This window comes from Pseudofrankia sp. DC12 (assembly GCF_000966285.1).
Taxonomy (GTDB): Bacteria; Actinomycetota; Actinomycetes; order Frankiales; family Frankiaceae; genus Pseudofrankia.
The window spans coordinates 421,563-477,938 of the sequence record NZ_KQ031391.1 but is presented as its reverse complement, the minus strand read 5'-3'; the positions used below and the strand labels follow the sequence as shown (position 1 = coordinate 477,938).

Here is a 56,376-nt window from a genome sequence, read left to right as displayed (position 1 = left end):
CTCATCCGCCTCGGAGTCCTGCACCCGCGCCTCGGCGCGCAGCTCGGCCCGGCGCCGGCGCACGCGGTCGGTGGCCGGCGCGGGGGCGAACACCGACACCGCGGGCGCGGTGGCCCCGAAACCGGGCCAGCCCTTGGCCGAGCCACGGGTGCGTAGCTGGAAGGCGGCGGTGACGGTCAGCTCGTCGGCCGCCAGGCCGGCGTTGCCCGCGGCACCCATCGCGATCTCCGCGAGCGCGGTGACGGCGGCAGTGCCGAGGTCACCACCCGGTGCCGGGCCGGTCAGCCAGGACGGGATGGTCATCGTGGCGGTGGCGTGCCCCTCCGCGGTGGTCAGCAGGCGGGCGCCGGCGGCGTCGGCGAACGGGCTGCCCACCGGCGCCCCGGTCCGCATGGGGTGACCAGTCCCTGTGGGGGCATCGGTCGCCATGAGGTCCTCAGACGGCGCGGCGTCGCCGGGTGGTGGGGGCTCGGCGAGCGTGACGGTCCGGGTGGCCGCGCGGGACCCGTCGGCCCCGGGACTCTCGACCGGTGCGAGCGTGCCGGCCGGCTCGGCGGGGAGGGGCGGCGGGAGGCGCGGCCAGGCGGTCAGCCGGCGCAGCCCCGCCAGCCGGGCCGCGCCGCCGGCGAACTCCACCGGGTCGGGCGCGGCCGCGACGGAGCCGGTGCCGCGGTCCGGCGGTGCGCTGCCGGCCGGCACCTCGGTCGCGTCGCCGGCGGCCGGGATGTCCGCCTCGTCCCCGATCACGTGCTTGTGTCTAGCAGGCTTCAGCGGATTCCCACATGAATGGTCCCGGTCACGTGACGGGCATCACTGCGGAGTGGGTGAATGTCGTTCCGGAGATAGCGCGCCACCCTCACCGTTCGGCCATAAATGTCGCAATTGGCCGTTCCGCCCGTGGTGGGCGGCTGTTCGCGTGTCGACCTGGCGTCGTGCGTCAACCGCGCCGGGTAGACCCGGCGGCGCCGCCGTCCGCGGGTGACGGACACTGGATCCAAGAACGGGGCCGGTGCCGGGACACCGGCCCCGTTCTCCGTCACCCGGCCGTCTACCCGTGCCCAGCCGTCCGTCCTTTCGGCCGTGCGGCGGCGTGTTCGCCCACCCGGTGGGAATCCGGCGTTCAAGCCGGTTACCGCTCGCCCGCGTCGCGTGCCGGTTCCGACGACGCAGGGGTGACGGAGCACTGCCAGCGAGGGCCCAGAGTGACCGTCAGCACGGTGGGCTCGGCGTGGTCGACCTGCAGGGTGACGTGGTCGATGCGCCAGCGCTCGCGCACCAGCCGGCGGGCGGCGTCCGAGATCCGGTGGCAGTCCCCGGCCGGGTCGACCAGCAGATGCGCCGACAGCGCCGCCATCCCCGAGGTGACCTCCCAGACGTGCAGGTCGTGCACGTCGGCCACCTGGTCGAGACCGGCCAGCGCCTGGCCGATCTCCGCCGGGTCGACGCCGACCGGGGCCGCCTCCATGAAGACCCGGCTGGTGTCGCGGATCAGGCCCCACCCGGCGCGGACCATCATCGCGGCCACTACCAGCGCGGCGAGCGGGTCGGCCCGGGTGAAGCCGGTCAGGAGGATCACAAGGCCGGCCGCCGCTGTCGCGAGGAAGGCGAACAGGTCGGTGAGCACATGTTGGAAGGCGCCCTCGACGTTCAGGCTGCGCCGGTCGGCGCGGGCCAGCAGCGTCGTCGCCCCGACGTTCACCGCGACGCCGACGAGCGCCGTGACCAGCACCGGTGCGCCGGCGACCCCGGTCGGGTGCACCAGCCGCCCGGCCGCCGGCACGGCCAGCACCAGGGCGAGCGCGAGCAGCGCGAAGCCGTTCGCCTGCGCGGAGAGGATCTCGATGCGCCGCCAGCCGTAGGTCAGCGGGCCGCCCGCCGGGCGCGCGGCGAGCCGCATCGCGACCAGCGCCAGTGCCAGCGAGCCCGCGTCGGTGAGCATGTGCGCGGCGTCCGACAGCAGCGCGACCGAGCCGACGGCGAAGCCGACGATCACCTCGGCGACCAGGAAGCCACCGATCAGCGTGAGTGCGGCCGTCAGCAGCCGGGCATCGGCGGACGCCGACGGCCGGTGGCTGTGCCCGCCGGCGCCGTGGCGGTGGCCCCGGTGGCTGTCGCCGTGCTCATGGCGCCCGCCGTGCTCGTGGCGCCCGTCGTGCTCGTGGCCGGAACCCGCTTGGGCCGCACCCGCCTCGGCCGCGCTCTCGTGGGCGGCCTCGTGTTCGGCACTCTGCTGGCCGGTGCCGGCTGGTTGGTGGACGTGGGCCGGCCGGGTGGCCGCCGGCTCCCGATGGCTGGCCTCGGGCCGCTCGCTCTGCCCCGCGGCGGCCGGTGACGAGGCCGGCGGCGCGTCGTCCGGGCCGTGCCCGGCGTGCGGGCGCGGACTGAGCTGCACGTCGGCCGAGCGGTCCGCCGGACCGCTCACCGAGGCCCTCGGTGGCGCAATGGCCCGGGTTTCGGGCTGTCCAGCGCGTCCCGCGTTATTTCCGGTACACCCGACGGAATACGCGGGGGAATGGTTTCCGAAATCATTTCCGGTGCATTCGTTGGCGTTTTCGCGGGCATGCTCGCCACGGTACGCCGCGGCGGCCTTCCAGCCGGCCTGCTCGCGGTTGTTCGGCTCCCTCCGTTGTCGGCCCGGCGCGGTGTCCCGGGCGGCCTGGCCGCCGCCGGTGACCGGTCGGTGGCGCAGGTCACGGCGTCGCGCCGCGACCGGGAGCCGGGCGGCCGGCAGGCTCGTTCCGAGGGTCCTGCTGTGCTGGGCCGGGCACGTCCCGACAGCGGATGCCGTTGCGCCGGGTGACACATCGCCGGGTGACGCGACGACAGGTGACAGAAGGGTTTGGCGGGCACGAAGCGCCTGACAGGCGGGCGGTTCACACCCGCCACATGCCGCCGCAACGGAGGAGACGTAGCGTGGCGACCATGAGCGACACGCCGATTCCTGCCGTCGGCGTCGAGGAGGAGTTCCACATCCTCGATCTGGTCACCCGGGCGCTGGTACCCAGGGCCGGGGAGATTCTGGAGGTCCTGCCGACCGGTCGTTTCACCTCCGAGTTGCTCAAGTCCGTCGTCGAGACGAACAGCGCGCCGACCCGCGACCTGGCCGCGCTGCGCGCCGACCTCGTCGACCTGCGCCGCGAGCTGGCCGCCGCCGCGGAGCCGCTCGGGCTCGGCCCGGTCGCCGCCGGCACCGTCCCGATCGTCGACCCGGACCGGCTGGAGGTCAGCCGCGACCCGCGTTACCTGCAGATGACAGAGGAGTACCAGATCCTTGCCCGCGAGCAGGTGATCTGCGGGGCCCACGTGCACGTCGACGTCGGCGACCGGGACATTGCGATGGCCGTCATCGCGCGCGTAGGCCCCTGGCTGCCGCTGTTCCTGGCCCTCTCGGCGAGCTCGCCGTTCTGGCTGGGGGCCGACAGCGGCTACGCCAGCATGCGCACGATGGTCTGGCAGCGCTGGCCGACCGCCGGGGTGACCGGCCGGTTCGAGACCGCGGCCGAGTACGACCAGCTGGTCGCCGACCTGGTCAAGTCCGGGGTGATCAGCGACCTCGGGATGGTGTACTTCGACATCCGTCCGTCGGCCCACCTGCCGACCGTCGAGCTGCGTGTCTGTGACGCCTGCCCGGACGTCGACACGGTCGTGCTGATCGCCGGCCTGTTCCGGGGCCTGGTGAGCCACTCGGTCGCCGCGATCGAGGCGGGTGCGGCCACCGCGCTGCCGCGCGCCGAACTGCTGCGGGCCGCGACCTGGCGGGCCGCCCGCTCCGGGCTGGAGGGCGACCTCGTCGAGCCGTCCGGCGGCGGCGCGGGGCCAGTGCCGGCCGAGGACCTGCTGGGCCGGCTGCTCGCCGAGATCCGCCCCCAGCTGGAGGCCGCGGGAGACTGGGAGCTGCTCACCGAGCTGGCCGACCAGGCGGTCCAGCGCGGCAGCGCCGCGGCCGCGGCCCGCCGGGCTTTCCTGCGCCGCGGCCTGCTGACGGACGCCGCCGACCTGCTGCTCGCCCGCACCCGGGCGGCCGAGCCCGGCCCGCCCGCCTCGACGCCCGCGACAGGCCCGGCGACCAGTGACTCGACCGCGCTGGCCCGGGCCGAACGGGTGGCGCCGACGCTGCTGTCGGGCTACCAGGGCCGGCAGGACTTCCAGCCCGACGGCTACGACGAGTCCCTGGACGCCCGCGGCCTGGTCCGCCCGTCCTACCGAGGGGTGCTGCGCGCCCTGGAGCGGATCGGCCCGGCGGCGCTCGACGAGCGGGCCGCCACCCGCCGGGCCACCCAGACCGCCCAGGGCATGGTCTTCCGCGTCGCTGGCGAGCAGGAGAGCCGGCCGCTCCCGATCGACCTGGTGCCGCGGATCGTCGACGCCGCCGACTGGGCCATGATCGGCACCGGCCTGGTCCAGCGGGTCCGGGCGCTGGAGGCCTTCCTGCGGGACGTGTACGCCGACGGGCACGCCGTCGCCGACGGAATCGTGCCCGCCTGGGCGGTCCCGGCGTCGCCGGGGCTGCGCCACTGGGGGCATGCCGTCCCCGCGGGCGCCATCCGGGCCACGGTCAGCGGCATCGACCTGGTCCGCGGCGGCGACGGCCGGTGGCTCGTGCTCGAGGACAACCTGCGGATTCCCTCCGGCGCCGCCTACGCGGTCGCCGCCCGCTGGCTCACCCGTGCCGCGTTGCCCGAGCTGTCCGTCCGGCCGGGGATTCTCGGCCTCGACGCGGTGCCGGCGCTGCTGCACGCCGCGCTCGTGGCCGCGGCGCCCGCCCATGCCCGCGGCCGCGACAGCCACGGTGTGCCGGCGGTCGCCGTGCTGACCAGCGGGCCGGAGGACTCCGCCTACTTCGAGCACCAGTTCCTGGCCGAGCAGATGGTCGTGCCGCTGGTCGAGCCGCACGAGCTCGTCGTCGGTGACGGCGCCGTCCGCTACCTCGACCCGGCCGGCGGCGCGCCGCGTCCGGTCGACGTGCTCTACCGGCGGATCGACGACGACGACCTGTTCGCCGCCCTCGGCGCCGACGGCGGGCCGCTCGGCCCCCCGCTCGCCGCCGCGCTCGCCGCCGAGACCGTGAGCCTGGCCAACGCCCCGGGCAACGGCGTCGCCGACGACAAGGTGGTCTACGCCCATGTCAACCGGCTGATCCCGTACTACCTGGGCGAGCAGCCCGTGCTCGACGACGTCCCGACCTATGTCTGCGGCGACCCGGAGCAGCTCGACCACGTGCTGGCTCACCTCGACGAGCTGGTCGTCAAACCGGTCGACGGCTACGGTGGCGCTGGCGTGCTGATCGGCCCCCGCGCCGCGCCGCACGAGCTGACGGCGGCGCGCGAACAGCTTCTCGCCGAGCCGCGGCGCTGGATCGGGCAGGAGGTGGTCGCGCTGTCCACTCATCCGACCTGGGCCGCCGAGTCGGCCGAGTCGGCCGACCCCTCGGCGGCCGGCGCGGGCGCCAGCCGGCTGGAACCGCGCGCCGTCGACCTGCGCGCCTTCGTCTACCAGGGCGAGCAGATGCTGGTGGCGCCGGCCGCGTTCAGCCGCGTCGCACCGGCCGGCAGCCTCGTCGTGAACTCGTCCCGCGGCGGCGGGTGCAAGGACACCTGGCTGCTGCGGAGCTGACCTCGCCCGGAATGTCCGGCCCGATCCGGGGCACAACGGAGGAAAAGGCGTGTTCCCGATCCGACGCAAATCAGCTGACAGGAGCGGACATGTGTGGGCTGAGCGGGGAGCTGCGGCTGGACGGCCAGCCGGCTGACGTCGTGGCGGTCGCCAGGATGACGGCGGCGCTGGAGCGGCGCGGCCCGGACGGCGTCGGCCTCTTCTCGGCCGGCCCGGTGGCGCTCGGCCACCGTCGTCTGAAGATCATCGACCTGTCCGAGCGGGGCGCGCAGCCGATGACCGACCCCGAGCTCGGCCTCACGGTCGTGTTCAACGGCTGCGTCTACAACTACCAGGAGCTGCGCGACGAGCTGACCGCCGCCGGCTACCGGTTCTTCTCCGGCTCGGACACCGAGGTCGTGCTCAAGGCCTACCACCGGTGGGGGACCGGCTTCGTCGACCACTTCGCCGGGATGTTCGCGATCGCCGTGCACGAGCGCGACAGCGGCCGCCTCGTGCTCGCCCGGGACCGTCTCGGCATCAAGCCGCTCTACGTCAGCGCCGACGCCCACCGGATCCGGTTCGCCTCGACCCTGCCCGCGCTGCTCGCCGGCGGCGGGGTGGACACCGAGCTCGACCTGGTCGCGTTGCACCACTACCTGTCGTTCCACGCGATCGTCCCGCCGCCCCGCACGATCCTGCGCGGAGTGCGCAAGCTGCCCCAGGCGACGGTCCGCGTGATCGAGCCGGACGGGACCAGCACGGACAAGGTCTACTGGCGGCCCGACTTCACCCGCCGCCCCGAGCAGGCCGGCTGGACGGCGCTCGACTGGCGCGACGCCGTCGCGGAGAGGCTGCGCGTCGCGGTCCGCCGCCGGATGGTCGCCGACGTGCCGGTCGGCGTGCTGCTGTCCGGCGGGCTGGACTCCAGCATGATCGTCGCTCTGCTCGCGCGGGCCGGGCAGGCGGGCCTGGCCACGTTCAGCGTCGGCTTCGAGGCCGCCGGCGGCGAGACGGGCGACGAGTTCCACTACTCCGACCTGGTCGCCAAGCACTTCGGCACCGACCACCACCAGATCCTGGTCCCGACCGAGGCGTTGACGCCCGCGGTCGACGCGGCCATCGACGCGATGAGCGAGCCGATGGTCAGCCACGACTGCGTCGCGTTCTACCTGCTGTCCCAGGAGGTCGCCCGGGACGTGACCGTGGTGCAGTCCGGGCAGGGCGCCGACGAGGTGTTCGCCGGCTACTCCTGGTACAGCCCGCTCGACGCGGTGCCCCGCGACCAGGCCGTCGACGCCTATCTGCGGGTCTTCGCCGACCGGGCCCACGGCGACCTGGCCGCCATCATCGCGGCCGACCACCTGATCGAGGGCGACGCGAGCCGGCACTTCGTCGCCGAGCACTTCGACCACCCCGGCGCCGAGACCACCGTCGACGCGGCGCTGCGGATCGACTCGACGATCATGCTGGTCGACGACCCGGTGAAGCGGGTCGACAACATGACGATGGCCGCGGGGCTGGAAGCCCGCACGCCGTTCCTCGACCATGAGCTGGTCGAGCTCGCGGCCGCCTGCCCGCCGGAGTACAAGCTCGCCTCCGGCGGGAAGGGAGTGCTCAAGGACATCAGCCGCACCCTGCTGCCGGACGAGGTGATCGACCGTCCCAAGGGCTACTTCCCGGTGCCGGCCATCCGCCACCTGTCGGGCCCGATCCTTGAGCGGGTGGCGGCCGCGCTGCATGACCCGGCCGCGCGCGAGCGGGGCCTCTACCGGCCGGAGTGGGTGGCGGCGGCCCTCGACGCGCCGAACGACCTGCGCACCAACCTCGGTGCGAACTCGCTCTGGCAGGTCGGCCTGCTGGAGATGTGGCTGCAGGCCCACGGAATCTGACCGGCCGGCTGGCCCGGCAGGCCCGCGGGGGCGGACCGGGACCACAGGTCGGCGGCCGAGCGGACGGGTCGCGACAAGGCGGCCTTGCGTGGGCCAACCCTTCCATCACGCCTTGCAACTGGCAGAATACGAAACGTGAAGATCGAGGAGCTGGGAGCGGACGGGACCGAGAAGGCGTACGACGCGATGCGCCAACTGCGCCCGCACCTGACCTCGGCCGGGTTCGTCCGGCTCGTCAACGAGGTGCAGCGGCCCCAGGGCTACCGGCTGGTCGGGTCCTGGGACGCGGCCTCGGGCCGGGTCGTCGCCGCGGCCGGCTTCCGCCTGCAGCACATGCTGGCCCACGGCCGGGTGCTGGTCGTTGACGACCTCTCGACCGTGCCCGCCGCCCGGGGCCAGGGCCATGCCTCCCGCCTGCTGGCCTGGCTGGAGCGCGAGGCGCGGTTCCACCACTGCGTCCAGGTCCACCTCGACGCCGGCACCCACCGTTACGACGCTCACCGGCTGTACGTCCGCAACGGCTTCTCGATCAAGTCCTTCCGGCTGACCCGCCGCCTGTGAGTGCGGCGAGTGAAGCGACGGAGGACCGCGGTGCCTCGAGCGGGCGGCCCGGCTCGCGCCGGCCGGGGCTCGTCCACCCTACGATCGTAGAATGCGTTCTATTTCGAGCGCTCGTGTTCAGGTGCCCCGGGTCCGGGTGAGGGCCAGCTCGCCGGCACGGACCCGTTCGAGGCTGCTGGCGACCGCTTCGACGACCTGGGGCAATGACAGCGTCAGTTCGCCGGCGGACTCCTGGTAGCCGGCCAGGTCGTCGACCCCCGCCGCAGCGAGCAGCGCCATCGGGTCGGCCAGCCGGCCGCGCAGCCAGGCCAGCGGGTCGTCGGTCAGCGCGCGGTCGAAGACCCGGCTACCCGGCTCGTTGTCGGTCACCACCGGATGGTGATGCACCCGGTCGCGGCTGCCTGGGCCGCGCGCCACCGACTCCAGCAGGTCGACCCGCAGCAGCGACGTGTCGACGACGATCCGCTGCGAGGCGTAGATCGACCCGCGCCACGGCTGGGGCTCGACGAGCCGCAGCTCCACGCGCACCCCGCGCTCGGGCCCCTCCTGACCGGGAGCGGGGTCCGGATCGACGAAGTACAGGTCCCTGACGGTCACGGCCAGCCGGTCGAAACAGAAGACGCTCAGCATCCGGACTCCCCTTTCCCTCCAGGGCTAGCTACCCGTGAAGACGGGCTCGCGCTTCTCCAGGAAGGCGACCGGGCCCTCCATGGCGTCCTTCGAGCGCATGACCGCGCCGCCCTGGCGCTCCTCGATGCCGAAGGCCTCCGCCTCGGGCAGTGTCTCCGTCTCGCGCAGGGTCGCGAGGATGGCCCGGACCGCGAGCGGGCCGTTGCGCGCGATCCGGTCGGCGATCTCGCGGGCCTTGGCCAGCGCCTGCCCGTCGGGCACGACGTGGTTGATCAGGCCGAGCTCGTGGGCGCGCTGCGCGGTCAGGTCCGCGCCGGTCAACAGCATCTCCGCGGCGACGGCGTAGCCCATCTGGCGGCGCAGCCGAACGGCCGAGCCGGCCATCGGGAACAGGCCGCGCTGCACCTCCGTGACCCCGAACACGGCGTTCTCGCCGGCGACCCGGATGTCGGTGCCCTGCAGGATCTCGGTGCCGCCCGCCCGGGCGAAGCCCTCGGCGGCCAGGATCACCGGCTTCGCCGGCCGGTACCGCTTCAGGTAGGCCTTCAGCGAGATGCCCGGGTCGTCCTGCAGCCGGATGATCCACTCGTTGTCCCGGACCCCCTGGCGCAGCCGGATGATCTCGCCCAGGTCCATGCCGGCGCAGAACGTGCCGCCCCTCCCGGTGAGGATCGCGACCCGCAGCGAGTCGTCCTCGTCGAGCCGGCGCCAGGCGTCGTAGAGGCGGCAGAGCACCTCCGCGTTGGTGGCGTTCCGCTTCGCCGGCCGGTTCAACGTCACCGTAAGCACGGCCCCGTCGGCCTCGACGAGCACGGGCGGCTCTGTGTCTCCGGTGAGCACGGGCGGCTCTGGGTCTCCGGTGAGCGCGGGCGGCTCTGGGTCTCCGGTGAGCGCGGGCGGCTCTGGGTCTCCGGTGAGCGCGGGCGGCTCTGGGTCTCCGACGCGCACGGGCTGCTCCGCCATGGACTCGGACAAGGCGCCCTCCCGACGAACTAGAACACGTTTCACCAGCGAGGTCGGACGATAGGCGACCGCGCCCCTGCTCACAACCGGATCACCCATGCTCGGTGCGAAACCTCGGATGTGCTCGTTCGCGACAACATGGTCGCGCGTCGGACAGCGTCGGGCCACGTAGGTGTGTTGACTGTGTCCATGCGGTATGTGAACACGCTCGGAGACCTCGGGGACAAGACCCTGGGGAGCGCGGTCGTCGGCGACGCGGTCAAGGGCTCGAAGAAGATCTCGAAGATCGGGCTCGGCGCCTGGCAGTTCGGGTCGGGCAACTGGGGCTACGGCCCGGAGTACGCCCGCCGCGAGGCGCATCTGATCCTGCGCCGCGCGCTCGAGCTCGGGATCACCATGATCGACACCGCCGAGATCTACGGGATGGGCGCGAGCGAACGGATCGTCGGCGCCGCGCTGCGCGAGGCCGGTGAGGAGCTCGCCGAGACGGCCTTCATCGCGACGAAGATCCTCCCGGTGGTGCCCGTGGCCTCGGTCGTCGAGCAGCGCGGCCTCGCCAGCGCCCGGCGCCTCGGCGTCCGCAGGCTCGACCTCTACCAGATGCACCAGCCGAACCCGATCGTCAAGGACGGCCCGGCGATGCGCGGCATGCGCGGGCTGCGCGAGGTCGGGCTGATCGACCACGTCGGCGTCTCGAACTACTCGCTGACCCGCTGGCAGGCGGCCGAGACGGCGCTCGGCGGGCCGGTCCTGTCCAACCAGGTCGAGTACAGCCTCGTGCACCGGGCCCCGGACGAGATCCTGATCCCGTATGCGGAGCGGGCCGGCCGGTTGATCATCGCATGGAGCCCGCTGGCCCAGGGCCTGCTCGCCGGCCGGTACGACGTGACGAACCAGCCGGCGGGCAAGGTGAGGATCGGCAACCCGCTGTTCCTGACCGAGAACCTGGCCAGGGTGACCCCGCTGCTCGACGTGCTGCGGGAGGTGGCGGCGGCGCACGACGCGAGCTGCGCGCAGATCGCCCTCGCCTGGGTGATCCACAACCCGTGTGTGATCGCCATTCCCGGCGCGTCCAGCGTGGCGCAGCTGGAGTCCAACGCGGCGGCTGCCGAGATCAGGCTGAGCGACGACCAGTACGCCGCCCTGACCGACGCCGCCGCCCGGTTCACCCCGATCACCGGTCCCGCCGCCTGGGCGGCCATCGCGACCCAGCGGATCCGCCAGCTCTCTCGCTGACCCTGCGCGTGGCCTCAGTCGGCAGGCTGGTCCGGGTCCCAGACAAGGTGGAACGGCGCCCGGACATCGGTCGAGTGGTGCGCCGCGGCTGCCAGCGCCAGGCGGACCCGGTCCTCCGGCGGCTGGGCGGCCGAGGTGTGCAGCGAGCCGCAGGCGAAGTCCTCGCCGGCGCCGACCGCCTGGTAGTCGTCGACGCTGCGGCCGATCTGGAAGTCCGAGTCGATCCGGTAGAGCCGGCCCTGGATGCCGACGAGGAACTGGCCGCCGGTCTCGTTGCCCGAGTCGTTGCGGGCGTAGCCGCCGTCGCGCAGGCAGTCGCGCACGGCGGCGACGAACTCGGTCGCCATGAACCGGTCCAGGTCCCAGGTGTGCGGCATGGGCGGGACCAGGCTGTACCGCAGCAGCTGGCCCATCCGGAACGAGTCGGTGAAGCCCATGATGTAGGCGCCGTTGCGGAAGACCTTGGTGTCGCCCCGGACGGTCACCGACCACCCGGCGACGCCGGCACTGTCACCGCCGATCACGACCCGCCCGTTGTACTCCACCCCGACGATGCAGGTCACGAAGCCGGACTCTATCGGCTCACCTGGCCCGATGTGCGCCGTTTTCGCCTGAGTCGTCGCGCGCCGTGGCGGCGGCCGCCGCGGCCAGCTCGGCGGCCGCTCTGCGCGGCTCGGCCTGGCCGCTCCCCGTGACGACCCGTTCGGCCCCGGCGTAGACGTTCATCGAGTCGCCCCGCAGGAAGCCGACGAGCGTCATCCCGCTCTCGGCCGCCAGGTCCACCGCGAGCGACGACGGCGCCGACACCGCGGCGAGTACCGGGATCCCGGCCAGCAGCGCCTTCTGGGTCAGTTCGAACGATGCCCGCCCGCTGACCAGCAGCACCCGCCCGTGCAGCGGCAGGAGCCCGGCCCGGGCCGCCGCGCCGACGACCTTGTCGACGGCGTTGTGCCGCCCGACGTCCTCGCGGACCAGCTCGAGGCGCCCTCGTCCGTCGGCGAGCGCGGCGGCGTGCAGCCCGCCCGTGGCCGCGAACAGCCGCTGCGCCCGGCGCAGCGCCGCGGGCAGCCCGGCAAGTGCCGCCGCCTCGACCCGCAGCGGATCGTCGGCGACGCCGTACCGGGAGCGCAGCCGGATCGCGTCGATGCTCGCCTTCCCGCACAGCCCGCACGAGCTGGTCATGTAGAAGGAGCGGGCCGCGGCGGACAGGTCCGGCTCGGGCACCGCCGGGTCGAGCACCAGGTCGAGCACGTTGTACGTCTGCCCGCCGTCCTCGTCGGCGCCGGCGCAGTACCGCATCGACCGCACGTCGGCGCCCGAGCCGATCAGCCCCTCGCCGACGAGGAATCCGACCGCGAGGTCCAGGTCGTCCCCCGGGGTGCGCATCGTGACGGCGAGTGGCCTCCCGCGCAGCCGGAGCTCCAGCGGCTCCTCGCCGGCGACCGTGTCGACCCGAGGGCCCGGCGTGGCCCCTACGGTCACCCGCACGATTCGCCGCCGTGTGCTCGCCCGTCCCATGCCTCCACTGTGCGCGCCCGGCAAGGCTCGCGGCGGCTCCCGGGCCGGTGCTGTGGTCTGATCGTCCGGATCACGAAGGCTGGGGGATCGGCGCGCCCCCGCGTGCGACACTGCGCCCGTGGCGACGACCGACTCCCGGCTCGCGGCGGTCCCGGCGGGCCCGCCGCTGCTGGCCGGGGCCGGCGCCGCCCGGCTGTCCGGCCGGCTCGCCACGGGTGACCCGACCGCGCTCGCCGACGCCTACACCAGGTTCTCCGCGGCCCTGCTCGCGGCCGCCGCCGGCCACCCCGACGCGGACCGGGCCGCCGCCGTGCGGTCGGTGCTGGCCCGGCTGTGGGAGCACCCGTTGCGCTTCCCGGCCGAGGACGACGAACTCGCCGCCGCGTTGGCCGCTGCGACCCGCCAGTACGTCGCCGAGCAGCCCGCCCGCGGTGCCCGGCACGTCGAGACCCGTGGGCCCGGCCCGGCCCGCCGGCCGCGGCCCCGCCTCCGCGGCCTGCTCACCGGGCCGGCCGGACCGCTGGACGACGACGGCGCGGACCCGCGGGTCGAACTGCTCGCCACGGCGCTCGCCTACCGCCCGGCGGCCGCCGCCACCCCGCCCTACGCGGCGCCGTTCGCGGCCTGGACGGCGACGGTGGACCGGGTGCTCGCCGAGTTGAGCGTGCTCGACTGGGACCGGCCGACCGGTCACGACGGCCGCACCCCGCGCGAGGTGGTCGCCCGCCTGGCCGGTCTGGACGCCGCCCTGGCGGCGGCGATCGGCATCCCCGTCGCCGGCGCGCTGGCCCAGGCCGGCTCCGGTCCGGCCGCCGAGGGGATCGCCTCAGCCAGCCCCGCCGCCGCGCCCGGCCCGCGGGCCGGCGGCCCGACTGGCGGTGGTCGCCCTGAGGGGCCCGCGGTCGGCGCGCCCGCGGTCCGCCCGGCCGCCTACTGGCCGGCCGTGTTCTGGCCCCCCGTCTTCTGGCCGCCGGTGCTGCTGTGGCGCACCTGGCACGAGGGCGCGCGCGGGCTGTGCGCCTGGCTCGCCGGGCGTGAACCGGAGGCGGCCCGGACCCCGGTCGACGTTTTCGGCTGGACCGCGCCCGTCGAGGACCACCTGACCAGCCGGATGCTCGGCACCTGGCTCGACGGCGCGGCGATCGCCGCGGCGGCCGGGGTCCGGCTGCCGCCGCTGCGCGCCGCCGAGCTGCACGCGGCGACCCGGCTTGCGCTCGGCCGGGTGCGGTGGCTCGGCGGTCCGGACGGCGCGGGCGGCGACCTAGGTCCGCTCAGACTGACCCTGACCCGGGTCGGCCCGGCCGGCCGGGCCGCCGGCGGCCGGACGGGCGGCGCCGCGGTCGTCGGCCGGTGGCTCGTCGGCCCCGGCCGGGAACCGCTGGCCGTACCCGAGGCGGCCCTCGACGGGCCAGCCGGCGCACAGCTGCCCGGCGCCGAGGTCCGCCTCGACGTGGTCGACTTCTGCCTGCTGGCGACCGGCCGGCGCGGCGCGGCCGAGACCGCCGCGGACGCCGTCCTCGCCGCGAGCCCGGTGGCCGGTCGCGCCCTGCTCACCGGGGTGGCGGCCGTCCTGCCCGCCTGACCGCGCGCCCCGCCGCGGGCGGCCCGGCCTCGGACCGGCGGCCGTCAGGTGTCGTCGGCAACAGACCGCAGGGCGGCCGGGTCGAGCGCGCCGTCCAGGGAGACCCGGTCGAGCTCGGCCCGCGCGACCGGCATGGCGACCGCCTGGACGACCTGGTCGGGTGGCCGCTGCCGGCGGCCGCGCTGCGGCCGGTAGATCTCGGCCGGCACCATCGGCCGGGCCGAGGCCGCGTCGGCGAGCTCCCGCCGCCCCGGATCGGCGCCTGAGTAGGCGAGCTCCGCGAGCCGGCACACCGCGAGCACCTGGGTCAGGCACTCAACCTGGGCCACCGCGTCGTCGACGCCGTAGTGGGCCGCGTAGAGCGCGTCCCAGGCGCGTTCGGCGTGGTCGCCGCGCGCGCCGTCGTCGCACAGCCAGCCGAGCCCACGCCCCTCCAGGGCGGCCTGGACCTGCTGGCGGGCCTGCCGGCCGGCGCCGCCCGCCGGCGGCTCCCCGGCCAGCAGCACGGTCAGCTGGACGTGCGGCGCCGCGATCGCGGCCAGCGCCTCGAGGCCGAGCCGTCGGTACCAGCGCGCCGCGGCGTCCGGGTCGGCGAGCTCGGCCGCGATCTCGGCGAGGCGTGCCCGGCCGGGCCCGCTCTGGGAGCGCGGATCGGCGAGGAAGAACCGGCGGCCCATGGCCGACCGGTCGAGAGCACGGGCGGCCTCCCGTGGCGCCGCGCTGTTTCTTTGTTCCGGGTCTACTTCCGGGTCTACCTGGTGTTGCGAGCCGCGGTCGTCAGGCATCCGACCACCTATACGTTCCAGGGCCACCAGAGGCGGACGGACTTCCCGCGTCGTTTGGAGTGGCCAGCAGCGTCCCGTGCATGGGCACAATGCCGGCGGCCGGTTCCGGTGTCGCGCCCCCGACCCGGTGCCGGTATGGGGATCGTAGTGCGCAATGCGCGCCGGGCGGCGAACCTCTTCGGTGTCCTGTATCCGACAGCTCTGACCCTAAAACCTGATTCGCGCGTAAACGACGGCGGCACCGTGTGACGGCATTCCGCGCGGCCGCGGGCCGGACGCCCAGGACGAGCCCGGCATTCCCGGCGGGCGGCCGCGCCGAAACGGCGTGACCCGGCGGTCACGGTCGCTGGTTCTCGGGCCCGTAGACGACTGAGACGTTGCCCGAGCTGGTTCGCACGGTGATCTGGCGCGGGGCGGTCGGGTCGGTGCGGACCCCGATGGTCCGGTCGCCGGACGACGAGTGCGCCGTGACCAGATACGGCAGCTGGGTGTCCGGCACCGCGACCCGCACGTCGCCGCTTGACGACGTCGCCGTCACGTCGTCGGGCACGACCGTCAGCCGCAGCGACACGTTGCCGGATGACGAGTGCGCGTACACGGACGTGGCGGCCAGCCCGGCGGCGCGCACGTCGCCTGACGACGTGCTCAGCCGGGCCGTGCCGGAGCCGCCGGAGATGATGACGTTGCCGGACGACGTGCCGAGGTCGAGCGAACCGCGCAGGCCGGTCGCCCGGATGTCACCGGACGACGAGTGCGCCACCACCGTCAGGCCGGCCGGGACGGTGATCCGCAGGGTGGCGCCGCAGCTGAGCGTGAAGGTCCGGCCGCAGCGCGCGCTCACCTTCGCCGTGCCACCGGAGACGTCGAGACGCAGGCTGGGCGCGTGGATCGTGCTGGTCAGGTGCGCGTCGACGACGGCCGGCCCGCCGTCCGTGCCGGTCAAAATCACGTTCCCGCTGGACGTGCTCACCTCCAGCCGGGTGATCGACGCCGGCAGGACGGCGTGCTGGTCGTGCTTGTCCCGGCCGGTCGTCCAGTTCAGCGCCTGGCTTCCGGCGAGGGCGGTGAGGCCCAGCGCCAGCACCGTCCCGAGGACGAGCAGGACGCCGCGGGCGCCCCGGTAGCCGGCGGCCGAGCGGACCGCGGCCGGGCCGCCGCCGTGGCCGTGGCCGGCCGTCGCGGTGGAGGTGTCGGCCATCGCGCTGTCTCCCTCGGAGGCGGGACCGGTGGTGGGCGGGTTCAGTTCTGGCATGGCAGGTCCACTCGCAGGGTCGTGCCCGTCCCTGGCGCGCTGTGGACGGAGAAGGTGCCGTCGACGGCCAGCGCCCGGTCGCGCAGCCCGGACAGGCCTGAGCCGCCAGCCTCACTGGCGCCGCCCGCGCCGTCGTCGCTGACCTCGACCTCCAGCCGGTCGCCGGCGCGGCGGGCGACGATCCGGGCGGTCTGCGCCGCGGCGTGCCGGGCGATGTTCGTCAGCGCCTCGGCGACGAAGAAGTAGGCGACGGCCTCGACCTCGGCCGACGGCCGGGGTGCCACCGCGACGTCCAGGGTCACCGGTATGGGACAGCGCGCGGCAAGGCCCGGGAGGGCCCCGTCGAGGCCCCGGTCGGTGAGCACCGCGGGGTGCAGGCCTCGGGCGAGGTCACGCAGTTCGACGAGGGCGCGCTTGGTCTCGGCGTGCGCCTCGGCGAGCAGGCCGCGGGTGCCGTCGGGGTCGGCCGTGAACCGCTCCTGCGCGCGCCCGAGCGTCATCGCGACGGAGACGAGCCGCTGCTGGGCCCCGTCGTGCAGGTCACGCTCGATCCGGCGGCGTTCGGCGGCCGCGGCGGTGACCATGCCGGCCCGGCTGGCCTCCAGGTCCGCCACCCGGCGGGCCAGCGCCTCGGAGCCGCGCGGGCACAGCATCCGGCGGGCGATGGCGAGCTCCAGCGCCGCGAGCCCCTGGGCCAGCCACGGTGCCGCGACCAGCGCCAGCACGCCGACGACGACGTGCACGGCGACCGATCCGCCGTAGCCGAGGTCGACGCCGACCACCTCGTCGGGCCCGCCCAGCCGGTGCCCGTAGGCGGGGAACAGCAGGAAGGCGATCGCGCCGCCCCAGAACGTCGCGACCACCCAGCCGCCCACCCAGCCCAGCAACGGCAGCACGAACAGCGCGTAGACGGTCTCCAGCCAGCTGCCGCCGGTGCGCAGCCGGGCCCACATCCGCGACCAGGCCCGGCCGAGCCAGCCGGAGCCGGGCGACGCGCCAGGCGGCACCAGGCGCAGCGGCAACGGCTCACCCAGGTAGGCCCTGCACCGCCAGGACTCGAACCGCGCGAACTGGTGGGCCAGCGCGAGCGCCAGCCACAGCAGCGGCAGCCCGACCGGCATGAGCCACACGGTGGACGCGCCGGCGACGACGAACGTGAGCACGAGGGCGAAGCTGAGCGTCCCCAGCAGCGTCGTCTGGGCGGCGAGCATCGTCGTCAGCCAGGCCCGCCGTCCGAACGTCGCCCGCAGCGCCGTGCCGAGCGTGTTCATCGGGCACACCCCCCTGCCCCGGCTGCCCGGGAGCGTCTCGCGCCCGCGGGGGCCGGCGCCCGCCCTGGACCTGGTCGCGTCGTCATCTCGTTCGCGTCCCGCTGTTCTCGCCGTCGACCGGCGCGTCGTGCGCCGCAAAGTCCCGCTGCCCGGGACGTCTGTTCGACCGTAGATCGGTTTGGCGGCCGGGACGATCGCGCTGGCCCACCAATCCCTACTGGGGATAACCCGACCCGTGGGCCTGCGGCCGGCCTGCCCGCCGGCCGCGTGTTCCCTGGCGGGGCCGGTCGGGCCGCCCGGGCGGGCGATCCAGTCCGCCCGGCGCTTTCGGGTGCCTGGCCTGACGTCCGTTGATACGAACAGTGCCGGTACCAAGAGCGGTGCCGGTACCAAGAGCAGAGCCGGTAGCAAGAGCGGTGCCGGTACCAAGAGCAGAGCCGGTACCAGGCACGGAGCCGAGGACGGTGGCGCATGGTGGCGGTGGCGGCAGGCCAGGGCGACGGGGCGGCGGTGGGGGAGCGGGTTGCCGCGCTCGCCGGGGTGCGGGTGCTGGAGGCGTCCGTGACGCGGGCGGGCCGGATCGCCGGGATGCTGCTCGCCGACCTCGGCGCGGAGGTCGTCCGGGCGCAGCGCGGGCCGGCTGCCGCTGGCGGGCCTGCGGGTCGTCGACCTGTCCTCCTACCTGGCCGGGCCACTGATCGGGGAGATCCTCGCGGACTGGGGCGCAGACGTCGTCAAGGTCGAGCCCCCGGACGGTGACCCGTGCTCGACCGGCCTGACGGGCGATCCGCGGCCCCCGCCCTCTTCCCGGGAGAGCGGGGCGGACCCGGGCCGGTCCTCTGGTCAGCCGTGGTGCGGGTGGACCGGGCGGTGGCCGGCGACCTGGTAGAGGCGGGCCGCTCCGGTCGCCCCGGCGAGCTCGCCGGGGGACAGCGCGCCCAGCGCCCGACGGAGCTCGTCCAGCCGTTCGGAGGTGACCAGCCCGGTGGCCAGCGCTGTGCCGTGGGTGGCCTCCAGCGCCTCCTCGACGAGCCGGCCCGACGGGTCGCCGGGCAGCGGCGAGGTCGTGACGTCGACCGTCACGTCCACCAGCCCGGCCGCCGTCAGCAGCGCCGGCAGCCGGGGCCCGATCATCGGGTCGCCGCCGCGGACGCGGATGGTCATCGACAGCAGGTCGATGAACTCGGCGACGGCCGGGTTCGCGAGGGCCGTGCCGGCGCCGGCGGCGAAGCCGAAGTAGATGTCCTCGACGGCGACCACCCCGCCGGGGCGGACCGCGGCGGTCATCGCGCGCAGCGTCTCCACGGGCTCGGCCAGGTGGCCGAGCAGCAGCCGGCTGTAGGCCAGGTCGAAGCCGCCTCGGGCGACCGGCAGCCAGCTGGCGTCCGCGTTCATCCAGGCGATCCGGGCGCCGACCCGGGCCGCGTTGTGCCGGGCCACGGCGAGCGACGCCGGGTTCGCGTCGATGCCGATCACCTGGCCGCCCGGGCGCACCCGGCCGGCCAGCAGGATGCTGACCTGGCCGTGGCCGCAGCCGACGTCCAGGCAGCGCCAGCCGGGGCGCAGGCCCAGGCTGGTCAGGAAGGCCACCGTGCCCGGCTCCAGCGCCCGCGCCTGGGCCGCCAGCCGGTGCGCGTCGGCCGCGCCGCCGTGCAGCGCGTACCCGACCGTCGGGCGGACGGGCCGCGGGGCCGACGGCCCGGCGTCGACGTCCTCACGCGGCAGCTCGCCGACCAGCGCTTCCGGCGGGCGCGGCGGGGCGGCGGCCGGCCGGGCCGTCGCCGGCGGAGCCACCCGGTCGACGGTGATGCCGTTCGGGGGAGCGAGATCGACGTAGCGCCCGGGACCGCCGCCGGGCGCCTCCGTGACCCGCGAGCCGGCCCCGAGGGTCGTCCCGGCGCCGTGCGGGGATCCCACCTCTCGCGGCGTCCCCGTCCCGTTCGGGGTTCCCGTCCCGTTCGGCGTCCCCACCTCTCGCGGCGTCCCCGCCCCGTTCGGTGTCCCCGCCCTGGGCCGCGTCCCGGGGCCGCGCGGCGTCCCGGCGTCGCCAGGCGGGTGTGGTGGGACGGCCGGGGGCGACTGCACCGGGCCCTGGGTGGTGGTCTGGTGGGCGGTCGCCTGGTCGGCGAGCTTCGCGAACCAGGACCAGGCCCGGCCGGCGGCCCGGTCCGCGCGCCCGGCCAGGTCGGCCAGATGCGGGTGATCCGCCCGGTGTGGGTGTGCCCGCGGAGTGGGGCGATCCGCCGGATGGGGGCGCTCGGCGGGGTAGGGGTCCGGCATGGCCGCGCCGGTCGCGGGTCCTTCTCCGACGGGGTGGCCGTCGGGCCGCCCGTACGGGTCATGGTCGTCGAGGTCGGTGCGTTCGACGCCGTAAGGCCCCGGGCCGGTGGCCGGCCACGTGCGCGGCCCCGCGGCCTGCGTGTGCCTCGAATCCCCGCCGGTCTGGTCGGCCATCCCGTCCCCCCCGGTGCACGGCAGACCTCATCGTCCGCCCGGGCGGCGCGGTACCGCCACCTGGGACGTCGCGGTGCCCGCCGGCCGGGTCAGGCTGGAGGGACGGCCGCGGCAGCGCGGTCGCGCAGCTCGTAGCGGACGACCTTGCCGGTCGCGTTCAGCGGCAGGGCGTCGACGATCTCGACGTACCGCGGCGCCTTGAAGTTCGCCATCCGGTCGCGTGACCAGGCGATGATCTCGGCGGGGGTCGGCCGTGGCTGGCCGGTGCGCGGGAGGACGTAGGCCATGCCGACCTCGCCGAGCCGGGCGTCCGGGACGCCCACGACGGCGACCTGGGCGATGGCCGGGTGCTCGGCCAGCATGCTCTCGATCTCCGCCGGGTAGGCGTTGAAGCCGCCGACGATGAACATGTCCTTCTTGCGGTCGGTGATCGCGATGTTCCCGCCGTCGTCCATCACGCCGATGTCGCCGGTCTTCAGCCAGCCGTCGGCGTCGATGGTCTCGGCCGTCGCGGCGGGGCTGTCCAGGTAGCCCTTCATGATGTTGAAGCCGCGTACGACGATCTCGCCGGGCTCGCCGCGCGGCACCTCGGTGCCCGCGTCGTCGACGACACGGACCTCGATCCCCTCCAGCGCCCGGCCGGAGGTGCGGGAGACCAGCTCGGGGCCGTCGGTGTGCCGGCACATGGCGACGGTCCCCGTCGTCTCCGTCAGCCCGTAGCCGGTGACGACGGTCCGCAGGCCCAGGTCCGCGCGCAGCCGCCGGACGAGCTCGGCCGGCACGGCCGCCGCGCCGGTGACGGCGAGCCGCCAGCTCGACAGGTCATAGCCGGTCAGGTCGCTGTTCAGAATCGTCTGGTACACCGCCGGCGGCCCCGGCAGCATGGTGATCTTCTCGTCCTCGACCAGGCGCATCACCGCCGGAACGTCGAACACGGGGTACGGGACCAGGGCCGCGCCGACCAGCAGGCTCGCGAGGAGGCCGGCCTTCAGCCCGGCAGTGTGGAAGAACGGGTAGACGAGCAGGTAGCGGTCGCCGTGGCCGAGGCCGATGACGTCGGCCCAGGCGGAGTAGAGCCGGGTCGAGGGGCCGTGGGCGAGCATCGCGCCCTTCGGCTTCCCGGTGGTCCCCGAGGTGAAGATGATGTCGCTGACGTCGGTGCCGGTGAGCGCCGCCGCGCGCGCCGCGGTCACCTCGGCCGGGACGGCGGCGGCGCGGGCTGCGAAGTCCGACCAGGCGGTGGCGGCCTCGCTCACCGGGCCGTCGAGCACCACGACCTCGCCGAGGGCGGGCAGGTCCGGCTCGGCGAGGATCGCCGCGGCGTAGTCCGTCGCGAGGAAGTCGGTGACGGTGAACAGGACTCGCGCGCCGGTGGCGCGCAGCAGACCCGCGGCCTCGCCGGCCTTGAACCGGCTGTTCACCGGCACCAGGGTCGCGCCGGCCCGGTAGATGCCGAGCGCGGCCACCATCCAGCGGTAGCCGTTCGGCGCCCAGATGGAGACCCGGTCGCCGGGCTCGACGCCGCCGGCGACGAGCGCGCGGGCCGCCTCGTCGGCGGCCTCGGCGAGCTGGCCGAAGGTGAGCCGGACGGCGCCGTCGACCAGCGCCTCATCGGACGGCCAGCGGCGGGCGGCTCGGTCCAGGACGGCCGGGATGGTCGGCGGCGGCGCTTCGTCCGCGGTCGAACCGTCGACGCCAGTGCGGTCGGTGGTGGTCATCCTGCTCTCCGCTTCGTCGCGATGGCTCGATCGGTGGTGGCTGAAGAATATATGTTATGTAATCTGGGCCAATGGTCACTGCCTGAGCGGCTCGGCCCGGCCCGGGCGGACCCCGCCCGGTGCCCGCTGGCCCGCCCCCCGACGCGGTGCTCACTGGCCCGCCGCCAGCCTCGCGGTCACCGGCGCGCAGGTGCGTCGCGGACGCGTGGCCAGTGCCTGGAGCGGCGTGAGCGGGGTGCGGGCGGCCGGCGCGACAGCGGGGATCCCGGGCCGGCGGTAATCGCCCCAAGGAGAGCTCGGGAGGCGGGCGGTGAGCCGGTGCGTGAGTCTCCGCGGGAGCCTTGGGGCGCTGTTTCCCGATGGTTACCGCCGTATGCCAGAAAGCACTATCGCGACGGGCGTCGAGCGGGGATGCGACGTGACGCAGATTACTCCGAATATGAATCGGTTGTGCTCGATGGGTTTGGCGCCGACGCCGCCGGAACCCGGCATGAAGAGGTGCGCGCCTGTCATTCCGTCGCGTTGTTCGACCTGCCGGTCTGTTTCGTTCAGGCCGGGCCCGAAGGGGTCTCTCGGCGGCGCCTCGATGGCGGGTGGTGGGTCGCCGCGCGGGGGCTACGCGGTGTGACGACAGGTCATCGGCGGCAAAACGGCCGGCCTACGGTGTTGTCTCACCGATGCGATTGAGACAACTGCCGTGCGCCCCGTGGCCACTTGCCGATCCCCCGTCATCCCTTGGATGCGAGGGGTCAGTAGAGTTGCCCTCTACCTTCCGGGCAAAGGGGGCGGACAGGGGACCGAGGGGAAACCGTGGTCCCCTCGGCGGCTCACGCTGCCCGGTGGGGCCAGAGCGCGGATACCCGGCCGGTGCGGCCCGCCGTTTACCCGCCCACTCGCCCCACAGGCCACCCCCGTAGCCAAGGCGCCCTGACCGCGGGCGTCGGACGAGAGGACCGGATGCTCCAGAACTGGCCCATCCGAACGAAGCTGGTGGTAATTCTCATCGTCCCCTTGGTCGCCCTTGCCGTGCTCAGCGCGATACAGGTGCGGGGGAACGTCAACCGAGTACAGGAAGCGCAGCGGACGAAGGCGCTGGCCGCGTTCTCGGTTGAGGTGAACAGCCTGGTCAACGACATCCAGAACGAGCGTCTCGGGTCTCACACCGTCACCGCGTCCCACTATGCCGGCCCGCCCGCGGTGATGAAGGCGGCCCGCCCCCAGGTCGACGCCGCGCTCGGGGCCTTCCGCGTCAGTGAGGCGAAGCTGCCCGGCACCGCTCGCGCCGCCCTCGGTGGCCAGCTCACGAACGTCGACGGCATTCTCGCCAAGCTCAAGGCGCACCGGGACGCGATCGACCGGCAGCAGATGGACCTCAACGGTGACGTAGCGTACTGGGACCCGCTGGTCGCCGCGCTGCTGGGCCTCGACGGCGAGGTCGCGTCGGGCAGCAAGGACACGGCGGTCGTCTACGGCGTGAGCACGCTCGTCGCGATCAGCCAGGCGAAGGAAGCGCTGTCCCAGCAGACCGGCGGTATCAACCGGGTGCTGTTCCTCAATGACAGCAGCGCGCTGGAGCAGACCCGCATCGAGGTCGGCCAGGAGACCGCGTGGCTGCAGCAGTACCAGGCCACCGCGAGCCCGGCGCAGAAGCAGTACCTCACGGACGCCGTCGGTCTGGACACGAACCCGAACTCGCTGATCGAGCGGGTCGGCTCGATGCGCGACGACATGCTGGCCGCGAAGCAGAGCGGCCAGGCGCCCAACGTCAACATCGGGGACTGGTCGACCGCCTCGCAGCTGATGATCGCGAAGATGCACGACGTCGAGACCCGGGTCTCCGAGGACCTCGTGGCCACGTCGAGCCAGATCTCCAGCAAGGCCGTCAAGGACTCGTTGGTCTCCAGCCTCGCGGTGGCGCTGATCCTGCTGCTGTCGGTGCTGATCTCGCTGCTGGTGGCCAGCCCCATGATCCGCCAGCTGCGCCGGCTGCGGGAGGGGGCGCTGGAGGTCGCCGACCACCGGCTGCCCGAGGTCGTCGAGCGGCTCCACAAGGGCGAGCCGGTCGACCTCGACGCCGAGACGTTCCCGGTGCCCGCGACAACCCGCGACGAGATCGGGCAGCTCGCCGAGGCGTTCGGCACCGTGCACCAGGTCGCCGTGCGCACCGCGGTCGAGCAGGCCGCGATGCGCAAGAGCATCGGTGACACGTTCCTCAACCTCGCCCGCCGCAGCCAGGCGCTGATCCACCGCCAGCTGAAGGTCATCGACGCCCTGGAGCGCAAGGAGACCGACCCGGACGAGCTCGAGGAGCTCTTCCGCCTCGACCACCTGGCGACCCGGATGCGCCGCCACGCCGAGGACCTCATCGTCCTGTCGGGCTCCAAGCCCGCCCGTGGCTGGCGGCGGCCCGTCCCGATCAAGGACGTCGTGCGCGGTGCCGTCGCCGAGGTCGAGGACTACACCCGGGTGAAGGTCCTGCCGGTCGGCGGTGGCGCGATCAGCGGCCACGCCGTCGGTGACGTGATCCACATGCTCGCTGAGCTGATCGAGAACGCCACCTCGTTCTCGCCGCCGCACACCCCCGTGCACGTCACGGGCCACGAGGTCTCGAACGGCTTCGCGATCGAGATCGAGGACCGCGGCCTGGGGATGAACCCGGCCGAGTTCAAGGCCCTCAACGACCGGCTGGAGAACCCGCCGCCGTTCGACCTGACCACCTCCGAGCGGCTCGGCCTGTTCGTCGTCGGCCGCCTGGCCGAGCGGCACAGCATCAAGGTCCGCCTGCGGACGTCGCCGTACGGCGGCACGATGGCGATCGTCCTGATCCCGGGCCCGCTGCTGCGGGCCGCGGAGAACGACACCCCGACCGACGTGGCGCCGGCCGTCCCGTCCGGCCCCGATGCCTCCCGCGAGTTCGCCGCGGTCGGTGGGCGCCCGGTCGCCACCGACACCGAGCCGATCGACTTCGGTGGGCCGATACTCGCCCTGCCGCCGGGGCCGTCGCTGGGCGCCGGGCTGGCCGACGACGACGTCGACCCGCCGACCACCGGCTTCGGCACCCGCTCGGGCCCCCCGACCGGAGCCCTCGCGCTGCCCGCCGCCGCGGGCACCTTGTCCCCGGACGACCTGCCGGCCCCACCGCGGCTGACCGACCCGGCCCCGCCGGTCCCGCCGCTGGGCCTGGAGGACATGGGCCCGCGGGCCATGTTCGGCGTGACGCCGCCGCGCGCGGGCGACGACGAGCCGCTGCTCGACGACCTGCCGGTGTTCGCCACCGTCCGGTCCAGCTGGTTCATCGCCGACCGGCCGCGGCGGCAGATCGCCCCGCCGGCGGCTGGCGAGGACCCGCTGCTGGGCCCGCTGGCCTCGGGTCCCGAGGCCCCGACCTCCTACTCGACTCCGACCACCGCCTACAGCGCGCCCGTGACCCCGCCGCGGAACCCAGTGACCGGCTCGCCCGAGTCGCGGTTCGGGCTGGACCTGCCGAGCCGGACCTCCCCGCGCCACCAGCAGCCGGGCGCCGATGCCCCGCCGCCACGCGCGGACGGGTTCGGCCCGGTCACGCCGGCGGGCGGCTACGCGCCCGGCGGCCCAGCCCGGCCGCGGCCGGCCCCGGCCGCGCCGACGACCGAGGTCGGGCTGCCGCGCCGGATGCGGCGGGCCAACCTGGCGCCCGAACTGCGCCGGGACAGCCCGCAGCCCGCCCGGCCGCCGTCGGTCGTGGCCGGGCCGCGTTCTCCGGAGGAGATCCGGTCGATGATGTCGTCCTTCCAGTCCAACTTCGGTCGTGGCCTGGCGGACGGACAGGGTTCCAGTGACGGTGACGATCAGAGGAAGGTGACCTGATGAGCCCGGTTGGGCCGTCCGAGAACATGAGCTGGCTGCTCAACAACCTCGTGAAGAAGGTGCCTGAGGTCACCTACGCGATCGCGCTTTCCTCGGATGGTCTGCTGCTCGCCACGTCGGCGGGAATGGACCGGGCAACGGCGGACCAGCTGGCCGCCGTCGCGTCGGGCTTCAACAGCCTGGCCCGCGGCGCGGGGCGTTTCTTCGGCGGGGGCAGCGTCCGGCAGACCATCGTCGAGATGGAGCAGGGCTTCCTGTTCGTCACGGCCGTCGGTGACGGCGCGTGTATGGCGATCCTGTCGAGCCCCGGCGCGGACATCGGTCTCATCGCGTACGAGATGGCGCTCCTCGTGACCAGGGTCGGCGAGTTCCTCACGCCGGAGCTGCGTGCCGAGATGCAGGCGGCGCTACCCATCTAGGTGAGCGGGGCAGCCAAGGCTGGGGGAAGTCTCACCGGGAATCGTCAGGCAGGAGAGTCGGAGTGTCGCGAGACGAGGAGTGGTTCGACGACGAGGCCGGGCCCGTTGTTCGTCCCTATGCGGTCACCGGGGGACGCACCAGGCCCAACAAGGGCTCGCTCGAGCTGGTCGCCCTGGTTACGACGACGTCGCACGGCCGGGCCGCGGCCAGTTCGCTCGACCCCGAGCAGCGCGCCATCGCGGCGCTCTGCCTGCGGCTGCAGTCCATTGTGGAGATTTCCGCCCGGCTGAACATTCCGGTCGGTGTGGTCCGGGTCCTCGTCGGCGACATGCTCGACGCGGGGCTCGTCACGGTGCACCGGCCAGCACGACCCACGAACCGGCCCGAGCAGGCACTGATCGAGAAGGTGCTCGATGGACTACAGGCCCTCTAGCGCGAGGCCGCCGAGGAATGACGCCGTCCCTTCCCCGAGTCCGGTAAAGATCATCATTGCCGGCGGGTTCGGGGTGGGCAAGACGACCTTCGTGGGCTCCGTCAGCGAGATCACCCCGCTGACGACAGAGGCCGCGATGACCGCCGCCAGCATCGGCATCGACGACACGTCGGCCGTGGGCGGCAAGACGACCACCACCGTGGCCATGGACTTCGGCCGGATCAGCCTGCTCGACAGCGTCATCCTCTACCTGTTCGGCACGCCGGGACAGGACCGTTTCTGGTTCATGTGGGACGAGCTGGTGCTCGGCGCGATCGGCGCCGTGGTGCTGGTCGACACCCGCAGGCTGGCGGACTCGTTCCCTGCGATCGACTACTTCGAGGAGCGGGACATCCCGTTCCTGATCGCGCTGAACCAGTTCGACGGTGCGAAGCGGTACGAGGTCGCCGACGTGCGCAAGGCGCTCGACCTGGAGTCGAACCGCCCGGTCGTGATGTGCGACGCCCGGCGGCGCGAGTCCGTCCGCCAGGCGCTGGTCGCCCTCGTGCGGCACGCGCTGGACGTGGTCGCGTCCGAGAACCGGGAGCACGACCTCGCCGGCACCTGAGCGGGCCATGGTCCGTCGCCGGCGCGGTGGGCCGGCCGAGGCGGGAGCCTCGGCCGCCGCGCCGCGGGGCGCCGGCCGGCCGTCTGAGGCGCCGGCCGGCTCGGCCCGTGCCGAGCGAGCCGGCGTCATCCTGGCGCAGCTGTTCCGCGCGCAGGACTTGGACGCCGAAGGGGGCGGCGTCAGGGGCCGGTGGGGGCCGCCGGGCGAGCCGGCCGGCCCGACCAACGGTCGGTGACCGCTCGGAGGAGCGCGTGCTAGATCTGCTGGGCCTGGACGACGTGACCCAAGCCGCCTATCGGCTGTGGCTGCGCGACGAGGACCTCGACATCCAGGCGGTGAGCGACAGCCTCGGCCAGCCGGCCGCCCTGGTCGCGGCCGCGCGTGACCGGCTGATCGCGCTGTCGCTGCTGGTGCCGGACGTCAACCGGCCCGGCCGCCTGCTGGCCGTGCACCCCGAGGCGCCGCTGGCGCAGCTCATCCAGGACCGGCACGAGCAGCTGATCCGCCAGCACGAGCACCTGGTCCGGGCCCACGCCCAGGTCGGGACGCTGGTCACCGAGTTCATGGCGAGCCGTTCGATGCTCGCGAGCGGCGAGACGGACCTGCTGCGGCCGACGACCACCGAGGGCCTGCGCGTCGAGCTCTCGGCGATGATCGCTGGTGCCCGCCACGAGGTGCTCTCGGTCCGCACCCGCACGACGCTCGCCGCGATCGCCGCGGAACTGCTCCCGCTGGAGCTGGAGGCGCTGCGCCGCGGGGTCGCGGTGCGGACCGTCGTGGCCCGGCCGCGGGCCGGGCTCGCCTGGGTGCTGCCCCGGCTCGAGCACCTGGCCGACATCGTCGCGGCCGGCGCCGAGATCCGGCTCGCCGACGACCCGTCGCTGGACATCACGGTCGTCGACCGCCGGGTCGGCGTCGTCCGGTTCGCCTCCCTCCCGGGCGGTGGCGCGCTGGTGATCCGCACGCCGGACGTCGCGCTGCTGGCCGGCGCGATGTTCGACCAGATGTGGGGGAACGCCGACCCGCTTGGGCGGGCCGAGGCCCGCCAGGTCGAGCCGCTGGCGGACGACGGCCGGGCCGACAACTGGCTGGCCGCGGGCGTGCCGGCGGCCGGGCTCCCCGAGCGGGCCGGCAACGGCAGCGCCGCCGCCAGCAACGGCGCGGCCCGGACGGCCACGGACGACACCGAGCCCTGCGCCCAGCCTGGCGCCGAGGTTGTCGCGCCGGCCGCCGGGCCCGACCAGCCGGCCGCTGACGGCGCGACGGAGCAGGCTCTCTCGGCCGCGGAACTGCTGTTGCTGGCGCTGCTCGCCGACGGCCTCAAGGACGAGGCGGTGGCCCGGGCGCTGGGGGTCTCGGTGCGCACGGTCCGCCGGATGGTGGCGGAGCTGATGCACCGGCTCGACGCCCGCAGCCGGTTCCAGGCGGCCCTGCTGGCTCAGCGGAAAGGCTGGTTGTAGCACTGTTGTGTTTCGATTTGTTGGTTGTGGCAGGACGATGCCACCGCAACTAGTTGCCACCCTGGTTGGCCCGGAACGGCGCACGGGCGTCGGCGTTCTGCCGCACACTTCCACCCGAGACACCGCATCGCCCGTGGGTGCGAATCAGTGGTCTGGGCCTGCCGGTCGCCGACGGGTGCGGCTGGGAACCCGGCGTCCGCCACCGTCGCAACCATTCTCGCCGACGCACCGTCGCGTCCGCGCGGTCGCCGGCACCGTCGCCGGAGTGGGCCAGGACGGTTCTCACGGCTCGGCCGGATCGACCGATGAACGCTGTGAGGAGAGACACAGTGCCGAGAAACCAACCGCGTGCGCACGCGCTCCGTGAGGCACCGGCGGGAGGTACACGGTGAGTCACCGGACGCTGATCGTGGCCCGGATGAACCCGTCGGACGAGGAGAAAGTCGCCCAGATTTTCGGCGACTCCGACGCGGGTGAGCTGCCGCACCTCGTCGGGGTGTCGCGCCGGGAGTTGTTCGCCTTCCACGGGCTGTACTTCCACCTCATCGAGGCGGAGAACGGCATCAATGCGCCGCTGGCGAATGTCCGTGGACACCCGCTGTTCATCGACGTCAACACCAGGCTCGAGAGCTACATCACCGCCTACGACCCGGCGACCTGGCGGGGCCCGCGCGACGCGATGGCCCGCAGCTTCTACACCTGGACGGCGCCCGAGGCCGGCTGACCTGTTCCGGCCGGGACCCCGCCCGGCCGGTACCGGCCGGGCGCCCCTGCTCGGCCGGCACCTTCCCGGAACCACCGCGACTGAGCCGTCGTGGCGGGACCGGTCCCGCGGCGTGGCCCCGCCGCGGCGGCACCCGGCCCGGGCCTGTGTGTCACCCGGTCAGCGCGCGGCCTGCTACCGCGCGCTCCGGTGTGGCGACGGCCCACGCCGGACGGCTGGTGCGGGAAACACCCCGGGACCGGGTGCGCGGATCGTCCGCCAGCCGCCAGCCGCCAGCCGCCAGCCGCCAGCCGCCAGCCGCCAGCCGCCAGCCGCGGGTGACCGGCGTCCGCGGCGGGAAGTCCGCCAAAGCTCGGGCACCAATCGCCTGGAAAGGCATCTCCGCGCGTACGCCCTTCCCGGGCTTTCGCGCGGCATTGAGGCGACGGCTTACCGGGCGTTGGCAGGCATTTGTCGGGTCGGCGTCCGGCAGTTGCCGTTGCCCCGCATCACCACCCCATTTTCATCGAGGTTTCGAAGAGAGTTTCCCCCGGCTCGCCGCACCGGATTTTTGGATGACGGCCAGACTGGCTGGCAGGAAGGTGATGGCCGCGACATCCCGGGTGGGATCCGGCCCATCAAGCCACGCATGGGTGGTAGTTCTGTGACAAGCGCATCCTCCGGAGGTAAGAACATGCCCCAGCAGTGGGACTCCGCCGCCCTCTTTGAATTCCTAGTAACCCGGGCCGGGCTTCCCGAGGACGACCTGCCGGCCACGCTCGACGTCACGTTCGAGGACATCGGGCTGGACTCGCTGGCCTATCTGCAACTGCAGTCGGAGGTGGTCGAGTCGGTCGGTGTGGAGCTGCCGGCCGACCCGCCGCCCGGCTACACCCTCGCCGACATCCTGGCCGCCGTGAACCGCGAAATGGCCGCCTGAACTGCGCTTTCGCCTGACCCGCTGGCCGCCCGCGAGCCGGCCAGCCGACGGGCCGGAGCGTCCCGTGACACCTGTGCGCGCACCTCGAGAACAACGAGGCCACCGGGTGAGAGGGCGGGCCCGCACCCACCTGCCACACCGCCGCCCCGAGACGCCGAAACCCCCCGAGGAGACCCCCCGTGAACGGCCACACCGACAACTCGATCTACATCGACGCCAGTCTCGAAACCGTCTTCAGGCTCACCAACGACCTCACGACCTGGCCACAGCTGTTCACCGAGTACGCCGCGGTGGAGATTCTTGAGGCCCGTGACAACACCTTCAAGTTCCGCCTGACGATGCATCCCGACGAGAACGGCCAGGTGTGGAGCTGGGTCTCCGAGCGGACCCTCGACCCGGTGAACCACCGGGTCCGTGCCTACCGCGTCGAGACCGGCCCCTTCGAGTTCATGCACATCGAGTGGACGTACCTGGCGGAGGGCGCCGGCACGCGAATGCGCTGGGTGCAGGACTTCCGGATGAAGCCCACCGCGCCGGTCGACACCGCGGGCATGGTGGTGCGCATCAACACCAACACCCCGCGCGAGCAGGCAGCCATCAAGGAAAAGGTCGAGAAGCTGGCCCGTGCCGCCGCGCTCGGCGCCGGGAGCGCCCGGTGACCCCCGGGGCCGCCCCCGCGGCGCCGAAGGTCGTCTCCATCCACGACGTCGCGGCCAACCGCCGCCGTGGCGGTGACATCCGCACGATCCTCTCGCCGCTGACCGTGGGCGCGAAGGCCGGCTTCATGGGCACGCTGACGCTCGCCCCCGGCGAGATCGTCACCGAGCACTGGCACCCGTACTCGGAGGAGTTCCTCTTCTGCGTGCGCGGCGAGGTCACCGCCCGGTTCAACGGCGCGGAGTACACACTGCCCGCCGAGAGCGGGGTGCTGATCCCCGTCGGCACCCGCCACCGGCTGGTCAACACCGGCGGCGAGACGGCGTTCTTCGTCTTCTGCTCCGGCCCGCTCGCCCCCCGGCCCGACCTCGGCCACGTCGACACCGAGGAGCTCTCCCCGGCCCAGGCGGCGGCACCGCACACCCCGGTCGGCACGGCATGACCCGCCGACGCACGGCGGTCACCGGCGTAGGGGTGGTCGCTCCCGGCGGCACCAGCCGCAAGGAGTTCTGGTCACTGATCACCGAGGGCCGGACGGCGACCCGCCGGCTGTCCTTCTTCGACCCGACGCCGTTCCGCTCCCAGGTCGCGGCCGAGTGCGACTTCGACCCACTGGCCGCCGGGCTGACCCCACGCGAGGTGGCCCGCAACGACCGGTTCGTCCAGTTCGCCCTCGTCGCGGCCGCCGAGGCGGTCGCCGACTCCGGTCTGGAGCTGGGCGGTCTCGCCAGCGTCGGAGCAGCCCCCGACCCGGGCGGCCCGGTCGTCGGGGTCAGCCTCGGCAGCGCCGTCGGCGCCACCACCAGGCTGGAGAACGAGTACGTCGCCGTCTCCGACGGGGGCAGGCACTGGGAGGTCGACCCCCGCTACGGCAGCCAGTTCCTCTACCACGCGCTGATCCCCAGCTGCCTGGCGACCGAGGTCGCGACCCGGTTCGGCGCCCACGGGCCGGCGTTCGTCGTCTCGACCGGCTGCACCTCGGGGATCGACGCGATCGGCTACGCCCACCAGCTGATCGTTGATGGCGAGGCCGACGTCATGATCGCCGGCGCCTCCGACGCACCGCTGTCCCCGATCTCGATCGCCTGCTTCGACGCGATCCGGGCGACCTCCGCCCGCAACGACGACCCGGAACACGCGTCGAGGCCGTTCGACGTGACCCGCGACGGCTTCGTCATGGGAGAGGGCTCCGCGGTCCTGGTCCTGGAGGAGTACGGGCGGGCCGTCGCCCGGGGCGCGCACATCTACGCCGAGGTCGGCGGGTACGCGTCGCGCTCCAACGCCTTCCACATGACGGGCCTGCGCCCCGACGGCCTGGAGATGGCCGAGGCGATCCGCCTCGCGCTCGACGAGGCCCGGGTCGACCCGTCCGCGGTCGACTACGTCAACGCGCACGGCTCCGGCACCAAACAGAACGACCGGCACGAGACGGCCGCCTTCAAGCGGTCGCTCGGCGCGCACGCCTACCGGGTGCCGGTCAGCTCGCTGAAGTCGATGGTCGGGCACTCGCTCGGCGCGATCGGCTCCATCGAGGTCGCCGCCTGCGCGCTGACCATCGAGCACGACGTCGTGCCGCCCACGGCGAACTACTCGAAACCCGACCCCGAGTGCGACCTCGACTACGTGCCGAACGTCGCCCGGGACCACACCGTTGACGTCGCCCTCTCGGTCGGCAGCGGTTTCGGCGGCTTCCAGTCGGCGATCGTGCTGACGGCTCCGGGGACGGCGGCATGACCGAGCCCGCGCGGGGTGGCCCGCGCCAGCCACCTGGCGACAACGCGCGGATCAAGGACACGGAGACATGGTGACCACAGCCACCAGGCCCGCTCCAGCCACCAGGCCCGCCCCCGACCGGGCGGCCCGGCGCTCGCCGGTGACCAGGCCGATCGTCACCGGTCTCGGTGTGGTCGCACCGAACGGGATCGGCGTCGAGGAGCACTGGGCGGCGACGCTGCGCGGCGACCTCGCGATCACGCCGATCAGCCGGTTCGACGCCTCGGGCTACGCCGCCCGGCTCGCCGGGCAGGTCCCCGACTTCGACCCGAACGCCTACCTCGACAACCGGTTCATCGTGCAGACCGACCGCTGGACCTGGTTCGGGATGGCGGCGAGCCGCCTCGCGCTCGAAGACGCCGGCTACGACCCGTCCAGCCGGGACGCGTACGACACCTCGGTCGTCTTCGGCGCCGGGTCCGGCGGCAACGACTTCGGTCAGCGCGAGCTGTCCCGGCTGCACACCCGGGGCCGCGGCGCGGTCAGCGTCTACCAGTCGATCGCCTGGTTCTACGCGGCGACCACCGGCCAGACCTCGATCCGCCACGGCCTCAAGGGCCCGTCGGGAGTCGTCGTCGCCGACGGCACCGGTGGCGTCGACAGCCTGGCGGCGGCGCGGCGGACGATCCGGCGCGGCACCGCCACCGTGCTCGCCGGCGCCGCCGAGTCCGGCCTCACCCCATACGCGCTGACCTGCCACCTGTCCAGCGGGCGGGTCAGCACGGCCACCGAGCCCCAGGCCGCCTACAAGCCGTTCGACGTGCGGGCCCGCGGCTACCTGCCCGGCGAGGGCGGGGCGACGCTGCTCGTCGAGCACCCGGCGGCGGCGGCCGAGCGCGGCGCGGCCAAGAACTACGGCGAGATCGCCGGCTACGCGGCCACCCACGACGCCTTCCACCACAGCCAGGCGGCGCCGAGCCCGCTGTGGCTGGCCGTCGCGATGCGCCGGGCACTGGCCGACGCCGGCGTCGAGGCCGGCGAGGTGGACGTCGTCTTCGCCGACGGCGCCGGCTCGCGGGACCTGGACGCGCTGGAGGCCGCGGCGCTGCGGGACGTGTTCGGCGCCGGGGCCGTCCCGGTGACGGCCCCGCACGGCCTGGTCGGCCGGCTGTGCGCCGGCGGGTCCGCGCTGTCGACCGCCACGGCGCTGCTCGCGCTGCGCGACGGGGTGCTGCCCGCGGTCGGCAACCTCGACGAGCCCGACCCGGCCTACGGACTGGACCTGGTGCGCGAGCCGCGGCCGTGCGCCGCGCAGGTCGCGATGGTCGTGGCACGGGGCTTCGGCGGCTTCAACAGCGTGCTCGTCCTGCGGCGGCCCGCGTGACCGGTGCTCGCCGGCGATCCGGGCCGGCCCGCCGGCCAGGGCGCACCGCCCCGGCCGGTGCTGGCGGGACACCGACCTTCCGATCCGTTCCCCCGAGATGAGGAGCCCGATGTTCGCAGACCTGGCCGGAAAGCGCGCGCTGGTGACCGGCGGCACCCGCGGGATCGGCCGCGCCGTCGCCCTCGGCCTGGCCCGCGCCGGCGCCCACGTCGTCGTGAGCCACTCGCAGGAGAGCGAGGCGGCGGACAGCCTGCGCCGCGAGCTGAAGGAGACCGGCGGCAACCACCTGGTGATGATCGCCGACGCCAACGACCCGGCGGCTCTCGCGGCGCTTCTCGAGGCCACCGGAGCACACCTCGGTGGCCTCGACATCGTCGTGAACAACGTCGGCACGATCAACCACGTCCCCTACGGCCAGCTGTCGCTCGAGGACTGGAGCTCGGTCCTCATGACGAACCTGACCGCCACCCACCTCGTCACCCAGGGCGCGCTGCCGCTGCTGGGCGACGCCGGCTCGGTCATCAACGTCGGCTCGGGGGCCGGTGTCGTCGGCGTGCCGAACCGCGCGCACTACACGGCGGCCAAGACCGGCCTGATCGGCCTGACCCGGTCGCTGTGCAAGGAGCTCGGCGCCAAGGGAATCAGGGTCAACCTCGTCACCCCGGGCGTCACCGAGACCGACCACGCGGCCGGCATGCCGGCGAACGTCCGGGCGATGTACACGACCCGCATCCCGCTCGGCCGGCTCGGCAGCCCCGAGGAGATCGCCAACGTGGTGCTCTTCCTCGCCAGCGACGTCTCCAGCTACGTCAACGGCGCCAACTTCGCGGCTGACGGAGGGATCTGACCATGGCACGCACCGAGTACGACGTCGAGATGACCGAGGGCACCGGCGCCGGGGCCGCGGCCGCCGACCTGCCGTTCCGGGTGATGCTGACGATGCACGTCCACCCCGGCCGGGAGACCGAGTTCGAGCGGACCTGGCTGGAGATCGGCGACCAGATCACCGGCCACCCGGCGAACCTCGGCCAGTGGCTGGTCCGGTCCGCGGACGAGCCGAGCACGTACTACATCATGAGCGACTGGGTGAACGAGCGGCTGTTCCGCGAGTTCGAGCAGACTCCCGGCCATCTGGAGCACCGCAGGATCCTGCACCCGCTGCGCAGCAGCGGCTCGATGGTCACCGGCGCCCGGCTGGCCTTCCTGCCGGGCGCCGCGAGCACGCTCGAGCAGGCCGAGTCGGTGGCGGCCGCCGGATGAGCCGGGTCCGCGTGATGATCTGGGCCGTCGCCCCGGCCGGTGGCCCGGCGGCCGTCGAGGCCGCCTACCACGAGATCAGCGCCCAGCTCGTCGGCACGCCCGGCCTGCTCGGCAACCAGCTGATGCGCGCGGCCCGCGACCCGGGCCGGTTCGTCGTCGTCTCCGAGTGGGCCTCGATGGCCGACTTCGCCGCCTGGGAGCAGGGCGCGAGCCACAAGCCGGCCACCTCACCGCTGCGGCCGCTCCAGGACCCGGACCGCCGCCCGGTGATCTACGAGGAGGTCGCGGCCTACGACGAGTCAGGCGTGCTGGCCGACGTCGCCCACTAGCCCAACCCTGCCCAATCCCCGATGGGAATTCTTCCGATGAAGGTGCTCTTCTCCGCCGTGCCCATGCACGGCCACTTCTTCCCACTGGTCACGCTCGCGCACGCGTTCCGCGCGGCCGGGCACGAGGTGCTCGTCGGCGTGCCGGAGAACCTCGTCGACGCGGTCACCGGGGCCGGCCTGCCGGCCGCCGTCACCGGCCCGCCGATGGAGCTCAAGGACGTCATCATCAGCCGCCGGTCCGGCGAGGCGGCCACCGTCCCGACGACGCTGGAGGAGCGGCTAGCGGCCGCCGGGCGCGCCTGGGGCACGCTCGCCGGCAACTCCTTCGCCGGCACCCGGGCCCTGCTGGACGCGTGGCGGCCAGACCTCGTCATCGCCGAGCCGAGCGAGTTCAGCGCTCCGATGCACGCCGCGGCGCTCGGCATCCCGTGGGTGCGGCACAACTACGGGATCACCTGGCTGCCGCAGACCCTCCCGTTCACGGCCGAGGAGGTCGCCGGCGAGCTGGCCCAGCTCGGCCTCGACGGGCTGCCCGAGCCCGACGCCGTCATCAACGTCTGCCCGCCGAGCGTCGCCAGCGCCGAGGACGCGACGGCGCTGCCGTCCCGCTACATCCCCTACAACGGGCCGGGCCTGCTGCCGGCCTGGGCGCTCGCGCCGCGGACGAGGCCGCGGGTGCTGCTCACCTTCGGCAGCCTGGTGCCGCACGTCGGGTTCCGCGACTTCGTCGGCGTGCTGCGCGACATCGCGACCGGGGTGCCGAAGCTCGGCGCCGAGGTCGTCATCGGCTGCGACCCGGAGATCGCCACGAGGCTCGGTGACCTGGGCGACGGCGTGCTCTCCGTCGGCTGGCAGCCGCTGAACCTCTCGCTCGCCGCCACCGACCTGATCATCCACCACGGCGGCGCCGGCTGCACCCTCACCTCGCTGGCCTTCGGCACCCCGCAGCTGGTGTGCCCGCAGATCGGGGACCAGTTCCCCAACGCCTTCACCGTCATGGGCGTCGGCGCCGGGAAGCTGCTCATGCCCGAGCAGCTTGAGGTCGACACGGTGCTCAAGGAGGTCGGGGAGCTGCTCGCCTCCCCGGGCTACGGCGAGAAGGCCCGGGCCGTCGCCGCCGAGGTCGCCGCGATGCCGGCGCCGGCCCAGCTCGTCACCACCCTCGTCGAGCTCGCGGCGGGCTGACGCCCCCACTCCAGGCCCGCTCCCGGTACCGCGCCCGCGGTGCCGCCGGACCGGGCTCTCGCTGACACCTGACAGACCGTCCCGACCCACAGAGAGGGCCGCCCCATGGCCTCCATCGTGCCCGCCGAGAAGATCGACGTCGTCCGCCGGATCGAGCAGCTGGCGGTCGGCGCCGGCCTCGCCGCGATCGTGCAGACCGCCATCAAACTGGGAATACCGGACTCCTTCGACGACGGCAGCGTGACCGTCGACGAGCTGGCCAAGAGCGCGCAGGCGGAGCCGGGAACGCTGGCCCGGCTGATGCGCGCGCTGACCGTCCACGGGGTGTTCGACGAGGTCGAGCCCGGGCGCTACACCCACAACGACATGTCCCGCTACCTGCGCGAGGACGCGCCGATCCCGATCAAGTACCTGGTGCTGTGGATGGGCGCGGCGTGGACGTGGGAGGCCTGGCCCCGGCTCACCGACGCGGTCAGGACCGGGAAGACCGTCATCCCGGACATCTACGGTAAGGACTTCTACAGCTACCTCGGCGCCGAGGGTGCCGAGTCGGCGGTCGACTTCATGAAGGCGATGACGGCGATCACCGCGCTGTCCGCGGCGCCGATCGTGGACGGCTTCGACCTCACCGGCGTCGGCTCGGTCGCGGACATCGCCGGCGGCCAGGGCCGGCTGCTCGTCGAGCTGATGGAGCGCTTCCCGCACGTCAAGGGCACGCTGTTCGACCTGGAGAGCGTCGTCGCCAACGCCGACCCGAAGCTGCTGGAGGGCGGTGAGCTCGCCGAGCGCGCCACCATCGTCAGCGGCGACCTGTACGACAAGGTGCCGGTCGACGTCGACCTCTACATCCTCAAGAACATCCTCGACGCGCCGAACACCAACTCGGAGAAGGCGCTGCTCAACATCAAGGAGAGCGCCAGGCCCGGTGCCAAGGTCGTCATCATCGACGCGCTGATGGACGCCAGCGTCGAGGAGCTGCGGGTCACCACGCTGGTCGACCTGTTCCTGCTGCTGAACGTCGGCGGCGCCCGCCACAACACGAAGGAGTTCGAGATCCTCTTCGAGAAGGCCGGGCTGAAGTTCCTCGGGATCAAGCCGGTCCCCGGTACCTTCCCGACCCAGCACCTCGCCGAGGCCATCGTCTTCTGACCCCGGCGGACGGTCCACTCCCGGCCGGTTCCGGGCGCGAGGCGCCGGCGGTTCCCGTGACCGCCGGCGCCGCGGCGTGCTGGCGGCCGGGTGCCTGCCGGGCCGCACTGACGGCTAGCCGACAGTGGCCCTCGGCGCGCACGTACCCCATTGTCCTTACGCAGGTGACAGATCGGCCATGGCGGGCGTCGGGCGGGACAGGCCTGCCATGGTGACCCGCGGGGCGACGGCAGGAGCCGGGGGCTGGCGATGGCGGACGGTGTGGTCAGGGTTCCGGGGGCCAGGGTTCTCGGGGCCAGGGTGCTGGGCGTCGACGCGTGCCCCGGCGGGTGGGTCGCGATCGAGCTGGTGGACGGGGCGTTCGCGCGGGCGGCCTTCGCCGTGGAGCTGCGGACGCTGGTGGACACCTCGACGGCCGGGGTGATCGGCGTCGACATGCCGCTCGGCCTGCGCACCGAGGGCTGGCGGACGGCCGACCACGCCGCCCGCGCGGTGCTCGGCCCGCGGCGGGCCAGCCTCTTCCTCGTCCCGCCGCGCGCGGTCTGGGCGCACACCGACTTCGCCGCCGCGAACGCGCAGTGCCGGGCGCTGACCGGCAACGGCCTCACCCAGCAGGCCTGGGGGCTGCGGCACAAGCTGCTGGAGGCCGACGTGCTGCGGGAGCGGATGCCCAGCCGGCTCTACGAGGTCCACCCGGAGGTCGCGTTCGCGGCGATGGCGGCCCGGCCCCGCGCCGACCCGGCCGAGGACTGGCTGGCGATGGTCGTCGCCGGCGCCGAGACGGCCGGCCTGCCGCCCGACGACGTCCTGGCCGCCGCGGCGCGCGGCGGTGGTGGCCAGGTCGCGGCGCCCGCGACGGCGCACCGGCCGTTGGCCCACGCCAAGACGACGTGGGCCGGTGCCGCCCGCCGCCGCGCGCTGCTGCGCGCCGCGGGCATCGTCCTGCCGGACGACCTCGGCCCGGCGAACGTCGTCCCACCGGTCGACGTCCTCGACGCCGCGGCCGTCGCCTGGACCGCGCACCGCGTCGCGACGGGCCAGGGACGCTGCCTGCCGGAGGGCTCCGGGACCCAGCTCGACGACCGCGGCGAACCGATCGGCATCTGGTACTGACCGCTCCGGCGAACCGTCAGGCGTGCGCCGCCGGCCGCGGACCGTCAGCCGTCAGCCGTCAGCCGTCAGCGGGCTTCGGCTTCGGACCGGTGGAGCGCATGTTGACCAGCCGGCCGAGCAGGTCGAACCAGAACGGAGCGCCGGCGGCGAGCGCGGCGACGGCGATCAGCCAGCCGAGGGCCTTCAGCGCCCAGCCGCCGGCGTCGCGCGGCAGCGCCCGCGGGTCGGAGGCCGCGTGCGAGCGGGTCCAGCCGAACGGGATCTGCAGCGCCCCGATGTCACGGACGGCCTCGACGGCCCCCTCACCCCGACCGCCGGGACGGACGGGCGCCCGCCGGTCCGCAGCCCGCGCAGCGGCCCGTCGAGCAGCTCCGCGGTGAGATCCCTGACCGCGCCGATGCTCTGGCCCACCGTCGAGCCGTCCGGCGAGTCCGGCTCGGCCGGCAGGGCCGGGTCGCGCTCGACGTTCTCGGAGGCGAGCCGGCGCAGCTCGGCCTCCAGCTGGCGGCCGCGGTAGTTGAGGAACCCGAGGACCGTCTCGTTCACCCTGGAGACCGCGACGCTGAAGACCGCGAACACCAGGGCGAGCCCGATCAGCACCTGCAGGACGGCGGAGTCCGGCATGACCACCTCGTTCGCATCAGCCACGGTTGGCAACGGCCTGCGCCTTTCTACCGGATCAGCACGGTGCGAGCCGATCTGGGCCGCCAGCGTGGCGGCGCTCGGACGCGTCGGGTAGGGATGTGCCATGACCGGGGAGACACCGTGACCGGGGACGCCCCGCGCGGGCCCAGCGCCGGCCGCGACGCGGCCGGAGCCCCGGAGCCCGGCCGCGGCGCCGGGCCGGCCCGCGCGCCGCTGCCTACCGCGCTCGCGCCGATGCGGGCCGTCGCCGGCCGCGAGCTGCCGACCGGGCCGGACTGGGCCTACGAGGTCAAGTGGGACGGCATGCGGGTGCTGGCCTTCGTCGACGGTGGGCAGGTGCTGGCCCGCAGCCGCACCGGCCGGGACGTGACCGTGGCGTTCCCCGAGCTGCGCGCCCTGGGCGTGGCGCTCGGGCCGACCCAGGCCGTGCTCGACGGCGAGATCGTCGCCTTCGGCCCGGACGGCACGCCCGACTTCGGCCTGCTTGCCCACCGGATGCACGTCACCGACGCGGCCGCCGCCCGCCGGCTCGCCGGCCGGATCCCGGTCAGCTATCTGGTCTTCGACCTGCTCTTCCTGGACGGGCAGCTGACCACCGCCCGGTCCTACGACGAGCGCCGGGCGCTGCTGGCCGGCCTGCCGGGGCTGGCGTTGTCCGAGGCGCTGGTGGGCGAGGGACCCGACGTACTGCGGGCGAGCGCCGCTGCCGGGCTGGAGGGCGTCGTCGCCAAGCGGCGCTCGGCGGCCTATCTGCCCGGCCGGCGGGGCTTCGACTGGGTCAAGGTGAAGAACACCCGCACGCAGTCCGTCGTCATCGGCGGCTGGGAGCCGGGCGCCGGCCGGCGAGCGGACCGGGTCGGCTCGCTGCTCATCGGCGTCGCCGAGCGCCCGCACGAGGCCGCGCCTGACGGGCCGACGTTCCGGTACGCCGGGCACGTCGGCACCGGCTTCTCGGACACCACCCTCGACCTGCTCGGCCGGCTGCTGGCGCCGCTGCGCTGCGACCAGCCGCCCTTCGTCGACGTGCCGGACGCGCACGTGCGCGCCGCTGTCTGGGTGCGCCCCGAGCTGGTGGCCGAGGTCGCGTACGCCCACTGGACCGCGGACGGCCGGATGCGCCACCCGTCGTTCAAAGGACTGCGGGAGGACCTGGCCCCCGCTGACACGGTCGTCGACGGCGACACCGAGCCGGCCTGAGGCCTCCCGCCCGTCCGGGAGCCCGCGTCGGCGGTTACCGAGCGGTGGGCAGGTCCTGACGCGCCGCCGCTCGCGCCGACGGCGCCGCCGCGGCCGGAGGCATCCGCTCCGGCAGCAGCCCGACGCCGACGACCCAGGCCGGCAGAACGCGCAGGAACGGCAGGCGGTCCATCAGGCGGACGGCGGCCGGGGCCCGGACCGGGACGTCGGCGCGCAGCGTCGGGCCGATGACGCCGCGGGCGGCCCAGCGCTGCAACAGCTGGGTGCCCATGGTCGGGAGCATCCGCCGGCGCTGGAACCGGGTGAGCACGGGCGCGAGCTCCGCCGCGCCCGCGCCGCCGCGCAGCGGGCCGGCGAGCATCCGGGCCGCGGCGACGGCGTCCTGGACGGCGAGGTTGATGCCGACGCCGCCGACCGGTGACATCGCATGGGCCGCGTCGCCGATCAGGAGGACACCGGGGGAGTGCCAGCGGCGCAGGCGGTCGACCCGCACCTCCAGGAAGCTGACGTCGTCCCAGTCGGCGACGGCGCCGGCCCGGCCGCGCAGCCAGGGCGCCAGCTCGATGACCGTGGCACGCAGCGCGTCGAGCCCGGCGGCGAGGACCGTCTGCCGCCCGCCCTTGGGGATGACGTACGCCGTCTGCCAGTAGTGGCCCCGGTCGATCATGATGAGCAGCCGGCCGGCGCCGATCTGGGCGGCGAGGCCCTCCGGGTCCTCGGGCCAGCGCGGCACCCGGAACCACAGCACGTCCATCGGCGCCCCGAACTCGCGTCGCGACAGGCCGCGGCCGGCCCGGACGAGCGCGTCGCGGACCACCGAGCGCCGCCCGTCCGCCGCGACGACCAGCCGGGCCCGCACCTCGGTCCGCCGGCCGTCCGCGGCCAGCGCGACGACCCCGCTGGCCGGCCCGCCCAGGCCGTCGAACAGCAGTTCGGTCACCTCGTGGGAGCGCAGCAGCGTGAAGCCGGGGTACTCGGCGGCGGCCGCCGCGAGCATCTCCAGCAGGTCCCACTGCGGCAGGAAGAGCACGTACGGGTGCGGCACCCGCAGCCGGGTGAAGTCGGCGACGCGGAAGGTGCCGTCGGCGTAGGACGCGGTCAGCTCGCGGACGCGGCGGCCCGGCAGCCCGGCGACGCGTTCCTCGAAACCCAGCTCGGCGAGCACGTCGAGCGTCGACGGGTGGACCGTGTCGCCGCGGAAGTCGCGCAGGAAGTCGGGGTGCTTCTCCAGGACGGTCACCCGGACCCCCGCGCGGGCGAGGAGCAGCCCGAGCATCAGGCCGGCCGGCCCGGCGCCGACCACGCAGACGTCGGCGTCCGCGCCCGGTCCGGCCGTCACCGGGCCGCCCTGGAGCGGTGGTGCGGCGGCTCCGGCGGGGCCGGGTCGGGCGGCAGGGCCGGGCTCAGCGGGACCTCCGGGTCAGGGCGACGCCAGGGGTGCGGCTCCGGCGGCTCCGTCGTGAGCCGGGCCGGTGTCCACGGCGGCCGGCGCCGCCAGCCGAACGAGAGGCTCATGGTCAGGCTTTACCCGCTGTGCCACCGACCTATCGCCCGCCGTGGCCCGGTCCGCCGGCCGGGCCGGCTGACGCCTGCCGGACATGGTGGGAGATGCCCTGGTCCGTCGCCGGATACTGCGTTGGACCGGTTAGGGGTGTGTCCGCCGGTCGACTGGCGGTTCCACCGGGACCGGCGGTCTAATCGAAGGTGGACGGGCGCGAAGGGAACGCTGATGCGGCTGCTGCTGAACCTCATCTGGCTGGTGCTGTGCGGCCTGTGGATGGCCATCGGGTACGCGGTCGCCGCGCTGGTGTGCTTCGTGCTGATCGTGACGATCCCGTTCGGGTTCGCGTCGCTGCGGATCGCGAACTACGCGCTGTGGCCGTTTGGCCGGACGGTGGTCGACGACCCGTCGGCCGGCGCGCCGTCGCTGATCGGCAACGTGCTGTGGTTCATCGTCGCCGGGTGGTGGCTGGCCATCGGCCACCTGGTCACCGGGGTGCTGCTGTGCCTCACGGTCATCGGGATTCCGCTGGGCCTGGCCAACTTCAAGCTGATCCCGGTGTCGCTGCTGCCGCTCGGGAAGAAGATCGTCGAGGTCGCCTAGCGCGCCGGCGGCTCAGCCGCCGAGGCGCAGCACCGGGCCGGCGACGACCAGGCTCTCCCAGTCGGCCGCCGTGATCGGCCGGGTGGCCAGCGGCCGGTCGCCGCCCGGGCGCAGGCTGTCGAGGACCAGGTCGAGGTAGCGGCGCCAGATCTCGGCCGCGGCCCGGTCGGTCGCGTCGACCAGGGCACTGACGGTCCAGATGAGGACGCCGACGTCGTGCGGGTCGACGTCCGCGCGGACCCGACCGCCAGCCCGCGCGTCGGCCAGGATCAGCTCGACGGTGCGGAGGTACTCGTCCCGCAGCGGCCGGGCAACGGTCGTGTCCCACAGCCGGCCGGACCGGATGCCGTTGACGGCCTGCTGCTCGGCCATCGCCCGGATGAAGGTCTCCAGCCGCTCGGCCGGCACCGGGTGGGCCCGGGCGGCCTGCACGGTGGTCAGCAGCCGCTCGAAGAACGGCCGGGCCAGCTCGTCGAGCAGCGCGCTCTTGGTCGGGAAACGGCGGTAGATCGTGCCGATCCCGACGCCGGCCCGGGTGGCGACCTCCTCGACCGTGAACGCCGGCCCGTGTTCCCGGTAGAGCTCCAGCGCTGCGGCCAGCACCCGCTCCCGGTTGCGCGCGGCGTCGCAGCGCAGGCGCTCCGCGCGGCTCGGGTGGTCCGCGGCGGCCACAGAGTCCGGCCCGGCGGTCGCCGGGCCGGACTCTGTGGCCGCCGGCCGCGCGGCCGGCCGGGCACGAGCCGCGGTGGTGGTCATGGGACGAGCGTAGGTGATCGGCGGGTCAGCCGGCGGCCGGCTCGGAGGCCAGCTGGCCGGGGGCAGCGGGCTCGGCCACGATGCCCTCGGCCGCCCGGCCCGACCCCCCGGCGCGCGACCGGGCGACCGGCACCAGGGCGGCGGCCACCGCCGCGACCACGGTCGCGATGACCAGCACGATCATGCTGACGGTGTAGCCCGACTCCTTCGGGTACCCGCTCGGCAGCGTTCCGGCGGCCAGCAGGCTGGCGACGACACCGCTGCCGATGGATCCGCCGATGGTGCGGATGTTGGAGTTCATGCCGGTCGCCGCGCCGGTCGCCTCGATCGGCACCGCCGCGATGATCAGGTTGGCCATGGAGGAGAACGCGAGCCCGATGCCGATGCCCTGGATGGCCGTCATCACGATGAAGTTCCACGGCTGGTCGTGCGCCACCGTCAGAAGCACGAACGACGCCGCCGTGAGCAGGCAGCCAACGACCAGCGGCGGCTTGGCGCCGAACCGGCTGGTGAGCCGCCCGATGTACAGGCTGATGACCAGCATCGCAGCGGTGCTCGGCAGCATGTAGAGGCCCGACTGCGTGACCGAGGCGCCGAGGCCGTACCCGATCCGCCGCGGAGTCTGCATGAGCGGCGGCACCACGATGAACGTCGAGTACATGCCGACGCCGAGCAGCAGGGCGGCGACGTTGGTCCACCACACCGCCGGGATCCGCATCATCTTCAGGTCGATCAGCGGCACGGCCGAGCGGCTCTCCACCCAGACCCACAGCGCGAACGTCACGACGGCGCCGGCGAACAGGCCCAGCGTGCCCGGCGCGGTCCAGCCCCAGCTGGTTCCCTGCGACAGCCCGAGCAGCAGCGCGACCAGCCAGGCGGCCAGGGCCACGGCCGCGCCGAGGTTCACCGTCCCGCGAGCCCGCACCGGTGACTCCGGCACGAAGACGGCCGTCGCCGCCAGCGCCAGCACCGAGACCATCAGGGGGAACCAGAACAGCCAGTGCCAGGAGAAGGCGTTGATGATCGGTCCGGCGAGCACGATGCCCAGGCCGCTGCCGATGCCGAGCATCGCCGACATCAGGCCGATCGCCGCCGGCACCCGCGCGGGCGGGAACTCGTCCCGGATGATCCCGTACGACAGCGGGAAGATCGCGCCGGCTAGGCCCTGGATGACCCGGGCCAGGATCAGCAGGCCGATCGAGTTGGAGACCCCGGCGAGCAGCGAGCCGACGCTGAGCGCGGCGAAGACGATGAGGAGCATCAGCCGCTTGCCGAACAGGTCGCCGACCCGGCCGAGGATCGGCGTCGCGATCGACGCGGACAGCAGGAACGCCGTCAGCAGCCAGGTGACACCCACCTGCGAGGTGTGCACATCGCGCTGGATGGTGGGCAGCGCCGGCAGCACCATCGACTGCAGCACCGTGTAGGCACCCGCGCCGAGCGCCAGCGTGAGGAAGATCAGTGTCGGGTTTCCGCGCCCCGGCGCACGCACGTGGTGCTGTGTGCCCGCGCTGGCGGCGGCCGCCCCGCTGACAGGCGCGGCCGCGCCGGGTCTGGACGGGCCGATGCCGGGTTCGGCGGACATGGTGCTCCGATCGCGACGAGAAGAGGGAGGCGATCCCGTCGAAGCGGAATCGTGCTCCGCATATTACCGACAACCGGAACCTCCCTCCGCTTCAACCCTGTGTCCCGGCCGTGACGCTCATTCCGTTTGGTCGACCGGTCCGGCGGACCTGTCGGGTGCCGGCCGCGCCCCTGATCGGTCGCCGTCGCCACGGGGGCTTTACTGGCGAGGGGCCGCCGCGGCGGGTCGCCGAATCTGGCAGGGAGGCATCGCCGGTGTCCGGTCTGTCTTCGTTGCCGGGAAGCGTGCCCGGCTGGGCCGGCCGAGGGGATCGGATCCGCGCGCCTGACGTCCGCGACGCTGGGGAGGCCGAGGACCGGGCGGCGGTGCGGCTGCCGTGGGGCGTCGCACGGGGCGTCGACCTGGGCGCCGTGCGGGTGTGGCGTGGCCTGCCCTACGCCGCCGCGCCGGTCGGGGAGCGGCGGTTCCAGGCCCCGGAGCCGCCGGAGCCCTGGGCCGGCGAGCGAGACTGCTCGGCGTTCGGCCCGACCGGCCCCCAGCTGCGGTTGCCGGGGCTGCGGGCCCCCGCGCGCCGCGGCCGGGAGCCGCGCGGCAGCGAGGACTGCCTCTACCTGAACGTCTGGTCGCCCGGGCCGGCTGGGCCGCCGCGGCCGGTGCTGGTCTGGATCCACGGCGGTGGCTTCGTGAGCGGCGCCGGCAGCTCGTTCGACGGCGCGCGGCTCGCCGCCCGTGGCGACGTCGTCGTCGTGACGCTCAACTACCGGCTCGGCCCGTGGGGCCACCTCGCCCTTGCCCCGCAGCCGGGCACCGGCAACCTCGCCCTGCTCGACCAGCTCGCGGCGCTGCGCTGGGTGCGGGCCGCGGCCACGGCGTTCGGCGGCGACCCAGCCCTGGTGACCGTCTTCGGGGAGTCCGCCGGGGCGATGTACGTGGGCGCGCTGCTGGGCGCGCCGGACGCCCGGGGCCTGTTCCACCGCGCCGTCCTGCAGAGCGGCACCGCCCACCACCTGCGAGACCAGGCCGACAGCGAGCGCGTCCGCCACCGCTACCTGCACCTGGTCGGCCACCCGCCGGCGCGGGCGTCGACCGTCGAGCTGCTCCGCGCGGGCGAGGCGCTGCTCGCGGAGTCGGTGCTGCCTGGCGCGCGGCTCGGGCTCGACCCGTTCGCGCCGTCCGTCGACGGGGCCGTCCTGCCGGTGGCGCCGACGGCGGCGGTCGCGGCCGGCTCGGCGCGCGACGTGCCGTTGCTGGTCACCTGGTGCCGCGACGAGGCCGAGCTGTTCCTCGCGCTCGCGCCCGAGGTCGTCCCGGCCGGCCTGGAGCGCCGCGCGCTGGGCACACTCGGCGAGGCCCGGTGGCAGGCGCTGCTCGACCTCTATGCCCGCGAGACCGGCGACCCGGCCGCCGGCCGGTCCGCACTGCTCACCGACGCGATGTTCGCGCTGCCCGCCACCCGCCTCGCCGCCGCCGCGGACGCCGCCGGCGGCCGGTCCTGGACCCTCCGCTTCGACCCTGTCACCGCCGGGCGGGCGGCGATGCACGGTGCCGACCTGCCACTGACCTGGGGCCGCGCCGACGGGACGAGCCCGGACCCGGCCCGCCGTGCCGCCGCCCGCTGGCAGGACGCGCTGCTCGCCTTCGCCCGCACCGGCGACCCGTCGACGCCGGCCCTGCCCGCCTGGCCACGCCACGACCCGGACCGGCGGACGACGCTGCTGCTCGGCGCCACGGCCTCGGCCGTCGAGCACCCGGGTGGCGCGCGGCATGCCGCCTGGTCCGGCCTGCCGCTGCACTAGGCTGCCGTTCGCAGCTTTGCTGCCCGAACGTTGCGCCCGTGTGAGGCCGGCTCCGGGGTGACCGCCGCCCACGAGATCGGCGTCCTCGCCGTGGCCGGCATCGACGCCGCCCTCTACCCCGGCTCCTGGTCCGAGCGGCCGGCCGGCCCGGCCCGCCCGGTCGCCACGGGCCCGAACTGGTTGACCGCTCAGCGCTGCGCCCTTCTGGCGTGCGCGGGGCGCCCGGGTATCTTCGACGTGACGTAGAAGGAAGCTCGGGTGTGAACGCCGGCGCCGCGGTCTGACCGCCGTGCGCCGGTGTGCCTGGCGGCGGGTGGGAGACGCGGGATGCGTGCATCGGAATACGGCCACCGGTCTGGCCGCGTCCTCGGCCCGCGGGCCGGCGGCTGGGCGCTGGGCCGGCGGGTGGGGGCCGGGCTGGCCGGCGTCGGTCTCGCGTTGGTGGCGCTGGTCGCCATCGCGGCGCCCGCGTCCGCGCACACCCGGCTTCTGTCGAGCACGCCCGCCGACGGCTCGACCGTGCCGGTCGCCCCCGATCAGATCCAGCTCACGTTCGCACAGCATCTGCTCGGGCTGGGCGCGGTCGCCGTCGAAGGGCCGGGCGGAAGCAACGCCGCCGTCGGTGACGCCGTCCTCGACGGGGCGATCGTCACCCAGCGCCTCGCGGACCACCGTCCCGCTGGGGTGTACCGGCTGTCCTACCGGATCGTGTCCGCGGACGGGCACCCGGTGACCGGGCAGGTCACGTTCACCGCGACGGGTGACGTAGGGTCCGGTTCGTCGCCTACGGCCGCGGCGGCCTCGGCGACCATTCCGCCCGCGGCCGGCGCTCCGGCCGGTGGCGGGACCACGTTGCCCGGGACCGGGGCGACGTCGGAAGGCAAGGGCGGGTCGTCCGCCGGCCTGGTGGTGGGCATAGCCGTCGGCGTCGGCGTGCTCGTCGTCGTCAGCGGTGCGGTGATCGCCCTTCGGGCCCGCCGCGGGCAGGGGGGCACCGATGGAGCCTGACCACGCGTCCACCGTCGTGTCCGCGCCGGCTACCGGGACGGTGCCCAGCGAACCCAAGCCGGTGTCGGCCGGACCGGTCGCGCTCCCTGCCGAGAGCCGTGGCTCGACTACTCCTGCGCCGATCACTCCTGCGCCGGCCACCTCGGTGGGCGCCGGTTCTGGTGGGCGGTGGCCGGTCGTCGCCGGAGTGCTCGGGGGCGGCGTCGCGATGTTGGCGACCCTCGTCCTCGTGCTGGAGGTTGGCGGCTCGGCGCCGAAGCGCCTGCCAGCCGACCTGGCCGGGGCCGATCCGGGCCTGGTCACCGGGTGGGGACTGCCGATCAGCCGGCTGCTGTGCGACACCGCCGGAGTCGGCACCGTCGGCGCGCTGCTCGCGGCCGCGTTCCTGTTCCCGGCTGCCGGTGGCAGGCCGGGCACCGCGGGGCGACGAATGCTGCGGTGGGCGTCCGTCACCGCCTGGGTGTGGTGCGTCGCGTCGCTGGCCCAGTTCGCCTTCACCGTCTCCGACCTGATCGGCAAGCCGCTGCCGGCGGCCCTCACCGCGCACGACGTCGGCAACGTGATCGACGCGGTGCCCCAGCCGCGGGCGCTGCTCATCGTCGCCGCGATCGCGTTCGCGATCGCCGTCGGCGCGGGCGTGGCGCGCAAGCTCGACACGTCCGCCTGGCTGACCGCGACAGCGCTCTTCGCGCTGCTGCCCGTCGCGATGACCGGGCACGCGCACGGCTCCGGCGGCCACGACCTCGCGACGGTCAGCGGCGGCCTGCACGTCCTGTCCGTGTCGGCCTGGGTGGGCGGGCTCGCCGCGCTGCTGCTCGGCGGCCGGTCGCTGACCGGGCCGGAGCTGCTGACCGCCGTCCGCCGCTATAGCGGGATCGCGGGGCTGTGCCTGGTCGTCGTCACGATCAGCGGCGTCGTCAACGCCTACGTGCGGGTCGTCGCGTTCGACGCCCTCTTCGACAGCCGGTACGGCAACCTGGTGATCGCGAAGACGGTCGCGCTGGTACTCCTCGCGGGCTGCGGAGCGGCCCACCGCCAGTTCACGATCCGCCGCCTCGCGGCCAGCGCCGCGGTGCCAGCGAACGGAGCCGCCCCGGCGGATCAGGCCACCGTGGTCGCCGCGCGCCGGCCCTTCCTGCGCCTCGGCGCCGCCGAGGTCACGCTGATGGGGGTCGCGATCGCGCTCGGCGCGGGACTGTCCCGCACGGCGACGCCGGCCGCCGCCGACGGCGCCACCTCCGACAACCCGGTCGTCGCGATCCTCGGCTACCCGATGCCGCCGGCGATCAGTATCGCCCGGGTCTTCACGGAGGCCAGGCCCGACCTGCTCTCCGGCACGATCGTCCTGCTCGGGACCTGGCTCTACCTCGTCGGCGCGGTGCGGCTGCGCCGCGCGGGCGCGCCCTGGCCGATCGGCCGGACGGTGAGCTGGGCGTGCGGGATGGCCGTCATCGCGTTCGCGACCAGCAGCGGCCTGGGCCGCTACGGCCGGGTGCTGTTCAGCGTCCACATGGTCCAGCACCTGCTGTTGATGATGCTCGCGCCGATCCTGCTGAACCTGGGCGCGCCCGTGACGCTGGCGCTGCGCGCGCTGCCGACCGGGGTGACCGGAACGACCCGCAGCGCCCGGGCCTGGCTGCTGCGGATGGTGAACAGCCGCTGGCTGGGCTTCGTCGGCAACCCGCTGGTCGCCTGGGCGCTGTTCTCGGTGTCGCTCTACGTGCTCTACCTGACGCCGCTGTTCGGCTGGGTGCTGCGCAACCACCTCGCGCACCTGGCGATGATGGTCCACTTCCTGGTCGTCGGCTATCTGTTCTTCTGGATCCTCATCGGCGTCGACCCGGGCCCGAAGCGGCCGAGCCACCCGATCCGGATCATCCTGCTGTTCACCGCGTCCGCCGTGCACACCTTCTTCGGGATCATCCTGATGATGTCCGGCAGCGTGATCGGTAGCTCCTACTACTCGCTGCTCACCCGGACCTGGGGCGCCTCGCCGCTGACCGACCAGCACCTCGGCGGCGGGATGGCCTGGAGCTTCGGCGAGCTGCCCGGCGTGGCCGTCATCGCCGTACTCGTCTTCCAGTGGGCCCGCACCGACGAACGGCGCGCCCGCGCGAAGGACGCCCGGATGGACCGCGGCGACGACGACGAGTTCGACCAGTACAACGCCTACCTCGCCGGCCTGGCCGCCCGCGACGGCAGACGCGGCCGCTGACCCGCGGCTAGCTTCGGCGCCGGCGGCGGCCGGGGGAGGCCTCGATCTCCGGGTGCCCCGCGACGGCCGCGCGGCGGGCGGCGACCAGGCGGGAGATGTAGTAGGCGGCGGCGAGCAGGATGCCACCGTCATCGATGTAGCCGAACGGCCCGAAGATGATCTCAGGGATCGCGTCGACGGGGGAGACCAGATAGGTGAGCGCGCCGACCGCGGCGACGATCCCGCGTAGCGGCACCCGGTACTTCACCAGCACGAACGCACCGCTGACGACCATCGCGAGCACGACGAGGCCGAGCCCGATGAGGATCACCAGTGCCACGGTGCCCAAGCTGTGATCCACGCTCGAGTCCCTTTCTGCTCTGCCCGACAGTCCGCGCTCGGGTCACGCGTCCGCAACGGACTTCGGTCCGCCAAAGGCTCTTTCCCCCCAAACGATCCTCGACGAACATCGAGCAGCCGACACCGCTCGGCGCAAACCTGGGTGCCGGACCGGCCCGGTTGGCGGACAATCGGGGCATGGGCAAGGTCTATGACGGGATCGACGGGCGGCTGCGGGAGTTCGTCGAGACCCAGCCGGTGTTCTTCGTGGCGACCGCGCCGCTGAGCGGGGACGGGCGGGTGAACCTGTCGCCCAAGGGCGGGGCCGACACGTTCGCCGTGTTCGACGAGCACACCGTGGCCTACCTCGATCTCGGCGGCAGCCACGCGGAGACGATCGCGCACCTGCGGGAGAACGGGCGGATCACGCTGATGTGGTGCGCGTTCGCCGGGCCACCGAAGATCGTGCGGGTACACGGGCACGGTGAGCCCGTGTTCCGGGACGACCCGCGCTTCCCCGAGCTGCTCGCCCGGTTCCCCAACCCCGGCCAGCCGAGCGTGCGGGCGGTCGTGGTGGTGGCCGCGGAGCAGGTCAGCGACAGCTGCGGCTACAAGGTGCCGAACCTGGAGTACACCGGCGACCGCTCGACCCACACCGGCTACTTCGGCCGCAAGACCGACGACGAGTTCGCCGCCTACTGCGCGAAGAAGGACTTCAACGCCGAGAGCATCGACGGCCTGCCGGCCCTCCCGCTGCCGTTGCCCCCGCTACCGGTCGTCTAGTGCCGGTGGAGTAGCCCGGTCACGCCTCGTGGTCGTCAGAGTGTTCGTGCGGACGGCCACGAGGAAGGACTCGACGTCGCCAGGCCCGTGGTGATGGCGAACCGGCCCAACCCTGGCTGTCATCCCGGTCAGAAGACGACGGGGAGTCCGGGGGCCGAGCCGTTGAGGGTGACCGGCTCCTGGAACGTCTGCGCGAGGTCGACGCGTTCGGTGTGGTCGCTGCCGGAGGCGAGGTCGCGGGCGTGGATGGTGAGCTGGCGACGCCGGTCCACGGCCAGCACGATCTCGACCCGGGCCGTCCGCGGGTCCGTCACCGCGAGGCCCGTCAGCTCGAAGCGCCGGACTCGCCGGAAGGTGCCGCCGGGTACGAACCGGCCGCCGTTCTCCACGACGTGCACGGTGATCGCCCGCTGGCCGGTCGAGGTGTTCGTGACGAGGACCGACTCGCGGACCGGGACGGACTGGTTCGCCGTGATGACCTCGTGGAACCTGCCGCCGGCGATCTCGATGCCCAGCGGGTAGGAGACGCTGCTGGTGACGATCGGGAGGTTGTCCAGGTCGCGGCCGCCGTCGATCGCGGCCGGCCGCCGCGCGCGGCCGGCCTCGCGTGCGCTGGCACGGTCGATGACGCGGGTCTCGGTCCGGCCGGTGCCGAGGTCGGTCGCGGTCACCCGCAGCGTGCCGCCCGCGTCGACGTCGAACAGGATGTCGATCCGGTGCGCGAACGCGGGGGCCGGCGCCAGTCCGGTGACGTCGAGCCGAGCGAGGGCGAGGGCGTCGTCGCGTCCGGCCCGGTCCTCCTCGGACTCGACAACGAGCACGGCAACCGTGCTCTGGTTGTCGACGGTCGTCGTCAGGATCTGGCGGCGGCGGGTCGGGATGGTCGTGTTGCGCACGATGATCGGCAGGTAGAGCCCGCCGACCTGCTCGACGCCGACCGAGGCCGGGATGACGTCATGGAGCCGCAGGTTCTTGACCTGCCCGACGAGGCCGGCCGCCTGCAGGGCGGCGCCGGTCACGACGCCTTCGGAGATGGTTCGGTGTGGCGGCTGCCCGGCCAGCTTCTGGACGAAGGCGCCCACCGCCGGCATGCGGGCCGCGCCGCCCACCAGGATCACGTGGTCGATCTCGATGGTCCGCATCGCGCCGTCGCGTAAGACCCGTTCGAAGGGATCCCGACACCGCTCCAGGATCGTCTGGGTGATCGTCTCGAGCTCGGCCCGGCCGACCGTCAGGTCCAGGTGCACGGCGTCACCGCCGACACCGGCCAGGTAGGGCAGGAAGACGTGCGCCGTCGTGGCGGCGGACAGGTCGATCCTGGCCGTCTCGGCGGCCTCCCGCAGCCGCGCCAGCGCCTTCGGGTCGCCGCTGACGTCCACGCCGTGGTCGTCCCGGACCCGGTCGACGAGGTGGTCGACGAGGGCCTGGTCCCAGTTGTCGCCGCCGAGGTGGTTGTCTCCCGCGGTCGCCTTCACCTCGCACACGCCGGCGCCGATCTCCACCAGCGAGACGTCGAACGTGCCGCCGCCGAGGTCGAAGACCAGGCTGCGCTCCTCCTGTGCCCGGTGCAGGCCGTGGGCGATGGCGGTGGCCGTCGGTTCGCTGACGATGCGGGCCACGTCGATGCCGGCCATCCGGGCGGCCTCCTCGAGGGCCCGCCGCTGCACGTGGCTGAAATAGGCCGGGACGGTGAGGACGGCGCTGCCGATCGCGCTTCCGGTGTATTCCTGTACGTCCGCGTGCAGCCGTTTCAGCAGCAGCGCCGCGATCTCCTCGGCCGAGTAGCGGGTGCCGTCGTGCTCGTGCGACCAGTCGGTGCCGAGCCGCAGCTTCACCGACCGGATCGTGTGCTCGGGGTTGGTGACCGCCTGGCGGACGGCCGCCGCGCCGATCAGCGGCCCGTCCGCGGTGAACGCGACGACGCTCGGGGTGGACAGGGTGCCCTCGGCGCTCGGCACCAGCCGGACCCGGCCGGCCTGGACGATGCCGACGGCCGAGTTCGTCGTCCCGAAGTCGATGCCGACGGCCGGCTCGGCCGAGTTCTTCGGGGCCTGCCCGGCCTGCTCGTTCGACGTCACGCGCCATCACCTCGCGGCCGATCTCGGTTCTGGACGGTGCAACCGTAATCGGCCAGCCACGCGTTGGGACAGTGATTGTCCGGACAGTGGCCCGCGTAGCGATGGGGTAGCGGCGATGTTCAGGAGTCGTAATGGAACAACAAATGCATGCGCGGGGCTATCTTCGCAGGTCGTAGGCCCGAAGAAGGCTCACGATGCGCAAGTTATTTCATTTCGGATCCTCAGCTCTCGAACAGGCCCCGTCAGGCGTCGTTGTGCCGCTCGCGGACGACGAGCACCGGGCAGGGGGCGTGATGCAAGATCGCCGTGCTCACCGAGCCCAGCAGCGCGCCCACGAACCCGCCGTGCCCGCGCGAGCCGACGATCAGCAGGTCGGCCTGCTTGCCGGCCTCGATCAGCACGGCCGAGGCCGGGCCCTGCCGGATCTCGGCGCTCACCCCGTCGGGCAGCTTCGCGCCGAACACCTCGCCGAGCGCGTGCTCGAGTGCCTGCTTCGCGCCGTCCTCCAAGGTCTGCGCGTCCAGCGGGACGGCCGGCACGTACGGGCTGCCGACCGGCACCTGCCACGCCAGCACGACCAGCAGGTCGGCCCCGCGCAGCTCCGCCTCCCGGGCCGCCCAGCGCAGCGCCTCCAACGACTCCACCGACCCGTCGATACCGGCAACAATCCGCCGCGCCTCGCCGCCAGTGCTCATGGCTGTTCCTCCTGGTCCGGGGACGTCGCTGGACGTCGCTGTCCCCTCAAGAACCAGCTAACCCGCGAAGCCGGTCCCGAAACCGCTACCAGCGAGCCCACCAGCTCGGCCTGTTCGCCTCATGACGCCTGGGCCGAACGGCCTGGTTGGGCGCCGAGGCGAGCTGAGGGTCCCGATGCGAGCTGAGGGTCCCGATGCGAGCTGAGGGTCCCGAGGCCTGGCCGCGCCCGACCAGCCGCCGGGACGTGACGGACGCCACCCTGTGCCCCAGGGCGCGCCCGGACGGCCTACGGCCGGCCCGTGGTCGACAGCAGCGCGCGGACGGTGGAACGGGCCGCCGCCGGACCGGCCGGTCCGGCCGGCGACGCCGAGAGCCTCTTCGTCGAGCGCTGAGCCGCTCGCGCCGTGGCTCCAGCTGGCCGGACACCAGCTGAGCTCCTCGGGGCCGGGGCGGTTCGACGCGCCGACCGGCGCTGGGCTCGACCGGCCGGGCCGGTCCGGGACATCATCGTCCGGTGATGGACGGTGAAGGCACGCGCGGGCCAGCCCAGCCGATGAGCTCCGCCGAGCCCCTGGTGCCGGTCCGGCCGCTGGTGCCCGCGGCCGCCGTGGCGGCGCATGCCGAGCGGTACCGGGACGTCGGGCGGGTGCTCGTGACCTGCCCGGACCGGCCGGGGATCGTCGCCGCCATCTCGGGCCTGCTCTTCCGCCACGGCGCGAACATCACGGAGCTGCAGCAGTACTCGACCGACCCGTTCGGCGGCACCTTCTTCCTGCGCATCGAGTTCCACCGCGAGCGGCTCGCGACCGGCCTGGCCGCGATCGAGGACGGGCTGGCCACGATCGCCGCGGAGCCTGCGATGGGCGGCGGGATGCGGTGGCGGGTGGCCACCCCGGCGGCCCGGCAGCGGGTCGCGATCTTCGTGTCGAAGGCCGACCACGCGCTGCAGGAGCTGCTGTGGCGCACCCATGCGGGCGAGCTGGCGATGGACGTCCGGATGGTCGTCTCCAACCACGAGGACCTGCGGACCGTCGCCACGGACTGGGGCATCCCGTTCCGTCACGTGCCGGTGACGGCGACGACCCGGGACGAGGCCGAGGCGCGGGCACTAGACCTGCTTGACGGCGAGGTCGACCTCGTGGTGCTCGCCCGGTACATGCAGATCCTCACGCCCCGGTTCCTCGCGGCCTATCCGGAACGGGTCATCAACATCCACCACAGCTTCCTGCCGGCCTTCGTGGGTGCCGACCCGTACGGTGCGGCGGCCAGACGCGGAGTGAAGCTCATCGGCGCGACGGCGCACTACGTCATCGCCGACCTGGACGCCGGGCCGATCATCGAGCAGGACATCGAGCGGGTGGACCACCGCCACCAGGTCGCGGACCTACGTCGGATCGGCCGTCATGTGGAGCGGGCCGTGCTCGCCCGGGCGGTCGGTTGGCATCTGGAGGACCGGGTCATCGTGCACAGCAACACGACGATCGTGTTCGCCTGAGCCCGCCTCGGCCGGACCGGTCCGATCTGGCTGGCGAGTCGCCGGGACCGGGCAGCCGGTCCGTTGGATCGCCGATGGTCAGCAGGAGGACCGGCGTAGCCGCCAGATGCACTCCGACGGCCAGCGGCGCGCCCACTCGTTGTCGGCACGTTGACGTCCGGTCAGGCTCGGATCCGCCTTCGGCCGGGTCTCCAGCAGGTCCTCGACGAACAGGCCACAGGACCGGAAAAGCCGGATCCACTCACCGTACGGGAGGTTCGCGCTGACGAGGCCATCGGCGTCTCTGAACAGCCGCAGGCCGAAGTAGTCGCGCGCCAGCGCCCGGCCCGCGTGGTCACCGCCCTCCGCGACGGTGATCTCGTACAACGGGCTGATGTGGCTGAACGCGAGCAGCCCGCCCGGCCGCAGAATGCGGGCCGCCTCCGGAATGGCCCTGGTCGGGTCGGCGAACGAGAACGCGCCGTGGTCGGCGAAGACGATGTGAAAGGAGCGGTCCGCGAACGGGACGTCCTCGGCGCTCGCCTGGACGAGCGGGAAGGCCAGCCCGGTCTCCTTCTGCAGCTCACGGCTGTGGGCCAGCTGGCGTTCGGACAGGTCGAGGCCGACGGCGTTCGCGCCACGGCGGGAGAGCGCCGTCGACCACTGGCTCCCGCCGCAGCCCATCTCCAGAACGTCGAGACCGGCCACCTCGCCGAAGATGTCGAGCTCCGACTCCGGCAGCCCCCACAGGCCCCAGGCCACGTCGCCGGTGAATGCCTGGCCGCGAATCCGCGGCGCGTTGAAACGCTGGTAGTCGTCGGAGATCTCGTTCCAGCGCGCCCGGTTGGTCCGTACGTAGGAGGTCACGCCGTCGCTCATCGGGATGCCTGTCCGTTCACTCGTCGCCATCCGGTCCGCGTTGACCGTTCGTAGCGCCGGGCGGTGGCCGCCGACGGCCGCGCACGGGATGCCGTCACGGGGTGAACCGGCCGGTCCGCCCGTCGGCGGTGGTCACGAGCCCGGGAGGCCCGACTCTAGGCGACCGGACCGCGTCGGTCCGTCCTGGGT

Annotated in this window: 51 protein-coding genes and 1 pseudogene (1 of these 52 cut by a window edge); 32 read left to right on the top strand and 20 right to left on the bottom strand. The window is 74.0% G+C overall.

Annotated features, from left to right (window positions below):
* Together FRADC12_RS01935 and FRADC12_RS01930 are read right to left on the bottom strand one after the other, a co-directional pair.
* Positions 1–747: the 5' portion of a PaaI family thioesterase gene (locus FRADC12_RS01935; protein WP_232303551.1), read on the bottom strand. Its footprint begins 600 nt before the window's first position; 747 of the gene's 1,347 nt are visible here — the first part of the coding sequence; its start codon is at positions 745–747; its stop codon lies beyond the left edge, outside the window.
* Between the two features lie 382 nt (positions 748–1,129).
* Positions 1,130–2,422, bottom strand: coding sequence for a cation diffusion facilitator family transporter (locus tag FRADC12_RS01930; RefSeq protein WP_045875314.1), 1,293 nt, complete (start codon positions 2,420–2,422; stop codon positions 1,130–1,132).
* A gap of 500 nt (positions 2,423–2,922) precedes the next feature.
* Here FRADC12_RS01930 and FRADC12_RS01925 point away from each other — a divergent pair, with 500 nt between their 5' ends.
* The 3 genes from FRADC12_RS01925 (at position 2,923) to FRADC12_RS01915 (ending at position 8,045) form a co-directional block, all read left to right on the top strand.
* Positions 2,923–5,613, top strand: a complete 2,691-nt coding sequence (locus FRADC12_RS01925; RefSeq protein WP_045875313.1) for a carboxylate--amine ligase/circularly permuted type 2 ATP-grasp protein — start codon at positions 2,923–2,925, stop codon at positions 5,611–5,613.
* 89 nt (positions 5,614–5,702) lie between these two features.
* Positions 5,703–7,484, top strand: coding sequence for an N-acetylglutaminylglutamine amidotransferase (locus tag FRADC12_RS01920; RefSeq protein ID WP_045875312.1), 1,782 nt, complete (start codon positions 5,703–5,705; stop codon positions 7,482–7,484).
* Positions 7,485–7,619: 135 nt separating this feature from the next.
* Positions 7,620–8,045 carry a GNAT family N-acetyltransferase gene (locus tag FRADC12_RS01915; RefSeq protein ID WP_045875311.1) on the top strand — a complete coding sequence of 142 codons (426 nt, stop codon included), beginning with the start codon at positions 7,620–7,622 and terminating at the stop codon, positions 8,043–8,045.
* A 117-nt stretch (positions 8,046–8,162) separates the two neighbouring features.
* Here the strand turns inward: FRADC12_RS01915 and FRADC12_RS01910 are convergent, their stop codons facing one another.
* Both FRADC12_RS01910 and FRADC12_RS01905 read right to left on the bottom strand, forming a co-directional pair.
* Positions 8,163–8,675: a hypothetical protein gene (locus FRADC12_RS01910; RefSeq protein WP_045875310.1), complete on the bottom strand. Its 513-nt coding sequence runs from the start codon at positions 8,673–8,675 to the stop codon at positions 8,163–8,165.
* A 24-nt stretch (positions 8,676–8,699) separates the two neighbouring features.
* Complete coding sequence (locus FRADC12_RS01905; protein ID WP_255355163.1) at positions 8,700–9,623, bottom strand: crotonase/enoyl-CoA hydratase family protein; 924 nt, start codon at positions 9,621–9,623, stop codon at positions 8,700–8,702.
* A gap of 204 nt (positions 9,624–9,827) precedes the next feature.
* Between FRADC12_RS01905 and FRADC12_RS01900 the strand changes: the two genes are divergently transcribed.
* A complete protein-coding gene (locus FRADC12_RS01900; protein ID WP_502685302.1) occupies positions 9,828–10,874 on the top strand; it encodes an aldo/keto reductase in 1,047 nt (348 codons plus the stop codon).
* Positions 10,875–10,888: 14 nt separating this feature from the next.
* Here FRADC12_RS01900 and FRADC12_RS01895 read toward each other — a convergent pair whose 3' ends face one another.
* Both FRADC12_RS01895 and fdhD read right to left on the bottom strand, forming a co-directional pair.
* Positions 10,889–11,437: an Ntn hydrolase family protein gene (locus FRADC12_RS01895; protein WP_045875309.1), complete on the bottom strand. Its 549-nt coding sequence runs from the start codon at positions 11,435–11,437 to the stop codon at positions 10,889–10,891.
* Positions 11,438–11,456: 19 nt separating this feature from the next.
* On the bottom strand, positions 11,457–12,392 hold the full coding sequence (gene fdhD, locus FRADC12_RS01890; RefSeq protein ID WP_255355162.1) for a formate dehydrogenase accessory sulfurtransferase FdhD: 936 nt from the start codon (positions 12,390–12,392) through the stop codon (positions 11,457–11,459).
* Positions 12,393–12,510: 118 nt separating this feature from the next.
* On the opposite strand from fdhD, the gene FRADC12_RS01885 reads away from it, so the two are divergent.
* A complete protein-coding gene (locus FRADC12_RS01885; RefSeq protein ID WP_045875308.1) occupies positions 12,511–13,974 on the top strand; it encodes a hypothetical protein in 1,464 nt (487 codons plus the stop codon).
* A 44-nt stretch (positions 13,975–14,018) separates the two neighbouring features.
* Here the strand turns inward: FRADC12_RS01885 and FRADC12_RS01880 are convergent, their stop codons facing one another.
* From FRADC12_RS01880 to FRADC12_RS01870, 3 genes are all read right to left on the bottom strand, one after another.
* Positions 14,019–14,759, bottom strand: coding sequence for a hypothetical protein (locus tag FRADC12_RS01880; protein WP_045875307.1), 741 nt, complete (start codon positions 14,757–14,759; stop codon positions 14,019–14,021).
* A 337-nt stretch (positions 14,760–15,096) separates the two neighbouring features.
* The gene (locus FRADC12_RS01875) at positions 15,097–15,957 is read right to left on the bottom strand and encodes a DUF4097 family beta strand repeat-containing protein (RefSeq protein ID WP_232303548.1); all 861 of its coding nucleotides are present in this window, start codon (positions 15,955–15,957) and stop codon (positions 15,097–15,099) included.
* A gap of 41 nt (positions 15,958–15,998) precedes the next feature.
* Entirely contained in the window at positions 15,999–17,282 is a 1,284-nt protein-coding gene (locus FRADC12_RS01870; protein WP_045875305.1) for a sensor histidine kinase, read from the bottom strand.
* Between the two features lie 471 nt (positions 17,283–17,753).
* On the opposite strand from FRADC12_RS01870, the gene FRADC12_RS34750 reads away from it, so the two are divergent.
* Both FRADC12_RS34750 and FRADC12_RS34745 read left to right on the top strand, forming a co-directional pair.
* On the top strand, positions 17,754–18,041 hold the full coding sequence (locus tag FRADC12_RS34750) for a CoA transferase (RefSeq protein WP_283215112.1): 288 nt from the start codon (positions 17,754–17,756) through the stop codon (positions 18,039–18,041).
* Positions 17,923–18,171: a CoA transferase gene (locus FRADC12_RS34745; RefSeq protein ID WP_502685301.1), complete on the top strand. Its 249-nt coding sequence runs from the start codon at positions 17,923–17,925 to the stop codon at positions 18,169–18,171. The genes FRADC12_RS34750 and FRADC12_RS34745 overlap by 119 nt, the downstream gene beginning before the upstream one ends.
* Here the strand turns inward: FRADC12_RS34745 and FRADC12_RS28000 are convergent.
* Both FRADC12_RS28000 and FRADC12_RS01860 read right to left on the bottom strand, forming a co-directional pair.
* Positions 18,126–19,736, bottom strand: a complete 1,611-nt coding sequence (locus FRADC12_RS28000; protein ID WP_052710633.1) for a methyltransferase domain-containing protein — start codon at positions 19,734–19,736, stop codon at positions 18,126–18,128. The two genes, FRADC12_RS34745 and FRADC12_RS28000, sit on opposite strands and share 46 nt — an antisense overlap.
* An 89-nt stretch (positions 19,737–19,825) precedes the next feature.
* Positions 19,826–21,454, bottom strand: a complete 1,629-nt coding sequence (locus FRADC12_RS01860; RefSeq protein WP_045875304.1) for a FadD3 family acyl-CoA ligase — start codon at positions 21,452–21,454, stop codon at positions 19,826–19,828.
* Between the two features lie 957 nt (positions 21,455–22,411).
* On the opposite strand from FRADC12_RS01860, the gene FRADC12_RS01855 reads away from it, so the two are divergent.
* The 17 genes from FRADC12_RS01855 (at position 22,412) to FRADC12_RS01765 (ending at position 38,653) form a co-directional block, all read left to right on the top strand.
* Positions 22,412–25,300, top strand: coding sequence for a sensor histidine kinase (locus FRADC12_RS01855; RefSeq protein ID WP_045875303.1), 2,889 nt, complete (start codon positions 22,412–22,414; stop codon positions 25,298–25,300).
* Entirely contained in the window at positions 25,300–25,719 is a 420-nt protein-coding gene (locus FRADC12_RS01850; RefSeq protein ID WP_013425869.1) for a roadblock/LC7 domain-containing protein, read from the top strand. The genes FRADC12_RS01855 and FRADC12_RS01850 overlap by 1 nt, the downstream gene beginning before the upstream one ends.
* A gap of 62 nt (positions 25,720–25,781) precedes the next feature.
* A complete protein-coding gene (locus FRADC12_RS01845) occupies positions 25,782–26,153 on the top strand; it encodes a DUF742 domain-containing protein (protein ID WP_045875302.1) in 372 nt (123 codons plus the stop codon).
* Positions 26,134–26,760: a GTP-binding protein gene (locus FRADC12_RS01840; RefSeq protein WP_045875301.1), complete on the top strand. Its 627-nt coding sequence runs from the start codon at positions 26,134–26,136 to the stop codon at positions 26,758–26,760. The genes FRADC12_RS01845 and FRADC12_RS01840 overlap by 20 nt, the downstream gene beginning before the upstream one ends.
* Before the next feature lie 251 nt (positions 26,761–27,011).
* Entirely contained in the window at positions 27,012–28,220 is a 1,209-nt protein-coding gene (locus FRADC12_RS31935) for a LuxR C-terminal-related transcriptional regulator (RefSeq protein ID WP_045875299.1), read from the top strand.
* A gap of 388 nt (positions 28,221–28,608) precedes the next feature.
* Positions 28,609–28,944, top strand: a complete 336-nt coding sequence (locus tag FRADC12_RS01825; protein ID WP_045875298.1) for a TcmI family type II polyketide cyclase — start codon at positions 28,609–28,611, stop codon at positions 28,942–28,944.
* 673 nt (positions 28,945–29,617) lie between these two features.
* The gene (locus FRADC12_RS01815) at positions 29,618–29,863 is read left to right on the top strand and encodes an acyl carrier protein (protein WP_045875296.1); all 246 of its coding nucleotides are present in this window, start codon (positions 29,618–29,620) and stop codon (positions 29,861–29,863) included.
* Between the two features lie 179 nt (positions 29,864–30,042).
* Entirely contained in the window at positions 30,043–30,522 is a 480-nt protein-coding gene (locus tag FRADC12_RS01810; protein ID WP_045875295.1) for an SRPBCC family protein, read from the top strand.
* Positions 30,519–30,962 carry a cupin domain-containing protein gene (locus FRADC12_RS01805; protein WP_045875294.1) on the top strand — a complete coding sequence of 148 codons (444 nt, stop codon included), beginning with the start codon at positions 30,519–30,521 and terminating at the stop codon, positions 30,960–30,962. Before FRADC12_RS01810 ends, FRADC12_RS01805 begins: the two co-directional genes overlap by 4 nt.
* Positions 30,959–32,254: a beta-ketoacyl-[acyl-carrier-protein] synthase family protein gene (locus FRADC12_RS01800; RefSeq protein WP_045875293.1), complete on the top strand. Its 1,296-nt coding sequence runs from the start codon at positions 30,959–30,961 to the stop codon at positions 32,252–32,254. The genes FRADC12_RS01805 and FRADC12_RS01800 overlap by 4 nt, the downstream gene beginning before the upstream one ends.
* 67 nt (positions 32,255–32,321) lie before the next feature.
* Positions 32,322–33,617, top strand: a complete 1,296-nt coding sequence (locus FRADC12_RS01795) for a beta-ketoacyl synthase N-terminal-like domain-containing protein (RefSeq protein ID WP_045875292.1) — start codon at positions 32,322–32,324, stop codon at positions 33,615–33,617.
* Between the two features lie 109 nt (positions 33,618–33,726).
* Entirely contained in the window at positions 33,727–34,464 is a 738-nt protein-coding gene (locus FRADC12_RS01790; RefSeq protein ID WP_045875291.1) for an SDR family NAD(P)-dependent oxidoreductase, read from the top strand.
* Positions 34,465–34,466: 2 nt separating this feature from the next.
* Positions 34,467–34,877 carry an antibiotic biosynthesis monooxygenase family protein gene (locus FRADC12_RS01785; protein ID WP_502685218.1) on the top strand — a complete coding sequence of 137 codons (411 nt, stop codon included), beginning with the start codon at positions 34,467–34,469 and terminating at the stop codon, positions 34,875–34,877.
* The gene (locus tag FRADC12_RS01780; protein ID WP_045875290.1) at positions 34,874–35,206 is read left to right on the top strand and encodes an antibiotic biosynthesis monooxygenase family protein; all 333 of its coding nucleotides are present in this window, start codon (positions 34,874–34,876) and stop codon (positions 35,204–35,206) included. Before FRADC12_RS01785 ends, FRADC12_RS01780 begins: the two co-directional genes overlap by 4 nt.
* Before the next feature lie 36 nt (positions 35,207–35,242).
* A complete protein-coding gene (locus FRADC12_RS01775; protein WP_045875289.1) occupies positions 35,243–36,391 on the top strand; it encodes a glycosyltransferase in 1,149 nt (382 codons plus the stop codon).
* Between the two features lie 105 nt (positions 36,392–36,496).
* On the top strand, positions 36,497–37,540 hold the full coding sequence (locus FRADC12_RS01770; RefSeq protein WP_045875288.1) for a methyltransferase: 1,044 nt from the start codon (positions 36,497–36,499) through the stop codon (positions 37,538–37,540).
* Positions 37,541–37,789: 249 nt separating this feature from the next.
* On the top strand, positions 37,790–38,653 hold the full coding sequence (locus FRADC12_RS01765; RefSeq protein ID WP_045875287.1) for a DUF429 domain-containing protein: 864 nt from the start codon (positions 37,790–37,792) through the stop codon (positions 38,651–38,653).
* 183 nt (positions 38,654–38,836) lie between these two features.
* Here FRADC12_RS01765 and FRADC12_RS01760 read toward each other — a convergent pair whose 3' ends face one another.
* Positions 38,837–39,277 (bottom strand): hypothetical protein, encoded by a 441-nt coding sequence (locus FRADC12_RS01760; RefSeq protein ID WP_232303547.1) that lies wholly within the window; start codon positions 39,275–39,277, stop codon positions 38,837–38,839.
* A gap of 141 nt (positions 39,278–39,418) precedes the next feature.
* Between FRADC12_RS01760 and ligD the strand changes: the two genes are divergently transcribed.
* Positions 39,419–40,495, top strand: coding sequence for a non-homologous end-joining DNA ligase (gene ligD, locus FRADC12_RS01755; RefSeq protein ID WP_232303546.1), 1,077 nt, complete (start codon positions 39,419–39,421; stop codon positions 40,493–40,495).
* A 34-nt stretch (positions 40,496–40,529) separates the two neighbouring features.
* On the opposite strand, the gene FRADC12_RS01750 is transcribed toward ligD, so the two are convergent.
* Both FRADC12_RS01750 and FRADC12_RS01745 read right to left on the bottom strand, forming a co-directional pair.
* Entirely contained in the window at positions 40,530–41,834 is a 1,305-nt protein-coding gene (locus FRADC12_RS01750) for an FAD-dependent oxidoreductase (protein ID WP_084010392.1), read from the bottom strand.
* Positions 41,831–42,010, bottom strand: coding sequence for a hypothetical protein (locus FRADC12_RS01745; protein WP_045875285.1), 180 nt, complete (start codon positions 42,008–42,010; stop codon positions 41,831–41,833). The genes FRADC12_RS01750 and FRADC12_RS01745 overlap by 4 nt, the downstream gene beginning before the upstream one ends.
* 214 nt (positions 42,011–42,224) lie before the next feature.
* Between FRADC12_RS01745 and FRADC12_RS01740 the strand changes: the two genes are divergently transcribed.
* Positions 42,225–42,599 carry a YccF domain-containing protein gene (locus tag FRADC12_RS01740; protein ID WP_045875284.1) on the top strand — a complete coding sequence of 125 codons (375 nt, stop codon included), beginning with the start codon at positions 42,225–42,227 and terminating at the stop codon, positions 42,597–42,599.
* Between the two features lie 12 nt (positions 42,600–42,611).
* On the opposite strand, the gene FRADC12_RS01735 is transcribed toward FRADC12_RS01740, so the two are convergent.
* Both FRADC12_RS01735 and FRADC12_RS01730 read right to left on the bottom strand, forming a co-directional pair.
* Positions 42,612–43,355 (bottom strand): TetR/AcrR family transcriptional regulator, encoded by a 744-nt coding sequence (locus tag FRADC12_RS01735; RefSeq protein ID WP_084010391.1) that lies wholly within the window; start codon positions 43,353–43,355, stop codon positions 42,612–42,614.
* Between the two features lie 25 nt (positions 43,356–43,380).
* Entirely contained in the window at positions 43,381–44,940 is a 1,560-nt protein-coding gene (locus FRADC12_RS01730) for an MFS transporter (RefSeq protein WP_084010390.1), read from the bottom strand.
* A 254-nt stretch (positions 44,941–45,194) separates the two neighbouring features.
* Here FRADC12_RS01730 and FRADC12_RS01725 point away from each other — a divergent pair, with 254 nt between their 5' ends.
* The 4 genes and pseudogenes from FRADC12_RS01725 to FRADC12_RS01710 all read left to right on the top strand — a co-directional run bounded on the left by FRADC12_RS01725 (position 45,195) and on the right by FRADC12_RS01710 (position 49,959).
* Positions 45,195–46,736 carry a carboxylesterase/lipase family protein gene (locus FRADC12_RS01725; RefSeq protein WP_084010389.1) on the top strand — a complete coding sequence of 514 codons (1,542 nt, stop codon included), beginning with the start codon at positions 45,195–45,197 and terminating at the stop codon, positions 46,734–46,736.
* A gap of 48 nt (positions 46,737–46,784) precedes the next feature.
* Positions 46,785–46,982: pseudogene (locus tag FRADC12_RS32715) on the top strand (hypothetical protein); the annotation flags it as partial.
* A gap of 81 nt (positions 46,983–47,063) precedes the next feature.
* A complete protein-coding gene (locus FRADC12_RS27995; protein WP_052710632.1) occupies positions 47,064–47,744 on the top strand; it encodes a copper resistance CopC family protein in 681 nt (226 codons plus the stop codon).
* Positions 47,734–49,959 carry a bifunctional copper resistance protein CopD/cytochrome c oxidase assembly protein gene (locus tag FRADC12_RS01710; protein WP_045875282.1) on the top strand — a complete coding sequence of 742 codons (2,226 nt, stop codon included), beginning with the start codon at positions 47,734–47,736 and terminating at the stop codon, positions 49,957–49,959. The genes FRADC12_RS27995 and FRADC12_RS01710 overlap by 11 nt, the downstream gene beginning before the upstream one ends.
* A 7-nt stretch (positions 49,960–49,966) precedes the next feature.
* Here FRADC12_RS01710 and FRADC12_RS01705 read toward each other — a convergent pair whose 3' ends face one another.
* Positions 49,967–50,299 (bottom strand): YkvA family protein, encoded by a 333-nt coding sequence (locus tag FRADC12_RS01705; protein WP_045875281.1) that lies wholly within the window; start codon positions 50,297–50,299, stop codon positions 49,967–49,969.
* A 176-nt stretch (positions 50,300–50,475) separates the two neighbouring features.
* Between FRADC12_RS01705 and FRADC12_RS01700 the strand changes: the two genes are divergently transcribed.
* A complete protein-coding gene (locus tag FRADC12_RS01700) occupies positions 50,476–51,060 on the top strand; it encodes a pyridoxamine 5'-phosphate oxidase family protein (RefSeq protein WP_045875280.1) in 585 nt (194 codons plus the stop codon).
* Between the two features lie 128 nt (positions 51,061–51,188).
* Here FRADC12_RS01700 and FRADC12_RS01695 read toward each other — a convergent pair whose 3' ends face one another.
* Positions 51,189–53,138: an Hsp70 family protein gene (locus tag FRADC12_RS01695; protein ID WP_045875279.1), complete on the bottom strand. Its 1,950-nt coding sequence runs from the start codon at positions 53,136–53,138 to the stop codon at positions 51,189–51,191.
* A gap of 242 nt (positions 53,139–53,380) precedes the next feature.
* Complete coding sequence (locus FRADC12_RS01690) at positions 53,381–53,833, bottom strand: universal stress protein (RefSeq protein ID WP_045875278.1); 453 nt, start codon at positions 53,831–53,833, stop codon at positions 53,381–53,383.
* A 554-nt stretch (positions 53,834–54,387) separates the two neighbouring features.
* On the opposite strand from FRADC12_RS01690, the gene purU reads away from it, so the two are divergent.
* Positions 54,388–55,329 (top strand): formyltetrahydrofolate deformylase, encoded by a 942-nt coding sequence (purU, locus tag FRADC12_RS01685; protein WP_232303545.1) that lies wholly within the window; start codon positions 54,388–54,390, stop codon positions 55,327–55,329.
* A 78-nt stretch (positions 55,330–55,407) separates the two neighbouring features.
* Here purU and FRADC12_RS01680 read toward each other — a convergent pair whose 3' ends face one another.
* A complete protein-coding gene (locus tag FRADC12_RS01680) occupies positions 55,408–56,187 on the bottom strand; it encodes a class I SAM-dependent methyltransferase (protein ID WP_045875277.1) in 780 nt (259 codons plus the stop codon).
* Positions 56,188–56,376 lie beyond the last annotated feature (189 nt).

Bases quoted from the DNA above. Each gene is read 5' to 3' on its own strand.
- FRADC12_RS01925 (WP_045875313.1), top strand. From the start codon at position 2,923: ATGAGCGACACGCCGATTCCTGCCGTCGGCGTCGAGGAGGAGTTCCAC.
- FRADC12_RS01920 (WP_045875312.1), top strand. From the start codon at position 5,703: ATGTGTGGGCTGAGCGGGGAGCTGCGGCTGGACGGCCAGCCGGCTGAC.
- FRADC12_RS01910 (WP_045875310.1), bottom strand. From the start codon at position 8,675: ATGCTGAGCGTCTTCTGTTTCGACCGGCTGGCCGTGACCGTCAGGGAC.
- FRADC12_RS01900 (WP_502685302.1), top strand. From the start codon at position 9,828: ATGCGGTATGTGAACACGCTCGGAGACCTCGGGGACAAGACCCTGGGG.
- fdhD (WP_255355162.1), bottom strand. From the start codon at position 12,392: ATGGGACGGGCGAGCACACGGCGGCGAATCGTGCGGGTGACCGTAGGG.
- FRADC12_RS01880 (WP_045875307.1), bottom strand. From the start codon at position 14,759: ATGCCTGACGACCGCGGCTCGCAACACCAGGTAGACCCGGAAGTAGAC.
- FRADC12_RS01875 (WP_232303548.1), bottom strand. From the start codon at position 15,957: ATGGCCGACACCTCCACCGCGACGGCCGGCCACGGCCACGGCGGCGGC.
- FRADC12_RS01870 (WP_045875305.1), bottom strand. From the start codon at position 17,282: ATGAACACGCTCGGCACGGCGCTGCGGGCGACGTTCGGACGGCGGGCC.
- FRADC12_RS34750 (WP_283215112.1), top strand. From the start codon at position 17,754: ATGGTGGCGGTGGCGGCAGGCCAGGGCGACGGGGCGGCGGTGGGGGAG.
- FRADC12_RS28000 (WP_052710633.1), bottom strand. From the start codon at position 19,736: ATGGCCGACCAGACCGGCGGGGATTCGAGGCACACGCAGGCCGCGGGG.
- FRADC12_RS01860 (WP_045875304.1), bottom strand. From the start codon at position 21,454: ATGACCACCACCGACCGCACTGGCGTCGACGGTTCGACCGCGGACGAA.
- FRADC12_RS01855 (WP_045875303.1), top strand. From the start codon at position 22,412: ATGCTCCAGAACTGGCCCATCCGAACGAAGCTGGTGGTAATTCTCATC.
- FRADC12_RS01850 (WP_013425869.1), top strand. From the start codon at position 25,300: ATGAGCCCGGTTGGGCCGTCCGAGAACATGAGCTGGCTGCTCAACAAC.
- FRADC12_RS01840 (WP_045875301.1), top strand. From the start codon at position 26,134: ATGGACTACAGGCCCTCTAGCGCGAGGCCGCCGAGGAATGACGCCGTC.
- FRADC12_RS01815 (WP_045875296.1), top strand. From the start codon at position 29,618: ATGCCCCAGCAGTGGGACTCCGCCGCCCTCTTTGAATTCCTAGTAACC.
- FRADC12_RS01800 (WP_045875293.1), top strand. From the start codon at position 30,959: ATGACCCGCCGACGCACGGCGGTCACCGGCGTAGGGGTGGTCGCTCCC.
- FRADC12_RS01795 (WP_045875292.1), top strand. From the start codon at position 32,322: ATGGTGACCACAGCCACCAGGCCCGCTCCAGCCACCAGGCCCGCCCCC.
- FRADC12_RS01790 (WP_045875291.1), top strand. From the start codon at position 33,727: ATGTTCGCAGACCTGGCCGGAAAGCGCGCGCTGGTGACCGGCGGCACC.
- FRADC12_RS01785 (WP_502685218.1), top strand. From the start codon at position 34,467: ATGGCACGCACCGAGTACGACGTCGAGATGACCGAGGGCACCGGCGCC.
- FRADC12_RS01780 (WP_045875290.1), top strand. From the start codon at position 34,874: ATGAGCCGGGTCCGCGTGATGATCTGGGCCGTCGCCCCGGCCGGTGGC.
- FRADC12_RS01775 (WP_045875289.1), top strand. From the start codon at position 35,243: ATGAAGGTGCTCTTCTCCGCCGTGCCCATGCACGGCCACTTCTTCCCA.
- FRADC12_RS01770 (WP_045875288.1), top strand. From the start codon at position 36,497: ATGGCCTCCATCGTGCCCGCCGAGAAGATCGACGTCGTCCGCCGGATC.
- FRADC12_RS01765 (WP_045875287.1), top strand. From the start codon at position 37,790: ATGGCGGACGGTGTGGTCAGGGTTCCGGGGGCCAGGGTTCTCGGGGCC.
- FRADC12_RS01760 (WP_232303547.1), bottom strand. From the start codon at position 39,277: ATGCCGGACTCCGCCGTCCTGCAGGTGCTGATCGGGCTCGCCCTGGTG.
- FRADC12_RS01745 (WP_045875285.1), bottom strand. From the start codon at position 42,010: ATGAGCCTCTCGTTCGGCTGGCGGCGCCGGCCGCCGTGGACACCGGCC.
- FRADC12_RS01740 (WP_045875284.1), top strand. From the start codon at position 42,225: ATGCGGCTGCTGCTGAACCTCATCTGGCTGGTGCTGTGCGGCCTGTGG.
- FRADC12_RS01735 (WP_084010391.1), bottom strand. From the start codon at position 43,355: ATGACCACCACCGCGGCTCGTGCCCGGCCGGCCGCGCGGCCGGCGGCC.
- FRADC12_RS01730 (WP_084010390.1), bottom strand. From the start codon at position 44,940: ATGTCCGCCGAACCCGGCATCGGCCCGTCCAGACCCGGCGCGGCCGCG.
- FRADC12_RS27995 (WP_052710632.1), top strand. From the start codon at position 47,064: ATGCGTGCATCGGAATACGGCCACCGGTCTGGCCGCGTCCTCGGCCCG.
- FRADC12_RS01710 (WP_045875282.1), top strand. From the start codon at position 47,734: ATGGAGCCTGACCACGCGTCCACCGTCGTGTCCGCGCCGGCTACCGGG.
- FRADC12_RS01700 (WP_045875280.1), top strand. From the start codon at position 50,476: ATGGGCAAGGTCTATGACGGGATCGACGGGCGGCTGCGGGAGTTCGTC.
- FRADC12_RS01690 (WP_045875278.1), bottom strand. From the start codon at position 53,833: ATGAGCACTGGCGGCGAGGCGCGGCGGATTGTTGCCGGTATCGACGGG.
- purU (WP_232303545.1), top strand. From the start codon at position 54,388: ATGAGCTCCGCCGAGCCCCTGGTGCCGGTCCGGCCGCTGGTGCCCGCG.
- FRADC12_RS01680 (WP_045875277.1), bottom strand. From the start codon at position 56,187: ATGAGCGACGGCGTGACCTCCTACGTACGGACCAACCGGGCGCGCTGG.